A 55,878-nucleotide genomic window follows, 5' to 3' on the forward strand; every position below is an offset into this window, starting at 1 on the left:
TCGTCACGGTGGCGCGGGACCAACGCCCAATCAGCTCCTAAACTGATTCAACGCAATCGTGAGGTTGCCTGATGAGCACCACCGAGCTGCCGGCCAACCACGCTGAACTGATGGACGGCGTCTACCGCTGGCAGCGCCACATCTATGACCTGACCCGCAAATACTACCTGCTCGGCCGCGACCGGCTGATCGCGGGACTGGACCTGCCGCCGGGCGGTACCGTGTTGGAACTTGGCTGTGGCACCGGCCGCAACATCATCCTGGCCGCCCGCGGCTATCCCGATGCGCGCTTCTTCGGGCTCGATATTTCGGCCGAAATGCTGGAGACGGCCGGCAAGGCGATCGACCGCGAAGGCCTGTCGGATCGCGTAATACTGGCAAGGGGCGACGCCACCGATTTCGACCCGGGCGCGCTTTATGGCATCGAACGGTTCGACCGCATCTTCGTATCCTATTCGCTGTCGATGATCCCGGGCTGGGAGAAGACGGTCTCGGCAGCACTTGCCGCGCTCGCCCCCACGGGCTCGCTGCACATAGTCGATTTCGGGCAGCAGGAAGGTCTGCCGGGCTGGTTCCGCACCTTGCTACGCGGATGGCTGAATAAATTCCACGTCACGCCACGTGCATCCCTGCGTGGAGTCCTGGAATCGGAAGCTAAGCGAACCGGCGCAACCTTCCGGTTTCGCACGCTTTATCGGGGCTATGCATGGCTGGCGGTCATCAAGCTCGGCATCTGACATCGGAGACATGATCGGCGACCAACGTTTCAGGTCCCACGGACGATCCCGCGGATGGATCGACTGGTTAGCCAATCACGGTTTGCCGAATGGCCCAAGGGGTGGTACATTACCTCCACGCTGGAGGTCGAAAGTGATCGTCGGGTTTCGGGACGGATGGCTACGGGCCTTCTTCGTCGAAGACATTCACTCCCGCAACATTCCGTCCGGCCTTGAAAGCCGGTTATTTCGCAAGCTCCAGATGATCGATGACGCGATGACCGATCTGGATTTGCGTGTGCCACCCAGCAACCATTTCGAGAAGTTGCGCGGCAATCTCGATGGCTTCCATTCGATCCGCGTCAACAGCCAATGGCGGCTGATCTTCCGGTGGGACGGCGGACGCGGTGAAGCGTCGGGTATTTATCTCGACGACCATAGTTACAGATGAGGTGACACATGTTGATGACCACACGCAAGCCTGCAACAGTTGGCGAAATCCTCACGGAAGAATTCATGCAACCGCTTGGCCTGACACAGGCGGCTTTGGCCGAAGCGATGGGGGTCCAGCGCAAGCATGTGAACGAATTGTGCAACGACCGCCGCAACGTGACGGCTGCGACCGCGCTTATTCTGGCGCGGGTCTTCGGCAACAGCCCGGATTTCTGGCTGAACGTGCAGCGCCGTAGCGATCTCTGGTCGGTCATGAACTCGCCCGACGAGCGCGCGCGCGTCGATCGCGCCAAGCCTTTGGCGACTGCGGCATAGAAGAAACTTGCAGCAATCGACTGCCGCTTAATGCAGCGCCTTCACCAGCGCGCCCACCATTGCTTGCGGACGATAATTGAGCTCGGCCGGCGTTAGCCCCAGCCGCACCACCACCAATTGCTCGGATGGAATGATGGCAACCGTCTGTCCGTCATGGCCTTCCATCCAGTAAGTGTCCTTGGCCAGGCCGGCGGCAACGCCGGCGCCGGGATTTTCCTCGTCGCCCGGCGCCTCGATCCACAGCTGGCCCTTGCCGTAGACTTTCGAGGCGGATGCCGGCTCGCGCATCCAGTCGACGAAGCCGGAAGGCAGGACCTGGTTGCCGTTCCATACCCCGCCCTGCAGCAGGAACTGGCCGAAGCGAGCCCAGTCATGCGCCGTGGCGTAGAGATAGGACGAGCCGACGAACGTGCCCTGCTCGTCGGTCTCCAACACCGCGCTGTGCATGCCGAGCGGTTCGAACAATGCCGTGCGCGGCCATGTCAATGCCTTGGCCTTGTCGCCGATCGCGTCCTGCCAGAGGCGCGACAGCATCACCGCCGTGCCGCTGGAATAGGAAAACACCTTGCCGACCTCGCCGGTGAGCGGTTTGGAGTCGGCAAAGCCCGCCATGTCGGGTTCGAGATAGAGCATGCGCGTGACATCGGCGACGTCGCCATAGTCTTCGTTGAACTCCAGCCCGCTCGACATCGCCATCATGTCGGCAAGGCTGATCGCAGCGCGGCCGTCGACCTTCCAAGGCGCGAACAGGCCCTTGTTGTCGACCGCCAGCTTGCCGTCCTTGACCAGTGTGCCGACGATGGCGGCGTTGACCGTCTTGGTCATCGACCAGCCGAGCAGAGGCGTCTTGGCCGAAAAGCCGTCGCCATAGCGTTCCGCGACGACGCGGCCGTTCTTGACCACGACGATCGCGCGCATGCCGGTGCCGGCCATCGCGTCGTCCGCGACGACCTTCGAGACTTCGGGGTTCTGCGAGGCATCCACCCGTTCGCCCTCGGGCCACAGCGCATCCTGGCTTGTCGCGGCCGGTTCGGCATGGACGGCCGTGCGCCGCGCCTTGCCGACATCGCCGTCGGGAACCGAGGCACAGCCCAGCCCGTCGCGGGCCACCGCCTCGCTCTTGCCGAGGAAGCCGAGCAGGCCGGCGGAAACCGTACCGCGGTTCTTGTCGACCGAGACCCGCATCAGCCGCAGCAGCGGGTGGCCGGGCGCCTGCACATCGACAGCCAGCACCTCGTCGGCGTCGCGCCCGGCGATGAAGACGTTGGAACAGACGATCTTGGCCGAATAGCCCGAGCCGACGCGGATCAGTTCCGGCGGCGCGATATAAAGCCAGGCAAACAGCGCGGCGACCGCCAGCACGATCAGGCCAAGCAGCCATTTGACGATCCTGACGATGATCCGCATCCATTGCCTCCCAGGCACTCGCCCGACCTTTATGTCATCGAATTGCCGCCATTGCTTCCGCAAAATCGAGCTTCTTGTCGAGCGCCATAAACCAGATATCAACCATGATCGGCGATCACAGGGATGCATGTCGCCCAAAAGTGCGCAGCGGTTTTGCGACAACGACATGCACGAAAAACGAATAGACCGGGCGATGCGTGGGGCGATCGCCTGGAGGGGCCAGGTCAACTTCGGCCATCGGTGCACAGACCCATCAGCGACCGGCTGATTCCGGCTTGGAAGTTTCGATGCGCCGTCTTGCGGTCCTTTTCATGCTGACGCTGCTCGGCGCCTGCTCGACCGTGGACGATCTCTCGCCGCTGTCGCCGTCCGCGTCGAGCAGTCCGACGGTGGCCGTGCGCGCGCCGCGCTTTGCCGATTCCAAACCGCATGAGTGGGACAGCGGCGCACCGTGGAACTATGCCGTCCACGGCACCGACGTCTCCAAATACCAGACATCGGTCGACTGGCCGATGGCCAAGGCCAGCGGCATCTCCTTCGCCTTCATCAAGGCGACCGAAGGCGGCGACCGTTTCGATGAATATTTCAGCGAGCACTGGGCGCGCACCAAAGCCAACGGGATTCCACGCGCGGCCTATCACTTCTTCTATTTCTGCACGCCCGCCGCCGTGCAGGCGCGCTGGTTCATCCAGAATGTCCCCGTCGATCGCTCCGCATTGCCGCCGGTTCTCGACATGGAATGGAACCCGAACTCGCCGACCTGCCGCCTGCGCCCCGACGCGGCCACGGTGCGCGCTGAGATGACCGCCTTCCTCGAGATCGTCGAGCGCCATTACGGCAAGAAACCGATCATCTACACCTCGGTCGATTTCTTCGAGGACAACGACCTGTCGAGCTTCCGCGGCTACCCCTACTGGCTGCGCTCCGTCGCCGGCCACCCGCGCGAGAAATATGGCAGCCACCCCTTCACCTTCTGGCAGTACACCGGAACCGGCATCGTTCCCGGCATGACCGGCAAGTCCGACATCAACGTCTTCAACGGCTCGGAAGCCGCCTGGAATAAGTGGCTGCGGCAGAACACACGCTGATGCCGTGGCAACGGCAGCGAAGCCGCCTGGAATAGCGGCTCCGGCAGAAGACCCTTGACACCGTGGGAACGGCAGCGAAGCCGCCTCAAATAGGGCTGAAGCAGAAGACCCGTCGACACCGTGGCAACGGCAGCGAAGCCGGCTCAAATAAGGCTGAAGCAGAAGACCCGTTGACACCGGGCCTGCCGCCTGCTTTTCGACACTGCCAGCGGTAGAGTGCAACCGCTGGTAATTCAGGGCGTTGGGCTTCCAGCCAGGCACGACATTGCCCTCTTCGTTTCGAAAGGAAGCTGATGCGACTGCGTTCCCAAGCCCTCGCGGCGCTATTCTTGTGCGCCACGGCCTTGCCGGCGATGGCGCAGGAATGCGGCGGCGATTTCGAAACCTGGAAACAGGGCGTGGCGGCGGAAGCCAAGGCGGCCGGTGTCGGCGCCGTCGGCCTCGACGCGCTCGAGGACGCCAGGATCGACGATAGGGCTCTGGCGCGCGACCGCGCACAGGGCGTTTTCACACAAACCTTCATCCAATTTTCCAACCGCATGATCTCAGCCTACCGGCTGAAGCAAGGTGCGGCGAACATGAAGAAATACGCCGATATCTTCGCCCGCGCCAACCAGCAGTTCGGCGTCCAGGCGCCTGTCATCACCGCCTTCTGGGCGCTTGAAACGGATTTCGGCGCCGTGCAGGGCGATTTCCATACGCTGAGCGCACTGGTGACGCTGTCGCATGACTGCCGCCGTCCGCAGCTTTTCCGCCAGCAACTGGTGCCGCTGCTGGAACTGATCGATCGCGGCGTGCTGCCGGCAGATGTCACGGGTGCCTGGGCCGGCGAGATCGGCCAGACGCAGATCCTGCCGTCCGACTATCTCGCGCGCGGCGTCGATGGCGATGGCGACGGCAAGATCGATCTTAGAAACAGCGCGCCGGACGTGATCATGACCACGGGCAACAAGGTGCTGTCGCGCGGCTGGAAGCGCGACGAACCCTGGATCCAGGAAGTGCGCGTGCCCGACGAGATGCCGTGGGACCAGACCGGGCGCACCAACAAATTGCCGCTGACACAGTGGGCGCAGTGGGGCGTCACCAACCCCGACGGCTCGCCGCTGATCGATAAGGGCCTGAAGGCCGGCCTGGCGCTGCCCATGGGCCGCAAGGGTCCGGCCTTCCTCACCTACGAGAATTTCGACGTCTATCTCGAATGGAACCAGTCCTTCACCTACGCGCTGACCGCGGCCAATCTCGCCGCGCGGCTGGCGGGCGCGCCGCCGCTCGATCCGCGCGATCCCGAGCCGGGTCTCGACAACGAGCAGATGAAGGCGCTGCAGACCAAGCTCGAGGCCAGGGGCTACGACGTCGGCACGGTCGACGGCATTCTGGGCACCAACACCCGCGAAGCCATCCGCAAGGAACAGATGCGGCTAGGCCTGCCGGTGGATGGCTGGCCGACGCCGGAGTTGCTGACGAAGCTGTGAAGAGAGTGAGTAGCGAGTAGTGGAATAGAGGAAATTCCCTACTGACTACTCACTACTCACTTCTTTTTCCTAATCCGCCATCGTCTCCAGGCTCGCAAACCCCTGCGGCGCGTCGCCCTCGTCGAAGGGCGTCGTCACCTCGACGAAGGTGTCGGGATAAAAGCCGTTGAAGCGGGTCCTGAGTGACAGCGAATAGGCGCCGATATGGCCTATCTCGATCCAGTCGCCGGTATCGACGGTTTCCGGCAGCCAGAACGGCCGCGACAGGATGTCGACGGAATCGCAGGTTGCGCCGCACACCTTGAACGGCACGATCTTGTTCTCGGCGCCATTGCGCGTGCGGATCGCCGGATCGGGAATGAAGCGCGCCGGCAGCGTGATCTTGCCGGTCCATGAATCCGACAGCGACGCCCAGATACCGTCATTGATGTAGAGCCGCTTGCCCTTGCGCAGGAGCACGCGCACGATCAGCGACAGGCAGCGCGCCACGATCACCCTGCCCGGCTCCGCCACCAGCGGTATCTGGTCGAACTGGTATTCCTTCAGGTCGCCGGAAAGCCGCGACATGATCTGGCCGAGCGACGGCATCTGGATCAGCTTGCGGTTGGGATCATGGCCGTATTCGGCCGGAAAGCCGCCGCCGACATCGAGCCCGGCAATGTCGAAGGTCAGCCGGTTGCGCACCCAGTCGGCCGAGGCCAGTGCCCGCTCATAAGTGTCGGGATCCTCGATCTGGCTGCCGACATGGAAACAGAGGCCGACCTTGTAGCCGGTGCGGTTCAGCCGCTCCGCGAGTTCGACCGCATAGGCCGGCCCGGCGCCGAATTTCTTCGACAGTTCGTAGGCGGCATGCCCCTTGGTCTGCACACGCACGAAAACGCTGACCGCGCCCGGGTCGATATCGAGCGCCCGCACCACCCGGGTCAGCTTGGTGATCTCGTCTTCGTGGTCGAGCGAGATGACGCGAATGCCGTATTTTTCCAGCGCCAGCTTGATGTCGGACTGCGCCTTGACCGGGTGCATGTAGAGCATCTCGGCGTCGGGCGAGACGGCGCGCACGGCGGCGAACTCGCCTGGTGAAGCGACGTCGAAGGCGGTGACGCCGGCCTCGACCAGCGTCTTCAGCACGATCTGCTCGCCATTGGTCTTGACCGCATAGGCGGTCTTGCCGCGAAACATGCCCATGAACTGCAAGGCGTCGGCCTTGAGCACCTGTGGGCGGAAGCAGTAGACGGGGTCGTCCGGACGAAGCGCCAGTGCCGCCTCGCTTGCGTTCTCGAATCGCTGCATGGACGAATCCCCGGCTTCAGCTCGCACAATTAATCCAAGCTAGCGGCTAGCGCATGACCCCGAAAGTCAATTTCGACTTTCGGAAAGGATCATGCGCCAGGAACGAATCTTGCAGCGTCCTTTGCGCGTCTCGGTGCGGCATTAGCCTTTACCGGCAGTCCATCGGTCCGGTTTCGGGTGGCTCTTGCCAGCGAACCGGATATGGCTTCCGCCTGATGACTGGCATTCCGGTCGTCTGGGGGAGAATTAGCATGGCAGTGACCGGTTCATCCGCAGCACGTGGACCGATGGCGCTCAGGGACTGGGGGCAGTTGCTTCTGCTCGGCGCCATCTGGGGCGGCTCGTTCTTTTTCGCGCGCATCGCGGTGGCGGAACTTCACCCATTGGTGCTGGTTCTGTTTCGCGTCGCCATCGCCGCGATCGCGCTGCAGCTCTATCTCGGCTTGCGCGGCCCCTCCTTCCGCCTCGCCCTGCCGCATGCCGGCCTGTTCTTCCTGCTGGCCTTCACCAACAACGTCGTCCCCTTCTCGCTGATCTTCGCCGGCCAGACCCAGCTTGGCGCCGGCGTCGCCTCGGTGCTCAACGCGACGACGCCGTTCTGGACGCTGATCCTCGCCAACGCGCTGACATCGGACGAAAAGTTGTCCTGGAACAAGCTCGCCGGCATCGCGCTCGGTGTCGCCGGCACCGCTATCATGATCGGTCCCGGCCTGCTCGCCGGGCTCGGCGGCCCTGTCTGGGCCAAATTCGCGCTGATCGGCGCCTCGCTGTCCTATGGCATTGCGCTGATGGTCGCCCGCCGCTTCAAGGGCGTGCCCTCGCCGGTCGTCGCCACCGGACAATTGACGGCCTCGACCATCATCATGATCCCGATCGTGCTCTTCGCTCATGGCCCGGCCGGCCTGTTCTCGGCCTCGCCGCCGGTATGGGCGGCGGTGCTGGCGCTGGCGCTTCTGTCCACGGCCTTCGCCTACATCCTCTACTTCAACCTCGTCGCCTCGGCCGGCGCCACCAACGCCTCGCTGGTTACGCTGATCGTGCCGGCCAGTGCCATGCTGCTCGGCTTTCTTTTCCTGGGCGAGCGGCTGGAAGCGTTCGAGATCGGCGGCGTGGTGCTGATCGGACTCGGTCTTCTCACAATCGACGGACGAGTGTTCGGTCGCCGTTAGGCACGGCATGTGCAATCGCGAAAGTCGAAGCCGACTTTCGCAGGGGTAGCGCTGCCATGACACAGCATCGACACGCCACCGCCATAATTTATTCACAGGTCTGAAGCGGGTTTTTGCCGAAGAGTTTCAACGGCTAACGGCAAAACCGAGGTCGCGAATTTCACAATCACGTCGCAATGCAGCATATTTTCCGCTTGCCTGTGGCACAAATGAACCTAGACTCCAGGGCATAGCTCTTTAAGAGGAGGCTATGTCATGGGACTTACGAGGCCAATCAACGCATTGATGATTTGTGCTGCGTTTGCTTTCATCGGCGCCCTCATTATCGGCGTCCTTCCCTGAACCCGCCAAGACGGGGAAGACCGGCACCAAATAGTCTAACCAATTCGAAAGGCCGGGTTTTTACCCGGCCTTTTGCTTTTCCAGCCGACCCTTATGCAGCAGCGGAACCAGCCACCTCCGCCTCATGCGAGCGGATGCCGATCATGTGGCAGACGGCGAACACCAGATCGGCCCGGTTCATCGTGTAGAAGTGAAAATCGCCGACGCCGCGCTCGACGAGGTCCAGCACCTGTTCGGCCGCCACGGCTGAAGCCACCAGCGCATGCGTTTGCGGATCGTTCTGGAGTCCCTCGAAGCGCTCGGCCAGCCAAGCCGGCACCAGCGCGCCGCAACGCGCCGAGAAATTGGCGACCTGGGTGAAATTATGCACCGGCAAAATGCCGGGAACGATCGGGATATAGATGCCGGCGCGGCGCGCGCGCTCGACGTAACGTTCGTAGAGATCATTGTCGAAAAAGAACTGGGTGATCGCCCGCGTCGCGCCATTGTCGACCTTGCGCTTCAGCATGTCGATGTCGGTGGCGAAGTCAGGGCTTTCCGGATGCTTTTCCGGATAGGCCGAAACCGAGATGTCGAAATCGCCGGCGTCCTTCAGCGCCCCGACCAGCTCGGCGCCATTGGCATAGCCGTCCGGATGCGGCCGGTAAGCGGCGCCGACGCCTTCCGCCGGATCGCCGCGCAAGGCGACGAAGCGCTTCACGCCCATGTCGGTGAACTCCTGGATCACCGCGTCGACCTGATGGCGAGCGGCATCGACGCAGGTCATGTGGGCGGCTGGCGTCAGGCTGGTTTCCTTCAGAATGCGGCCGATGGTGCGCGCCGTGCGCTCACGCGTCGAACCGCCCGCGCCATAGGTCACCGAGACGAATTTCGGCCGCAGCGGCTCCAGACGCGTGACCGTATCCCACAGCCTTGCCTCCATCTCGTCGTTCTTCGGCGGGAAGAACTCGAACGAAACCCTGACCTTGTCGCCGATATCGGGACGGCGGGAAAAACGAAACTGGTTCATCAGGCGATTTCCCCTATCGAGCTCACTCTGGTCTGCTGGCTGGCATTGGCAGGATCGGCGATCAGCAGGCGCCGGTCGCGGCCAAGCCAAAGTTTTACGGTGAGCCTGGCCTCGTTGCCGCCGCGCGGTTCGAATTCCTGGGCATCCTCCAGATCGAGGCCGGCTTCGGAGAACCACTCCCCGATCTGCCGGTCGGAAAAGCCGAGGCGCATATGCGCATGCTCGTCGCGCAGGAACTCCAGCGCGTGCGGCGCGAAATCGACGATGACCAGACGGCCCGCCGGGCGCAACAGCCGCGCCGCCTCATGGATGGCGCGGGCCGGATCGTCGAGATAGTGCAGCACCTGGTGGATGGTGACGAGATCGAAAGCATCGCGTTCGACAGGCGGCGAAAAGATATCGCCCTGCCGCACCTGCGCATTCGAAACGCCGGCCTTGTCGAGATTGGCGCGCGCCACGGTCAGCATCTCGCGCGACATGTCGATGCCGATGCCGCGCCGGTAGAGTGGCGAGAAGATTTCGAGCAGCCGCCCGGTGCCGGTACCAAGGTCGAGCATGGACTGGAACGGCCGCTTGCCGACCAGCTTCAGCATCGCGGCCTCGACGGCGCGGTCGGGCACATGCAGCGAGCGGATGTGATCCCAACTCGCCGCGTTCTGCGAAAAATACGCGGTGGCGCGGTCCTGGCGCTTGCGCTTGACCGAGGTCAGCCGCTCCAGATCGCGCTCTACCCGCGGGTCGGCTCCGCGAATGCCGGAAACCAGCCCCATCACGAAGTCTCGTGCCGAATCGGCGTCCGACAGTCGGAAGAAGGCCCACGACCCTTCCTGGTAGCGACCGATCAGCCCGGCCTCGAGCAGCAGCTTCAGGTGTCGCGAGACACGCGGCTGCGACTGGCCGAGAATTTCGGTAAGGTCGGAAACGGTGAGGTCGCCGCGCGACAACAATGCCAATATGCGCAGGCGGCTGGATTCGGCCGCCGCCTTCAGCGTATCCACCATGGTGTCGAGCGAGACATGCATCAGCGTATTCTCTTTGAAAAAGATATAAACATATGTTTATGTCGATTTTGGCAGTCCTGCAAGCGCTATGTCGCTTCCGGACCAGAAAATGCCGCATGCGTGATTTCCCGGTCCAGGTCACCCCGAAACGTCTAGCGGTTCGAAGACAATGGCATGAACCAGCAAAGAGACAGGCAATGACCGGGCAACGTGAGATGTTCGAGGCACGCGAAGGCGAGCAGAGACTGGACCAGGACCCGGCAATGATGCCTCCTGACGGCGGCATCGTCTTCATCGGCCGCATCGCCTCGCCATGGACCACCCGGGAAAGCTGCCCGAAGAACATGCGCGCCGCGCGCGAGACGGGACAGCCGGCGGCGCTCACCATCGACGCGCCCTATCGCAGCGGCCTGCAAGGCCTGGAGCGCGCCGGCCACGTCGTCATCCTGTCCTGGCTGCATCACGCGCCACGGAATCTGATTGTGCAGAAACCCCGCCATGCGGCTGAAGCAAAAGGCGTGTTCGGGTTGCGCTCCCCTGCCCGGCCGAATCCAATCGGCCTGCATGTAGCCAAAGTCCTCGGATTGGACATTGCCACCGGGCGCATCGACCTCGACGCCATCGACGTGCTCGACGGCACGCCGGTCATCGACATCAAACCTTATTTCGCCTCGACCGACGCCATTGCCGAGGCGACCGTTGAGGGGCGCGAGGAGCGATGACCGCGCCGACCGGTCGCCGCCGCGCCATCGCCAAGGCGCTGACAACACTCCTGCCGCTGGCACCCTATGCCGACATGGAGAAGATCCGCGCCGACGCCGGCTCGGTGCATATGAAGACCTTGCCGCCGACGATCGCGGTGTGGCTGGCAACGATCGCCCATATCCGTCACATGCACACCGACTACGAAAAGCTGCTGGCCGAGGGCTATGACCGCGACTCGGCGCGCTTCTTCGTCATCGATCGGACCAACATCGTGCTCACGCGCTGGCGCGCCACCCGCCTGCTCGACGCCGATGACGAGGAGGAATGAAGCTATTGCCAGGCCGGATCTTCATCTCGAGGATGACTGAAGTCGGGCTACTGGCTCTATGCGCTCGGCCTGCCGCCGACAGCTTGTGACGCAATGGCAAGGAGCTGCCTATGAGCCAAATCGCACAGGATACACCGCCGCTGCCTGTGGTGAGCGACCGCCATGTCGACCCCAACGCCTATCCCGAAGGCATTGCCTTCCTCGACGGCCAGTACCTGCCGATGTCGCAAGCCAAGGTCTCGGTGCTGGATTGGGGTTTTCTGCATTCCGACGCCACCTACGATACGGTGCATGTCTGGAATGGCCGCTTCTTTCGCCTCGATCTCCATCTCGACCGTTTCTTCGGCGGGCTCGACAAGCTGCGTATGACGATCCCGTTCGATCGCGACGGCGTGGCCGAGATCCTGCACAATTGCGTAGCACTTTCGGGTCATCGCGCCGCCTATGTCGAAATGCTGTGCACGCGCGGCGCTTCACCAAGCTTCAGCCGCGACCCGCGCCAGGCGATCAACCGCTTCATGGCGTTTGCCGTGCCGTTCGGCTCGGTCGCCAATGCCGAGCAGTTGCAGCGCGGCCTGAGTGTCGCGATCAGCGACAAGGTGCGCATTCCGCCGGCCTCGATCGATCCGGCGATCAAGAACTACCACTGGCTCGACTTGGTGCGCGGCCTCTACGATGCCTATGATCGCGGTGCCGAGACGGCCCTCATTCTCGACTTCAACGGCAATGTAGCCGAGGGTCCTGGCTTCAACGTCTTCTGCGTCAAGGACAGCAGACTGTCGACGCCGGCTATCGGCGTGCTGCCAGGCATCACGCGCCGCACCGTCTTCGATCTCTGTGGCGAGGAAGGGCTCACCGCGAAGGCCGCCGATGTCAGCGTAGCGTCGCTCAAGGCAGCCGATGAAGTCTTCATCACCTCGACCGCCGGCGGCATCATGCCGGTGACGGAGATCGACGGTGCCGACGTCGCAGACGGCAAGGTCGGGCCGATCACCAGCCGGCTGATGGCGCTCTACTGGCAAAAGCACGACGACCCGGCCTGGTCGAGTTTGGTGCACTACCCCTGATCCACACGATTTCTTGTTCTACGGGGAAGCCCCAGGTTCAAAAAGATTTCCCGCCGCCTCTGGAAAATCACGGGACAGGCCGTATATGCCCGAAAGCGGAGAAGCCTCCGCTTCCATCCAGAAATTGCGCCCGCAGGGGCAAGGATTCCACATCATGACATCAAAGGTTTGGTTCATCACCGGATCGTCGAAGGGCTTTGGCCGCGTCTGGGCCGAGGCGGCATTGGCGCGCGGCGACCGCGTTGCCGCGACCGCCCGTGACGTCGGCACGCTTGCCGACCTCGTCGCAAAATATGGCGATAACGTCGCTGCGATTCAGCTCGACGTCACCGCCAAGAAAGCCGTCGATGCCGCAATCGCCGAAGCACACAAGCGCTTTGGCCGGCTCGACGTCGTCATCAACAATGCCGGTTACGGCCATTTCGGCGCCATCGAGGAAGTCAGCGAGCAGGAAGCCCGCGATCAGATCGAGACCAATGTCTTCGGCGCTCTCTGGGTCACCCAGGCCGCCCTGCCGATCATGCGCGCGCAGCGGTCGGGCCACATCATCCAGATCTCGTCGATCGGCGGCGTCAACGCCTTTGCCTCGCTCGGCCTCTATCATGCCTCGAAATGGGCGCTGGAAGCCTTCAGCCAGTCACTCAGCATCGAGGTCGCGGAATTCGGCATTCATGTCACGCTGGTCGAGCCGGGCGGCTTCTCCACCGACTGGTCGGGAGCATCGGCCAAGGTCTCCAAGCCGATCGAGGCCTATGCGCCTGTCCGCGCCAGGATGGCCGAGCGCCGCGCCAACTCGGTCGCCGGCGATCCCGAGGCGACCGGTCCGGCCATGCTGGCCATCGTCGATGCGGCCGAGCCGCCGCTGCGGGTATTCTTCGGCGATGGCGGCCTGCCGATGATACGCCAGGAATACGCCAACCGCCTCGCCACTTGGGACAAATGGGACCACGTTTCCGTCATGGCGCAAGGCGCCAACAAGAACCGCAAGGGCTAAAGCCCGGCGACTTCTGCTACGCCGCCTCACAGGCGGCGTAGCTCCCACCTCGGCCACGACGCGAGCGCGCGGCTATGCCTGATAAATCCATTGTTCCGGCACCCGCACCGAAATCTGCTCGCCGGCCCTGACGATGCCGGGCTTTTCAACCCAGGCGACCACGCCGCGCAACCTTTTCGCCGCCTTCGGAAACAACAGCGCGCCGGCTTCAACGTCGGCCATTCCAGCATTTTCGGCGATCGATCGCCCGGCGATGCGGCATGGCCCGTTCTGGGCGTCGACCTTGAGGGTCACGCCACCCTTGAAGAACAGCAAAGTGCCGGCCGGCAGCATCGACAGATGCGGCACGCCTTCGATCACCAGATTGGCACCGATCCACTCAGGCTTGATTTCGGCCAGCCCCATCCGTTCGGCGACGATGGCCAATTCGTCCGCTGCCACGATCGATATCTGTCGTTCGTTGCGCATCTCGGTGCCGCGCGGATACCAGGGTTCACGCCCGCCGGAACGCCGCGTCGGTCCGGCATGGAAGTCGCCTGAAATGCCGTCGAAGTCGAGCCGCAATTCGTCCACCGGACGCGTCTGGAAATCGTCCGCTGGCGCGACATACAGCGCCGCCGCGCGGGCGGTAAGCTTCTTCGACGGAATGATTTCGGTCGGCTTTTCAGCCTCGGGAAAGAGATCCAGCATGGCTTCATTCCTTGGATGACGTGCCCTGGTTTTGCCCTTCGGCCGGCAAGGCCGCAAGAGCGGTTCGGGCCAAAATGCGCAACTCTTCGACCGACGCGCCGTCCCGCGCCTGGATCGACATGCCGTTCATGACGCCTGCAATATATTTAGCGAAGCCTTCGACGGAGAGGTTTTCCGGCAAGTCGCCTTCTGCCTTGCCTCTGGCCAGCCGCGCCGCGATCGCCGCCTCGCTCGCCTTGCGATAGGCTTTGAGCTCATCGGCAATGGCTTGCGCCTGCGGCGAGGCCGCCAGCGCGCCGCTGACGAAAAGACAGCCACCCGGCTTGCCGGGCCTGGAATAGGCCGCCGCCGCGCCCAGCAGCAAGCGCCGGATCGCCTCCCCCGTCGACACCGGCGCGCTCAGCGCTTCCAGCGCGAAGCCTATCTCGGTCTCGTGGTAGCGCGTCAACGCCCCGCGAAACAAAGTCTCTTTGTCGGTGAAGGCGTTGTAGATCTGTGGCGGCGTCAGCCCCATCGCTTCGCGCAGCATGGCCAGCGACGTCGCTTCATAGCCGTGCTCCCAGAAGAGATGCATCGCGGCATCGAGCGCCCGGTCCGGGTCGAATGCGCGCGGCCGGCCGCCGCGTGGTTTGTCCAAGTTTTCCATAGTGATCGATACGAAACCTATTGACTCACCTTTCCCTCATAACATATCAATCGATATGTAACCAGGCAAACCGGAAGATGACCTCCCGGCGAGGGCCGTGCAACCCAAGGAGAAAAGCAATGCCGATCACCGTGACCGCGCCGGAGGGCGTACTGACCCCAGCGGGAGAGCGCGAAATCCTGCCGCGCCTGAGCGCTGCCCTCATCGAAACCTCCGGCGCCACCGGCAATTCGTTCTTCACCGCGATCGTCGGCGGCACCGTCCATATCCTGCCGCCGCGCGACATTTACGCGGGTGGCGCCAACCGGCCGGTCGTTATGGTCGAGTTGAAGCTGCCCAATATCGCCCTTGGCTCGACCGAAGCCCGCAAGGATTTCATCACCGCCGCCGCCGGCATCGTCGCCGATCTCTGTATCCCAGAGCACAAGCCGGAAAACACCTGGATCAACATCGTCAATGCGCCCGACGGCGGCTGGGGCATCGGTGACAGGCAATATACCGGCGACGCGCTCATCGCGGCCGCCACCGCCGCCGCGCAGTGACGAACAGGATGATGCGGCTCTCCCCGTCGCTGTTCTTCACCACCAACTGCGAGGCCGCACTCGCCTTCTACGAACAATGCGGTCTTGGCCGGGCAACGGTCCTGCTGCGCTGGGGCGACAACAATATGCCGGTGCGCACAGAAGCCATGCGCGGAAAAGTCCTGCATGCCCGCTTCGAAGGTCCGGGTGTGCTGTTCCACGCCTCGGACAATGACGACGCGGAGCCGATGAAGGGGTCCGCCATGATGCTGGAATTCGACGGGCCCGCAGCAGCGCCAGAGGTTTTCGCCCGCGAGGAACTTTTCGCATGCATGGCCGCAGGCGGCCGGATCACCGTGCCGTTTGCCCGGCAATATTGGGGGACCAGCTTCGGCATGCTGGTCGACGCCTTCGGCGTGCAGTGGATGTTCAGTTGCTCCAATGAATAGAGGCCAGTCGCTGACCGCTCGATCACAACCTTCTTACCGAAAAACGGCGCCGCGCCGCATTGCCGCCGCGCTGCGTCGGCTTCATGGTGAAGACCAGACCGTCGACGGAGGTTCTCATGCGTCCCGGAGCGGCGATCGCAGCGCTTTGGTTGATCTGGGTGGTCACATGGATGGCGGCGGCCCTATGGGCCGATCCAGTGCAAAAACGCGCCACCATCGGGGCCGAGGCCCGCTATCGCGTCTTCTGGCTGGCCGGCACCGTCCTGCTGTTCGTGCCAGCGCACGGCTATGAAGGCAGGCTGAGATTGTGGACGCCGACCCTTGCGGAAGCTTGGGCCTGCGTTGCCCTGATCGCGCTCGGCATCGGCTTCGCGTGGTGGGCGCGCATCCATCTCGGGCGGTTGTGGTCCGCCACGGTCACCGCCAAGGCGGATCATCGCGTGGTCGACACCGGACCCTATCGCCTGGTCCGGCATCCGATCTACACCGGGCTGCTGCTGTCCGTGCTCGCCACCATGGTGGCGAAGGGCACGGTCTGGGGCATTGTCGGTACGGCCCTGCTCATCATCGGCGTCGTCGTGAAGGCGAGGCTGGAGGAGCGTTTCCTGCGCGGCGAACTCGGCCCCGCCTATGACGACTACGCCAAGCGGGTGCCGATGCTGGTTCCCTTCACGCCTGCCTGAAGCGGCGCGACGCTCGATCAGAGCATTTTCAGCAGCGCGCCGCCGATCGAATACCCCGCACCGAAGGCGCAGATCAGGCCGAAATCGGCTGGCTTCATGTCGGCATGGTTCTCCGACAGAGCGATGATGGCACCGGCGCCCGCCGTATTGCCGAGCCGCTCCAGCACCATGGGCGCGCGGTCGTGGCCGACATCGTGGCCGAATGCCAGCTTCAGGATCATCGCATTCATGCGCGCGTTGGCCTGGTGCAGCCAGAAGCGCCGGACCGCCTGTGGCGTCAGCCCATGCTCGGCCAGGAACTCGACGATGAATTTATGCCCGGCGACGGTGACTTCCTTGAACACCTTGTTGCCGACCTGCTTGATGAGGTTGCCTTCCAGGTTGATCATGTAGGGATCGTCCTGCGCGGTCCGCGTGTGGTAGCCGAGATTGGTGCGGATGTTGTTCGACATCTGCGTCCAGATGCGCGTGTCCAGCACCTCGAAGCGGCCCGGCCGCTTCTCACCCTGGGCGAGCCCCTCCACGACCATCGACACCGAAGCGTCGCCGAAGATGAAATGCGTCTGCCGATCGCGGAAATTGAGATGGCCGGTGATGATTTCGGGCGTGGTCACCAGGATGCGCTTGTGCGCGCCCGAGCGCACCAGATTGACCGCCATGTGCAGCGCAGCCGCCGCGGACGAACAGCCAAGTCCCATATCGAAGCCGGCACCCCTGGTGCCCAGCGCCCCCTGCATTTCGATTGCGATCGCCGGATACGGCCTCTGCTGATGCGAGGACGAGCAGATCACCAGATCGATGTCCGATGCCTCGATACCGGCGTGCTCGATCGCCTTCCTGGCCGAAGCGATACCGAATTCCGCCTGCAGCGAGAGCGCGTCGTCCGGGCGCGCCGGAATGCGCGGCGCCATGCGGGTCGGATCGAGAATGCCTTCCCGCTCGATCACATGGCGAGCGCGCACGCCCGAGGCATGGACGATGAAGTCGGAATCCGATTTCTGCAGCAGCGCCTCGCCGGCAGCTTGGCGCCGCGCGTTCTCCGTGTCGACCCAGGCATTGAAGCTGGCGACCAGTTCCTCATTCGTGATGACAGGCTTGGGAATTTCAGCGCCGATGCCGCTGATGATGACGCGATGCATGTTTCCAGTCCGTCCCGTCCGCGGGCATTGCGGCATCATGTGGGCGCCGAAACGCTTCGGCGCAACACTTTTCTCACTCGGCCGGTTTACACCGGCTTAAACCAAGGTTTACGCCAGCCTACCCCGCCCGCTTGGCGACAATGAAAATGCGGGGGAAACGCAGCAGCACCTTGCCATCAGCGGTCTTCGGATAGGCCTTGGCGATCTTGGCCGTGTAGCTGTCGAGGAACAGCTTGCGCTCGTCGGCTTCCAGCGGATCGAGAAACGGCTTCAGTCCGGTCGACTTCACCCATTCGACGATCGCCTCGGCGTCGGCCAGCGGATGATTGTAGATGGTGTGCCAGATGTCGAGCCGAGCGGAGAGCGGCGACAGAAGGTCGTAGTAGAACGATACCGGCGGCAGCGGCGCACGGGCCGCGCCCTTTATCTTCGCCGCGAAAGGCATTTGCACCGCGGTCTCCCGCATCAGGCGATGCGAATCCTCGCCCATATTGTCGGGCATCTGGATCGCCAGCGCGCCACCAGGCGCCAGAAAACCCATCAGCCGCTGGAACACCGCTGGATGCGTGGGCAGCCACTGGAACACGGCATTGGCGAAGATGACGTTGACGGGCTCGGCCGGCTGCCATGTCGACGCATCGGCGAGGTCGAAGCTGACATCGGGCAGGCGTGCCCTCGCCTTTTCGATCATGTCAGGCGACGTGTCGAAGCCGCTCACTTGCGCATCCGGCCAACGCTCGACCAGAAGTTCGGTCGAATTGCCCGGCCCGCAGCCGATGTCGACGACGCGGCGCGGAAAATCCACCGGCACCTGGGCCGCGAGGTCACGCGCCGGCCGTGTGCGTTCGTCCTCGAATTTCAGATATTGGGCGGCGGACCAATCAGCCATTTGAGCTCTCCTCGTATCCCTGAGAAATTCGCCGCCCAATGAAGGCCTTACCGCGTCAGCCGCTTGTGCGTCATACGGTGCGGAGCCGCCGCTTCCGCGCCCATGCGGCGCAGCTTGTCCTTCTCGTATTCCTCGAAATTGCCTTCGAACCATTCGACATGCGCGTCGCCCTCGAAGGCAAGCATGTGGGTGGCCATGCGGTCGAGGAACATGCGATCGTGGCTGATGATGACCGCGCAGCCGGCATAGGCTTCCAGCGCGTCTTCCAGCGCGCTCAGCGTTTCCGTATCAAGGTCGTTGGTCGGTTCGTCGAGCAGCAGCACATTGCCGCCGGTCTTCAGCATCTTGGCCAGGTGCACGCGATTGCGCTGGCCGCCCGAGAGATTACCGACCTTCTGCTGTTGGTCGCCGCCACGGAAGTTGAAGGAGGAGCAGTAGGCGCGGCTGTTGACCTCGTGCTTGCCGAGCTTGATGATCTCGGCGCCGCCGGAGATCTCTTCCCACACCGTCTTGTTGGCATCGAGTGCGTCGCGGCTCTGGTCGACATAGCCGAGCCTGACCGTCTCGCCGATGCGGACGGTGCCCGCGTCCGGCTTCTCCTGGCCGGTGAACGTCTTGAACAGCGTCGTCTTGCCGGCGCCGTTCGGGCCGATGACGCCGACAATGCCGCCCGGCGGCAACCTGAACGACAGATCCTCGATCAGGAGCTCGTCGCCAAAGCCCTTATTGAGGCCTTCGACCTCGATGACGACATTGCCGAGACGCTCGCTCGACGGAATGACTATCTGCGTGTCGGTCGGCTTGCGGTTCTGTGACTGCTCGACCAGTTCCTCATAGGCCTTGATGCGCGCCTTGGACTTGGTCTGGCGGGCCTTCGGCGAGGACTGGATCCACTCGCGCTCGCGCCAGATCGACTTCTGGCGGGCGTCGTCCTCGCGGCCTTCCTGGATCAGGCGCTTGGCCTTGGCGTCGAGATATCTGGTGTAGTTGCCCTCGTACGGGATGCCGCGGCCACGATCGAGTTCAAGAATCCAGCCGGTGACGTTGTCGAGGAAGTAGCGGTCGTGGGTGATGATCAGCACCGAGCCCGGATAGTCGCGCAGGTGCTTTTCCAGCCACGCCGTGGTCTCGGCGTCGAGATGGTTGGTCGGTTCGTCGAGCAGAAGCAGATCGGGCTGTTGCAGAAGCAGCCGGCACAGCGCCACGCGGCGACGCTCGCCGCCGGACAGGTTGGTCACCTCGGAATCCGGCGGCGGGCACTGCAGCGCGTCCATCGCCATCTCGACCTGCTGCTCGAGATCCCACAAATTGAGCCGGTCCATCTCATCCTGGAGCTTGGCGGACTCGTCAGCCGTCTCGTCGGAATAATTCATCATCAGCTCGTTGTAGCGCTCGATGATGGCGGTCTTCCTGGCAACGCCGTCCATGACGTTTTCCATCACGGTCTTGCTGTTGTCGAGCTGCGGTTCCTGCGCGAGGTAGCCCACGGTCGCGCCCTCAGCCAGCCAGGCCTCGCCCTGGAACTCTTTGTCAAGCCCGGCCATGATGCGCAGGATCGTGGACTTGCCCGAGCCGTTGGGGCCGAGGATACCGATCTTGGCGTCCGGATAGAAGGACAGATGAACGTTATCGAGCACCTTCTTGGTGCCGTAGGCCTTCGACAGGCCGGACATGTGATAGATGAACTGGCGTGCCACGCGCGCTTTCCCTGAAAAACTGACTGGATTTGCCGAATTGAATGGAGGTTGGCCGCTATGTAGGCGATGCGGCGCCGAACGGCAATCGCTTTTGCCACGTCGAGCCAACCACACGGACATGTGTGCACCGACAGCCAAGTTTTCAACCGGTCGATGGCGCACGGAAATCTCCGGTTAACCCTTGCGGGTCAAAAAAGGATCGGGTTTGGAATCGCCGGCTTGCCGCGATTTCGAGAGAGAGATCGGATCGACGGCATTGCTGAACAGTTTCCTGCTCCTTGCCGAAGCGGTCGTCTACTTCAGCGTCATGGTGACGCTTTTCCGGTTCCGTAAGCGCATCGGCCTTGGCGTCTTCGTCTGCGCCCTCGGCGTCATGCATTTCCTGGAAACCTATCTCGCCAGCGTCTTTTACGTCGCCCTGCCGTTCGGCCTGGTCTCGCCAGGCTCAGCGGTCATGTTTTCGGGAAAGCTGGTCATGCTGCTTCTGCTTTACATCAAGGAAGACGCCGCCACCGTGCGCCAACCGATCTACGGCCTGCTGCTCGGCAATGTGCTGATGATCGGGCTAGTGCTGCTGCTTCGCCTGCACGCCGTCGCACCACTTCCCGATGGCCGGCTCCCCGACATCGGCTTCATCGACGAGATGGGCTGGCTGATGGTGTGGGGCACGACGCTGCTGGTCATCGACGCCATCCTGATCATCCTGCTCTACGAAAAACTTGGGCGCACTTTGCGCAAGGCGCAGTTCGCGCGCATTCTGCTTTCGGTCGCCTGCGTGCTTACCTTCGATCAGGCCGGCTTCTTCACCGCGCTGCATTTCGTTGCCGGCGCGCCGATCGCCGTCTTCTTCGGCGGCTGGTTCGCCAAGATGGCGGCGGCGCTGACTTTCAGCGCCATGCTGGTCGCCTATCTCAAATGGTTCGAGGTCCGGGACGTCCAGATGCCGCGCGGGCTGACCGACATTTTCGAGACGCTGACCTATCGCGAACGCTATGAGGCGTTGGTCGAGCATGTCGGCCGCGATGGCCTCACCGGCCTGCTGCATAGGGGACGCTTCGATGCCGACGGTGAAGCCGCCGTCCAGTCCAGCCTGCGCACGGCGAGGCCGCTCAGCCTGCTCATTGTCGATGTCGACCACTTCAAGTCGATCAACGACCGTTTCGGCCATGCTGAGGGCGACAAGGTGCTGAAGGCGGTCGCGACCGTACTTTGCGAGGCGGCAGGCGCCGAGGACCAGGTGTTCCGGATCGGCGGCGAGGAATTCGCCATCCTGAGTTCGCGTCCGCATTCCCTCGCCAGGCTGTTTGGCGAAAGCGTCCGCACCGCGCTCAAGGCATCGGCCGCCACCAGCCGCTTCGAACTGACCGTTAGCGCCGGTGTTTCCACCGTCAGCGAAACGACGCAGTGCCTGGCCGACCTGTTCGCGCTTGCCGACCAGCGCCTCTACAAGGCGAAATCGACCGGTCGCGACCGCGTCGTCGGTGAACCTGGTGGGCATGGGGCCGACGCCGCCATTGCCTGGACCAGGTCCGCTCAGGTCTAGCTCCCTCCGCGACGGCTTCCCGGAATTGGCGATCCCGCACTTACTGGAAGCCGATCGGATCAACCGTGCCGGTCGGGCAACCGGCCTTGTTGGTCGGCACCGAGGCCAGCAGCAGGTCCTTGAGCGAGCTGTTGGGGCCGATCGGACCGGCAAGGCCGAGCGTCAGTTCGCCGATCAGCCGCCGGCCACTCGACGGATCGATAAGGCAGGACACACGCACCCGGTCCCCCGCCCCTGCGCCGAAGGCCTGGTCGAAGGCACCGCGGATCTGGTCCGCCGTCAGCTTGCCACCGATGTTCTTGGCGAAGAGGTCGCGCACGGGCGAGCTGTTGACCTCACGCATCAGATGGAGGGCGTCGGAAAAATACTCCTGCTGGCTTTTGCCGTAGCAGGTGCCGTGCTTGATCCATTCATGTCGTTCCAGCTTCGAGGCGGTGCCCGGCATCACCTTGTCGAGCTCGGTGCGGGTGTCCGCATCGAGGTTGACCGGTGGCAGGTCCTGCCAGTGGGCCGGACTGTCATTGGCCTTGTCGCTGGCCGAAGCCTGGCAATAGAAATTGCCGTTCGGCTGCGGCCACAGGCCGTGCAGTGTGAAATTGGTGGCATCAAACTCGCTGGGATTTTGCGCCTTGCATTCGGTCTTGTTCGACTTGGTCTCGCAGAAGGCCGGCTGCCAGCTCAACGCGAAGACATATTCGGGCTTTCCCGCGGGCGCGGGCTTGCCTTGCCCGCTCGGTGCAGCCGGCACGGTCGCGGCACTGCTGCCCGAAAGATGACCGCAGCTCACCTTCACCCAGCGGCGCTCGGGATCGGCGCCCGGCACCAGAATGAGGTAGTGGGTCGGAGCGTCCTTGTTGCCGGCCAGCAATTGGTAGGTCTTGCCCGCATCGGTCGAGACACTGCCGGGGTTCTTGCCGTTCTTAATCGCCTGCGTCGCCGGACAGGCAGCGTCGGCCACGAAGGTGCCGCTCATCTTGACGTCGGCATGCGCCGCGCCTGCCAGCGATCCCGCCAGCAAGGCCAATCCGAAAACAACAGCAATGCGCATGGAGAATCCCCTGCTGGAAAGTGGGCGACAGACTGAAGCTGTCTCCATGTCAGAATTGCGATATTTTGCAGGCCCCTGGCAAGAAAGATCGTCGCGGAAAAGCCGGCAGGCCGGATTGACGCAAATCTGGCACCGGCGCACAGGTTGGACATCACGAGGGCGGAGCCAGGGGGAGACCAGCGGCATGCCATTCAGCCAGCAGCGCGTGGTCCGCTCGCCGACCGGCGCCGACCTCAATCTGTTCGTCCGGCAGGCCGACGGCTCTCCACGCGCAGTGGTCCAGATCAATCATGGCCTGGCCGAACATGCCGCGCGCTACGATCGCTTCGCCGGTTTCCTGGCCGACCGGGGCTTCCATGTCTATATCCACGACCACCGTGGCCATGGCGCGACCAAGGCGCCCGACGCGCCGCTCGGCAGATTCGCCGACAAGGACGGCCCCGCCAAGGTGGTCGCCGATGTCGACGCCGTCCACGATCTCATCGCCCGGGAGCAGCCTGACCTGCCGGTGATCCTTTTCGGCCACTCGATGGGCGCGTCCGTGGCGCTGAACTACCTGTTACGCCACTCAGGGCGCGTTCATGCGGCGGCGATCTGGAACGGCAATTTCTCGCAAGCCCTGCTCGGCCAGGTGGCGCTCGGTATTCTCGCCTGGGAACGGATGCGGCTGGGCTCCGATGTCCCGTCGCGCCTGCTGCCGAAACTCACCTTCCAGGCCTGGGGCAAGGCGGTGCCCAACCATCGCACGCTGTTCGACTGGCTGTCGCGCGACGAGGCGGAGGTGGCGAAATATATCGCCGATCCGCTCTGCGGCTGGGATGCCTCCATTTCAATGTGGCGCGATGTGATCGCCATGGCGCTGAACGGCGGCAAGGATGCAGGCTTTGCCACTATGCGCCGCGACATCCCTGTCGCCATCGTCGGCGGCGAAAAGGACCCGGCCTCGGACTACGGCAAAGGCATCACCCATCTCGCCAATCGCATGCGCAAGATGGGCTTTTCGAAACTGGTTTCAAAGGTTTACGCCGACACCCGCCACGAAAGCCTGAACGAGGTGAACCGCGACATCATCATGGCGAATTTCGCCACCTGGGCGGACACTGTCTTGAAAGCGTGACGGGTTGGCCCATTGCAAGGACCGTGACAGCCGCTGCCGGGCTTGATAGAGGCTCTGCTTTCGCAGCAATCAGGATGATTGCGGCAAACACGGTGATTTATGGCCGAACCCCCGCTGAAAGGCATCCGCGTCGTCGAACTCGCCCGCATTCTTGCCGGGCCCTGGGCCGGGCAGTTGCTTGCCGATCTCGGCGCCGATGTCATCAAGGTCGAGAGCCCCGATGGCGGCGACGACACCCGCAAATGGGGTCCGCCCTTCGTCATGAGCCATGACGGCGAGAACCTGTCGGCCGCCTATTACCATTCCTGCAATCGCGGCAAGCGCTCCATCGCCATCGATTTCTCGACGCCGGAAGGCGCCGAGACCGTGCGCCGGCTGGTCGCGACGGCGGATGTGCTGATCGAGAACTTCAAGCTCGGCGGCCTGAAGAAATACGGGCTCGACCATGACAGCCTTCGCAAGATCAACCCTCGCCTGGTCTACTGCTCCATCACCGGCTTCGGTCAGGACGGGCCCTATGCGCCACGCGCGGGCTACGACTTCATCATCCAGGCCATGGCCGGCATGATGTCGATCACCGGCGAAGCCGGCCGCGAGCCGCAGAAGGCCGGCGTCGCCATCTCGGATATCTTCACCGGCCTTTATTCGGTCATCGCCATCCAGGCCGCCTTGCGTCATGCCGAACAGACCGGCGAAGGCCAGCGCATCGACATGGCGCTGTTCGACACGCAAATCTCAGCGCTCGGCAACCAGAACCTCAACTATCTCGTTTCCGGCAAGTCGCCGGTGCAGATGGGCAATGCGCATATGAACATTGCCCCCTACGAAGTGCTCCCGGTCAGGGACGGCCACATCATCCTGGCTGTCGGCAACGACGGCCAGTTCGCCAAGTTCTGCGCTGCGGTCGGGCTGGACGATTTGCCGGCCAATCCCGATTTCACCACCAATCCGGCCCGCGTCGCCAACCGCGTGGAACTTCGCGCACGCATTATCGAGGCGCTGAAGATTTTTGATCGCGATCCGCTGCTGGCGAAGCTCGAAGCCGCCAGCGTGCCGGCAAGCCCGATCAACACGATCGGCCAGATGTTCGCCGATCCGCAGACCATTGCCCGCGGCATGCGGCTCGATCTCGACGACGGCCATGGCAATCGCCTGCCGTCGGTGCGCGCGCCGATGGTGATGTCCGAAACGCCGCTCGTCTACGAGCGCCCCTCGCCGCGCCTTGGCGAGCACACTGACGAAATCCTTGCCGAACTGGAGAAGTCTGGGAAATGAAGACCGGTGGACAACTGATCGTCGACGCCCTCGAAGCCAACGGCACCGACCGCATCTTCTGCGTGCCGGGCGAATCCTACCTTGCGGTGCTTGATGCGCTGCATGATTCCTCGATCCGCACCATCGTCTGCCGCCAGGAAGGTGGCGCCGCCATGATGGCTGATTGTCAGGGCCGGCTGACCGGCAGGCCCGGCATCTGTTTCGTCACCCGCGGCCCCGGCGCCACCAACGCTTCGGCAGGCATCCACATCGCCATGCAGGATTCGGTTCCGCTCATCCTGTTCATCGGCCAGGTCGCCAGCCACGCCAAGGAGCGCGAAGCGTTCCAGGAAGTGGACTATGTCAGGTTCTTCGGCGACATCGCCAAATGGGTGGTCGAGATCGACGACGCCTCGCGCATCCCCGAATTCGTTACCCGCGCCTTCGCGACAGCGACGTCGGGCCGCCCCGGCCCGGTCGTCGTCTCGCTGCCGGAGGATATGCTGACCAGTATCGTCGAAGCGCCGCAAGCACTTCAGCACACGCCGGTCGAGACCTATCCCGGCGAGGCCGAACTCGACGCACTGGAGACGCTGCTTGCCGGCGCGAAGCGTCCCATCGTCATCCTTGGCGGCACGCGCTGGAACGCTGACGCCGTGGCGCGGATGCATGAGATTGCCGAGGCCTGGTCGCTTCCTGTCGGCTGTTCCTTCCGGCGCCAGATGCTGTTCGACCACCTTCATCCGAACTATGCCGGCGATGTCGGCATCGGCATCAATCCGAAGCTGGCGACAGCGATCAAGCAGGCGGACCTCGTGCTGCTGATCGGAGGCCGCATGGGCGAGATGCCCTCTTCCGACTACACGCTGCTGAAAAGCCCCTACCCCGACCAGACGCTGGTGCACGTCCATGCGGACGCCAGCGAACTCGGCCGGGTCTACCGCCCGACGCTGGCGATCAATGCCTCGCCAGCGGCTTTCGTCGAGGCCTTCGCCAAGCGCAAGCCGGCCGGAACGCCATCATGGGCGGCCGAGACACCCAGGCATCACGCTGCCTATCTCGAATGGTCGACGCCACCACAGACCGGCCCCGGCGCGGTGCAGATGGGTCCGATCATGGACTATCTGGAAAAAGTGTTGCCCGACGATACCATCCTGACCAATGGCGCCGGCAATTATGCGACTTGGGTTCATCGCTTCCACCGTTCCCGCCGCTTCGGCACGCAGGCCGCGCCGACGTCGGGCTCGATGGGTTACGGCACGCCGGCGGCGGTCGCCGCCAAGGCGCTTTATCCGGAGCGCACCGTGGTTGCGTTTGCCGGCGACGGCTGCTTCCTGATGAACGGCCAGGAATTCGCCACCGCCGTACAGTACAACCTGCCGATCATCGTGATTGTCGTCAACAACGGCATTTACGGCACCATCCGCATGCACCAGGAGCGCGAATATCCCGGGCGTGTCGTCGGCACCGATCTGAAGAACCCCGATTTCGCGGCACTTGCCCGCGCCTATGGCGGCCATGGCGAGACGGTGGAGAAGACAGCTGATTTCGCGCCTGCCTTCGAGCGCGCGCGAACCAGCGGCAAGCCGGCGATCGTCGAGATCAGGCTCGATCCCGAGGCAATCACGCCGACCCGGACGATGACCCAGATACGCGACAAGGTTTAAGGGCCGCCAGGCTGAATTCCCTGGCGCGCCCGTCTGTCCCGCTGGGCTTCGGCTCCTTCGGCTCCTCCTACATCGCCTTTTCGATCTGACCGCGGATCTCGCCGTCCTTGTGGGCCGCCGTATGCACGTTGACGTAATATTTGCCGGCCTCCAGATCAGCGGCCTGCGCATCCGTCAGCGTCGCCGACCCCTTGATCGGGCTCTTGAGCTTGCCTTTGAACGGGATCACGGGGTCCGCGTTTTCACCCATTGCCGCCGGGCCGTGGATATGCGCGGCCACCGCCGGGCCGCTGAGGCCGGAATACTTCACGTTCCAGCTGAGCTTCTTCTTCGTGGTGTCGAAGGTGAGAGTGGCCGTCCCCTTGCCCTTCGTGGTGACGGGCGGGCTCTGCTGGCCGCCATCCAGGGTCGCCTTGTATTTTACCATCTCGGCCATGGCCGGTGATGCGAACAGGAAAGCGGTGGAAATGGCGAGCGCCGATAGCGCCGGCAGGAAGGAGTGTGCGCGCATGAAGAACCTCCGATTGCAACAAGCATCCGTCACGGTCCCCCGACGCGCGCATGCTTCAATGCAACGGCTGGTTGGCATAATGTATCCCCGCACACGGTTTTGTGATCGGAGCGAATGGAAAAGGGGCGGTCGCCCGCCCCTTTTGGTGTCAGCCGTCAAAACGGTCGCAGGCGCTGTTGATTGCGCCTGCCAGGTTTATTTGACCGCCTTGTCGGTGATGGCGGTGGTGTAGGCGCCGGTCGGCTCCTTGGTGATGATCTTCTGGTCGAGCAGCGCCTTGGCGGTGCGCTCGTAGGTCGCCGGATCGAGCTTGCCGTCGGCGTTGTCGATCAGCTTGGCGACCTCGCTCATCATCCGCTTCTGGTGGTTCTCGTCCTGGCCGCCGCCATCCATGACGATGCCAGCAGCCTCGTCGTTGTTGTCGATGGCGTATTTCCAGCCCTTCATCGAAGCGCGCACGAAACGCACCATCTTGTCCTCGAAGGCTGGATCCTTGAGCTTGTCTTCCGACGCGTAGAGCCCGTCCTCGAGCAGGTCGTTGCCCATGGCCGAGTAGTTGAACACGGTGAGCTGTTCGGGCTTGTAGCCGGCGTCGATCAGCTGCCAGTACTCATTGTAGGTCATGACAGAGATGCAGTCGGCCTGCTTCTGGATCAGCGGCTGCACGTCGAAACTCTGCTTGAGAACGGTGACGCCATCGGGGCCGCCATCGGTCTTTAGGCCAAGCTTGTTCATCCAGGCGTAGAACGGATATTCGTTGCCGAAGAACCAGACGCCCAGCGTATGACCCTTGAAGTCGGCTTCGCTCTTGATCGGGCCGTCCTTCGGGCAGACCAGTTCCATGCCGGCCTTCTTGAACGGCTGGGCGATGTTGACCAGTGGCACGCCCTTTTCGCGCGCGGCGAGCGCGCCGCCCATCCAGTCGACGATGACGTCGGCGCCGCCGCCGGCGATCACCTGCTCTGGCGCGATATCGGGGCCACCCGGCTTGATGTCGACGTCGAGGCCTTCGGCGTCATAGAAACCCTTGGCCTTGGCGACATAGTAGCCGGCAAACTGCGCCTGCGTGACCCATTTCAGCTGCAAGGTCACCTTGTCGGCGGCCATTGCCTGGAAAGCGGCCAGCGACATCGCGCCGGCCAGAACTGGAATAATAAGTCTTTTCATTTTTTTACCCTCTGAAGTTAGTGCCTTAAACCCACCGCCCCTATCCACCACGGACAGAGGGATGCCAAAACGTGACGGCCCTTTCGACAAGGGCGACCACGCCATAAAAGACCGAACCCGCAAGTGCTGCAACTGCGATTTCGGCCCAGACCATGTCGATGTTCATCCGCCCGACCTCGGTCGAAATGCGGAATCCCATGCCGACGACTGGCGTGCCGAAGAACTCGGCGACGATGGCGCCGATCAGCGCCAGCGTGGAATTGATCTTCAGCGCGTTGAAGATGAAAGGCGCCGCCGCCGGCAGCCGCAGCTTGACGAGCGTCGGCCAATAGCCGGACGCATAGGTGCGCATCAGGTCGCGCTCCATATGGCCGGACGCGGCGAGCCCGGCGACGGTGTTCACCAGCATAGGAAAGAAGGTCATGATGATGACCACAGCCGCCTTGGACTGCCAGTCGAAACCGAACCACATGACCATGATCGGCGCCACGCCGATGATCGGCAGCGCCGAGACCATGTTGCCGATCGGCAAGAGCCCGCGCCGCAGGAACGCCACGCGGTCGGCGAGAACAGCGGTGACGAAGCCCGCGCCGCTGCCCACGACATAACCGAAGAGCACCGCCTTGAAGATGGTCTGCCGGACATCGGCACCGAGCACCGGCAGCGAACTGGCGATGCGCGCGCCGATGGCGCTCGGCGGCGGCAACAGGATGAAGGGAATGCCGGCGCCCCGCGTGACGGCCTCCCAGATGATCAGGATCCACGCGCCGAAGATTGCAGGGATGATCAGGCGCAGCGCGGTCCGTGCCCAGCTTGCCGTAGGGCGCAGTCCAGACAAGACCGCGACGCAACGCCAGCCAAGCAGCCAGCCGGCCCCGAGCAGCAGGAAATATGGCGCCCGCGCCAGACCTTCGAAGCCGGCAATGCCGCCGATGAGCAACCAGGCCGCCAGATGCGCACCGATGAAAAGCACGACGGCTTCGACCACGGGCGGTACTTTGGCCATCGGGATCAAAGCGGCGAGAAGCAGCGCGCCAAAGATCAGCCAGCTCGTGGCTGCATAGGGATAGATCAACGTCCCCGCGGGCTGCGCCAGCGGATCCACTTTTGGCGCCGCGATCGCTCCGAGCGCAACCGCGATAAGGCACAGCAGGATCGCCAACGCCGCTTGCCAGGAAGGTTTCAGCCGGTTCATGCCGGCCTCCCGCCCATCGCGCTGTCAACAATGCGCCCGGCGATGCCAACCACCATCACCAGCAGCGCCGCCACGATGGAGCCGGCGACCAGCGCCGACCAGATGTCGATGGACTGGCTGTAATAGGCGCCTGCCAACAGCTTGGCGCCGATGCCGGCGACCGCGCCGGTCGGCAGTTCGCCGACGATGGCGCCGACCAGGCTCGCCGCCACCGCCACCTTCATCGAGGTGAACAGGAACGGCACCGAGGCCGGCACGCGCAATTTCCAAAAGGTCTGCGCGCGGCTGGCATTGTAGGTATGCATCAGGTCGAGATGCATAAGTTCGGGCGAGCGCAGCCCCTTCACCATGCCGACGGTGACCGGGAAGAACGACAAATATGTCGAGATCATCGCCTTCGGGATCAGGCCAGTGATGCCGATGGCCGCCAGCACGACGATGATCATCGGCGCCACCGCCAGGATCGGAATGGTCTGCGAGGCGATGATCCACGGCATCAGGCTGCGGTCGAGCGTCGCCACATGGACGATGCCGACGGCGATGACGATGCCGAGCGCGGTGCCGAAGGCAAAGCCGAGCAGCGTCGACGACAGCGTTACCCAGGCGTTGTAGACCAGGCTGCGGTTCGAGGTGATGGGCCGCAGAAAAGTGTTCTCGAAGAAATTCACCGCCACCTGATGCGGTGCCGGCAGCGTCGGCTTCGGCTGCGACAGCGTCTTGCCGATGAATTCGACGGTGCCTGGCGTTTCGTTTGCGCGGGTATCGAGATCGCGCTGGAACGGCGCGTTGAGGATGACGGCGAAAACGTACCAGAGCACAATGACGCCCGCGAGGATCGAGGTGACCGGGATGAGCTTGTCGCGGAAGGTGTCCATCTAGCGATCCTCGCCGGGCTGGCGCCCTCCTCTCCCCAACGGGGAGAGGGTGGCCGGAGCGAAGCGGAGGTCGGGTGAGGGGGTAGAAATCTTTCCGTCAAGGCAAGCCAAGATCGTATCAAGGACCGCTCGGCGCTCGGCCAACACTTCGTGGTTCCAGAATCTCAGAACGGAATACCCTTGGCCGTTCAGCCAAGCGGTTCTCACGGCATCGGCTGGGGAATCCGCGTGCTGGCTGCCGTCAAGTTCGACAATCAGGCCGTTCTCGCGGCAAACGAAATCGGCGATGAAGGGTCCGAGAGGCACTTGCCTCACAAATTTGTAACCGTTGAGATGACGGCCTCTCAGTTCGCCCCAAAGTCTGTATTCAGCCTCGGTCTCGTCAACCCGCAGCCTTCGGGCGCGTTCGGTTGCCCCGACCTTCCTTTTGGTCGGATCTGTCGGCGCTGCCCCCTCACCCGACCTCCGCTTCGCTCCGGCCACCCTCTCCCCGTGGGGGAGAGGAGGAAGCTCATCCTGCCCCCACTCAATCATCATAACTATGCCCTGCCCTCAAGCCATCGCGCACGCGCGCGGCGATCGCCAGGAACTCCGGCGTCTCGCGGATGTCGAGCGGCCGCTCCTTCGGCAGCGTCGATTCGATGACATCGCTGACCCGGCCCGGACGCGGCGACATGACGACGATGCGCGTCGACAGGTAGACGGCTTCGGGAATGGAGTGGGTGACGAAGCAGATGGTCTTGTTGGTCCTGCCCCACAATTCCAGCAATTGCTCGTTGAGATGGTCGCGCACGATCTCGTCCAGCGCGCCGAATGGCTCGTCCATCAGCAGGAGGTCGGCGTCGAAGGCAAGCGCACGCGCGATCGAGGCGCGCTGCTGCATGCCGCCGGAAAGCTGCCAGGGATACTTCTTCTCGAAGCCACTGAGATTGACAAGGTCGAGCGTGCGCTTGATGCGCTCCGCCTGCTCGGCCCTGGACAGGCCCATGATCTCCAGCGGCAGCGCGACATTGCGTTCGATGGTGCGCCAGGGAAACAGGGCGGCGGCCTGGAAGACATAGCCGTAGGCGCGTTTCTCGCGCGCCTGTTCCGGCGTCATGCCGTTGACCGAAATCGCCCCCGAGGTCGGCTTTTCCAGATCGGCGATGACGCGCAGCAAAGTGGTCTTGCCGCAGCCCGACGGCCCGATGAAGGAGACGAACTCACCCTTGCCGATGGTCAGGTCGACATTGGACAGCGCCTGCACCGGCCCGTCATTGGTCTGGAAGGTGAGGCCAAGTTTGTTTGCCGAAACGACGGCTGGCGAAGTTCCCGTCATCGGTTGCGGCCTGCCTGTTCCCGCGGCGCCGTCCCGATTCCGATTGCTTTTATCGCGATGTTGTTTTCCATTCGACCCGTCCCATTGGCCTTCAGTCCTGCTGACTTTGTTCCACTCAACCGACGCCCGGAGTTTCCCGATGTCGCCTAAACCCACTTGTCATCTTATCCGCCCTGAAAGCACTTATGAAGGCAAGCAGGGTCTGACCTATTTCGCCGGCATCGCCACCGAGTCGGTCGGCTCTTCCGGCATCTGCATGCACGTGCTCACCATGCCGCCCGGCGCCCGCGCCAAGGCGCATCTGCACGAGAACCATGAAACGGCGATCTACGTGCTCTCCGGCGAGGTCCATACCTGGTATGGCGACCGGCTGGAGCATCACATCGTCGTCAAGGCCGGTGACCTCTTCTACATTCCCGCAGGGGTGCCGCATTTGCCTGCCAATCTGAGCAACGCCCCCTCCTCCGCCGTCATCGCCCGCACCGACCCCAACGAACAGGAAAGCGTCGTCCTGTTGCCGGAACTGGATGCGCTGGTCGCCTGAGACCGGCATTGGCCGGTGGGCAGTCCGCATGGGGAATGCAGGTAGAACAATTGCCTCAGGCCGGCGCCGCCCCTCGTCGCCCTGCCGGGCACTTCTCCCCGTATAGTGACGGGGAGAAGGGCGATGAGTGCGACCTCGGTGCTCTTTCTGGCAACGCAGGCGATTGGCGAAATCCTTCGCGACGGCGTTGCCGCCATCGCGGGAGCAAGAGTCCGCATCCTCAAACCCCGGTCGCCGGAATGCCGGTCCGCTCGACCTTGCGCGGCGCGGTGATCTCTTTCCAGGTCGACAGCGCCCGGTTGACCGCGGCGTTCGGCTCGCGGCCGACGAACTGGCCATGGCCGGGCTTTGCCTTCACCTCGGCTTCCTCGATCGACAACTCGCCGCGCGAGAAGACGAAGCGCGGCAGACCCGTCACCTCGACGCCTTCGAAGACGTTGTAGTCGATGACAGACTGCTGCTTCTTCGAAGAAATTGTCTTTTTGCGCTGGGGATCCCAGACGATGATGTCGGCATCGGCGCCTTCGACGATGGCTCCCTTTTTCGGATACATGTTGAGGATCTTGGCGATGTTGGTCGAGGTCACCGCGACGAACTCGTTCATCGTCAGCCGCCCGGTGTTGACGCCCTTGGTCCACAGCACCGGCAGCCGGTCCTCGAGACCGCCTGTGCCGTTGGGGATCTTGGTGAAATTGCCGACGCCGAAGCGCTTCTGCTCGGTGGTGAAGGCGCAATGGTCTGTCGCCACCACCTGCAGCGATCCGGCCTGCAAGCCGGCCCACAGAGAATCCTGGTGCAACTTGTTGCGGAAGGGCGGGCTCATCACGCGGCGCGCCGCATGGTCCCAGTCCTTGTCGAAATACTCGCTCTCGTCCAGCGTCAGGTGCTGGATCAGCGGCTCGCCGAACACGCGCATGCCTTTCTGGCGGGCCCGGCGGATCGCCTCGTGGCTCTGCTCGCAGGAGACGTGCACGACATAGAGCGGCACGCCGGCCATGTCGGCGATCATGATGGCGCGATTGGTCGCCTCGCCCTCCACTTCCGGTGGGCGAGAATAGGCATGCCCTTCGGGGCCATTGTTCCCGGCGGCGAGCAGCTTCTGCGACAGAGCGGCGACCACATCGCCATTCTCGGCATGCACCAGCGGCAGTGCGCCGAGGTCGGCGCAGCGCTGGAACGACGCGTACATCTCGTCGTCGTCGACCATCAGCGCGCCCTTGTAAGCCATGAAGTGCTTGAACGAGGTGATGCCCTTGTCGACCACCGTGGCCATCTCGTCGAACACCTGCTTGCCCCACCAGGTGATCGCCATGTGGAAGGAATAATCGCAGGCAGCCTTCGAGGTCTTGTTGTCCCACATCTGCAAGGCCTCGAGCAGCGATTGCTGTGGGGACGGCAGGCAGAAATCGACCACCATGGTGGTGCCGCCGGCAAGGGCCGCACGGGTGCCGGATTCGAAATCGTCGGCGGAATAGGTGCCCATGAAGGGCATTTCAAGATGGGTATGCGGATCGATGCCACCCGGCATCACATAGCAACCGGTGGCATCATACTCATGGTCGCCATGCAGGCCCGAGCCGATGGCGACGATCTTGCCGTGCTGCATCAGCACGTCGGCCTTCCACGTGCGATCGGCGGTGACGATGGTGCCGTTCTTGATGACTTTGGTCATTTTGCTGTTCCCTGTTCTTCTCTTCGCGCTTCTTGGTGAGCGACGTTTGAAGGTAAGTCTCTTGGCTCACTCCGCGATGACGGCCGTCTCCACCACCGCGTGGAACAGAACGTCGGCTCCGGCCGCGGCCCATTCCTTGGTGATCTCTTCCGCCTCGTTGTGGCTCAACCCATCCACGCAAGGGCACATCACCATGGCGGTCGGCGCGACGCGATTGATCCAGCAGGCGTCGTGGCCGGCACCTGAGACGATGTTGCGGTGCGTATAGCCAAGCCGATCGGCGGCATCGCGGATCGCCTTGACGCAGCCCTTGTCGAAAGTGACCGGATCGAAATGACCGACCTGCTCGATTTCGTATCGGATGTCGAGCGCGTCGCAGATCGTGTCGATGCCTTCGCGGATGCGGCCATCCATGGCGTCGAGCACTTCCTTCTCCGGCGAGCGGATGTCGATGGTGAAGACGGTACGTCCGGCGATGATGTTGCGCGAGTTGGGATAGACCTCCATGTGGCCGACCGCGCCGACGGCATCGGGCTGGTAGTCCATGGCGATCTCGTGCACCAGTTCGATTACACGAGCCATGCCGAGCCCGGCATTGCGGCGCTTGGGCATCGGCGTCGAACCGGTATGCGCTTCCTTGCCGGTCAGCGTCACCTGTAGCCATTTCAGGCCCTGGCCGTGGGTGACGACGCCGATGTCGATGTCTTCGTCCTCCAGGATCGGGCCCTGTTCGATATGCAGTTCGAAGAAAGCATGGATCTTGCGATCGCCGACCTTCTCGGTGCCCTTCCAGCCGATGCGCTCCAGTTCCTCGCCGAATTTCTTGCCGTTCTTGTCCGTGTGCTTGTAGACATCGGCCTGGTCGAGCACGCCGGCAAACACGCCGGACGCCATCATGGCGGGAGCGAAGCGCGCGCCCTCCTCGTTGGTCCAGTTGGTGACGACGATCGGATGTTTCGTCTTGATGTCGAGATCGTTGAGCGAGCGCACGATCTCAAGGCCGCCGAGAACGCCGAGAACGCCGTCATACTTGCCGCCGGTCGGCTGCGTATCGAGATGGCTGCCGACATAGACCGGCGGCAGGCTGGGGTCGGTGCCTTCGCGGCGGGCAAACATGGTGCCCATCTCGTCGACGCCCATTTCGAGCCCGGCCGCATCGCACCAGCGCTTGAACAGGTGCCGGCCCTCGCCGTCCTCGTCGGTCACGGTCTGGCGATTGTTGCCGCCGGCAATGCCGGGGCCGATCTTCGCCATCTCCATGATGGAATCCCACAAGCGGTCTGAATTGATTCGCAGATTTTCGCCGGGTGCGGCCATCTCGAGTTCCCATCTACACCAGGAGTCTTGTCGCCCCTTGAGTGATTTGCATCCTGACCGTATGGTCAGCTTTCAGACTACACAACCTGACCAAGCGGTCAACTAGAATCTTGGGGAAGACATGACCGAAGCCACCCGCCCCATGCGGCGCCAGGACATCCGCCGGGAGAACGAAAAAGCCATTCTCGTCGCCGCCGAAAAGGTATTCGCCGAGGCGGGGTTTGGCGGCGCCACGATGCAGTTGATCGCCGATCTGGCGGGTTTGCCAAAGGCAAATCTCCACTACTATTTCGCCACCAAGGAAGAGCTCTACCGATCCGTCGTCCAGAACATTTTTGAAATCTGGCTACAGGCCGCCAATTGCTTCGACGCGGCGCGCGGGCCGATAGACGGCATCAGTGCCTATATCGACGCCAAGATGGAAATATCGCGCCGCCATCCGGACGGCTCCAAGGTCTGGGCTTCTGAAGTGATGCACGGTGCGCCGGTGCTTCAGGACTATATGGAATCGACGCTGCGCGAATGGACCGACGGTCGGGTCGAGATCATCAGGCGCTGGATCGAGGAACGCAAGATGGACCCGGTGGATCCGCGCCACCTGCTCTACATGCTTTGGGCGGCGACCCAGCATTATGCCGATTTCGGCCATCAGATCGAGACGCTCAACGGCGGCAAGCCTCTGTCCGACCGGCAATGGCGGGAAGCCAAGGAAAATATCAAACGGGTGATCCTGACCGGAATCGGCGCCCGGCCCGCCTGACTGCGGCCGCCCTTTGCCACAATAGATTCAGGTCAGCGCGGCGCCGCGCTGACCTGCCGGTTTGCGGCCACTCTCGCCTGCATCGGGAGGTGGCCGCGGTAGTGCCTCAGTCGATCGACCGCAGCACTTCGCGCACATGGTCGATCAGTTCGTTGATCTGGCCCTTGGTGATGATCAGCGGCGGCGACAGCGCGATGATGTCGCCGGTGGTGCGGATCAGCGCGCCGCGCTCGAACGCCTTGACGAAGGCCGAGAAGGCCCGCTTGGTCGGGCTGCCGGCGATCGGCGCCAGCTCGATCGCGCCGATCAGGCCGATGTTCCTGATGTCGATGACATGCGGCTCGCCCTTCAGCGAATGCAGCGCGTCTTCCCAGTAAGGCGCCAGTTCCTCGCCACGCGTCAGCAGGCCCTCTTCCTTGTAGGTGTCGAGCGTTCCGAGTGCTGCCGCACAGGCGATCGGATTGCCCGAATAGGTGTAGCCGTGGAAGAACTCGATCATGTGCTCCGGGCCGGTCATGAAGGCGTCGTGGATTTCCTTCTTCACGAACACCGCGCCCATCGGGATGACGCCATTGGAGACGCCCTTGGCGGTGGTCATGATGTCGGGCGTCACGCCGAAATAGTCGGCGGCGAACGGTGCACCGAGACGGCCGAAACCGGTGATGACCTCGTCGAAGATCAACAGGATGCCGTGCTTGGTGCAGATTTCGCGCAGCTTCTCCAGGTAGCCCTTCGGCGGCAGGATGACGCCGGTGGAGCCGGCGACCGGCTCGACGATGACGGCGGCGATGGTCGAGGCGTCATGCAGGGCGACGATACGCTCCAGCTCGTTGGCGAGTTCCGCGCCATGCTCCGGCACGCCTTTCGAAAACGCATTCTTCTCCGGCAGATGCGTGTGCGGCATATGGTCGACGCCGCCCAGCAGTGTGCCGAACATCTTGCGGTTGGTAACGATGCCGCCGACCGAGATGCCACCGAAATTGACACCGTGATAACCGCGCTCGCGACCAATGAGGCGGGTGCGTGAGCCCTCGCCCTTCACGCGGTGATAGGCGATCGCCATCTTCAGCGCCGTCTCGACCGATTCCGAACCGGAATTGGTGAAGAACACATGGTCCATGCCCTTGGGCGCGACATCGACCAGGCGGTTGGCCAGCTCGAACACGATCGGATGGCCCATCTGGAAGGCAGGCGCATAGTCGAGTTCGGCGGCCTGATGCTGGATCGCCTCCGTGATCTTCGGACGGCAATGGCCGGCATTGACGCACCACAGGCCGGCGGTGCCGTCCAGCACCTTGCGGCCGTCGCTGGTCGTGTAATGCATGTCCTTGGCGGACACGAACATGCGCGGCGCCTGCTTGAACTGCCGGTTTGCCGTGAACGGCATCCAGAATGCGCTGAGATCGTTCGGCGTGACTTTCAGCCGGTTGGACATGACCAAGACTTCCCCTTGTAACCTGTTTCGCTGCGTCCAACGCTTGGTCTTTGCCGCGCATTCATGCTACGCAAATTTTGACCGATTGGACAAACGTTAGCACCGCCCTGTCGGCGGTCAATGGATTACTAGCGGAAATGCGGCTCCTGAAGTGCGTTCCACAGGCTGGAGAAAAACTGGTCCAGAGAATTGGTCCAGATGACCGTCTATGCGAGGGGCCGCAACGGTGACCACGAGCACGCAAGCCCCTCGCCGCACACGCATCCAGCAGGAAAAGCGCGAACTGATCCTGGAGGCCGCGCTCGAAATGTTCTCCACCAACGGCTTCCGCGGCTCGACCATCGACCAGATCGCCGAAGCCGCCGGCATGTCGAAGCCGAACCTGCTCTACTATTTCCGCCGCAAGGAAGACATTCACGAGACATTGATGGAGCGGCTGCTCGAAACCTGGCTGGCGCCGCTCAGGGAACTCGACGACATCGGCGATCCCCTGACCGAATTGCGCAGCTACATCAGGCGCAAGCTGGAAATGGCGCGCGATTTTCCGCGCGAGAGCCGGCTGTTCGCCAACGAGATCCTGCAGGGAGCGCCACGCATCATGCCGCTGCTGGTGGGCGAGTTGAAGACATTGGTCGACGAGAAAGCCGCCGTCATCAAGGGCTGGATGCGCGCCGGCAAGATCGCCCGGACCGATCCCTGGCACCTGATCTTCTCGATCTGGGCGACGACGCAGCATTATGCCGATTTCGACGTCCAGGTCCGCGCCGTGCTGGGACCAAACCGCGGCGGCGACGGCCGCTTCGAGGACGCTGCCCGCTTCCTGGAGCAATTGTTCCTCGATGGGCTGAAGCCTAAGGGCTAGCGGTCGACCCACCGATTGCTTGGTTGCTGCTGACCGTGGAGGTTAGCCGAGGCGCTCATCATTTCGTCATCCACGGGCGAAGCAAGGAGCGTAGCGACGCAGCGCAGACCCGACGATCCATTCCGTGCCTTGGAAGCGCCGCTACGGTCCAGAATCCTGCACCGCTGCATCCCGCGGCAAAGGTAACGGAATGGATCCTCGGGTCTGCGCGTCCGCTTTGCTCCCGCTCCGCCCATGGATGACGAAGCTGAGGGATCTCAGGCGCTGCGCCGTTCGGCCGGCATCGCGTCGAGCAATTGTTGCAGCTTGGCGATCGAGTTCTGCTCGGCGAGCGGCGTGTAGACGATCAGCCGCATGTCCGAGCCGTCGTCGATCGACAGGCTCATATGCTCGAAAGCCATCAAGCCTGCCTTGGGATGCCGGACGTGCTTCACGCCGGTCAGTTTTCGCGCCACATCGCGCCGGGGCCACCAGTCGCGGAACTCGGGACTTGAGTTCATCATCAGCGCGATCAGCCTGTCGAAATCGGGATCGCCGACATATTTGGCGCTTTCGGCACGAAACGAGGCGAGCACCACGCGGGCGAGTTCTTCCCAGTCGACCAGCAGGCGGCGGTGGTGCGGGTTGGTGAACACCATGTGGACGATATTTCTGCTATCGCCCTCCAGCAGGCCATAGTCGCCGAACACCGCCACGGCCGCTTCGTTCCAGGCAAGAACGTCCCAACGCCGGCCGACGACATAGGCGGGCTGCAGCACCAGGCTTTGCAGCATATGCAACAGCGTGGCGTCGACCTTCTCGGGCGCCGCCACACGACGTTCCGGCTGCTGGCGGCCGGCCAGAATGAACAGATGCCGCTTCTCGACGGCGTCGAGGCGCAAAGCCTCGCAGAGCGCCACCAGCACTTCCACCGACGGCCGCACGTCCCTGCCCTGTTCGAGCCAGGTGTACCAGGTGGTGCCGACACCGGCGATCATCGCCACTTCCTCACGCCGCAGACCCGGCGTGCGCCGTCGCGGACCTGTCGCGATGCCGGTGGCCGATGGCGTCAGCCTTTCCCGGCGCGAACGCAGGAAGGCGCCGAGTTCGCGCCGGCGGCTCTCGTCGGTTGATCGGGTGGAGGCAGCGGGAACGTCCATGCCGGCCATTATAGCAGTATTGATACCAGGATAAAGTTTGAACTGTTTGCCACGGGCAAAGCGCCCCATCTTGCGTTCAGAGCGACAACAGGAGGCTCTGAACATGGAATTGAAAGACAAGACCATCCTCATCACCGGCTCGACCGACGGCGTCGGCAGGGTCGTGGCGCAAAGGCTGGGTGCCGCCGGCGCACGCGTGCTGGTGCATGGCCGCGATGCCACACGCGGCAAGACTGTTGTCGCCGAGATCGAAGCCGCCGGCGGCAAGGCCGAGTTTTTCGCGGCCGATCTCGCTTCGCTGGCGGAGGTAAGACGCCTCGCCGAGGCCGTGCGCAACAGCACAACCCGCCTCGACATCCTCATCAACAATGCCGGCGTCGGCACTGCTGGCGACAAGCGACAGACAAGCGCCGACGGCCACGAACTGCGCTTTGCCGTCAACTATCTCGCCGGCTTCCTGCTGACCTCGGAACTGCTGCCGCTGCTCAGGGCAAGCGCCCCGGCGCGCATCGTCAACGTCGCGTCCGCCGGCCAGCAGGCGATCGACTTCGACGACGTCATGCTGACCCACGGCTATAGCGGCGTGCGCGCCTACTGCCAGAGCAAGCTGGCGCAGATCCTGTTCACCATCGATCTGGCAGAGCAGTTGAAAGGCACCGGCGTCACCGTCAACGCGCTGCATCCGGCGAGCTACATGAACACCACCATGGTCCGACAGGCGGGCGTAACGCCGTGGAGCTCGGTCGAAACCGGCGCCGAAGCCATCTTGAACCTCGCCACCTCATCCGCGCTCGAAGGGAGTAGCGGCCTCTATTTCGACGGCCTGCGCGAATCCCGCGCCGACGCCCAGGCCTATGACGCCAGGGCAAGACGTCAATTGCGAAGCGTGAGCCTCGATCTGGTCGGGTTGGCTTCGCCAAAATCGAAGGAAGAACAGTCATGACCAACAGGACCGAACACACAGTCATCATCGGCGGCTCGTCCGGCATCGGCCTGGCGACAGCGCGCAAACTGCTCGGCCCGGGCATGAAGGTCACCATCACCGGACGCAACCAGGACAAGCTCATCAGCGCCTGGAAAAGCCTTGGCGGCGCCGCCGACAAGGCCGCCTTCGACGCTTCGAAGCCGGATGAGGTGCGCCAGTTCTTCGGCCGGCTCGGTCCGTTCGACCACCTCGTCCTGGCAGCAAGCGGTGGCAAGGGCCTTGGTCCGTTCGAGACCCTCGACCTTGCCGACATCGGCGGCGGCGTCGACGAAAAGGTGCGGCCGCAACTGTCCTGCCTGCAGGCGGCCTTGCCGACGCTGAACAAATCGGGATCGGTGACCTTCATTTCGGCGGTGTCGGCTCAGGTCGCGATGCCGGGCGTCGCCGGCATCGGCGCCATCAACGGCATGCTGCTGACCGTCGCGCCGATCCTGGCGGTAGAACTGAAGCCGCTGCGCGTCAATGTCGTGGCGCCCGGCGTCATCGATACGCCCTGGTGGGATTTTCTGCCCGCTGGGCAGCGGCAGGCAGTCTTCAGCGAATATGCCGGCAAGACCCCGGTCGGCCGGATCGGACGCGCCGAGGATGTTGCCTCGGCGATAGCCTTCCTCGTCTCCAACAGCTTCATGACCGGCCAGGTCCTGACCTGCGACGGCGGCCTGCGGTTTGCCGCTTGAACCGCCAACAGTTAATTGGAAATGAGGCCGGGCAAGAAGGCAAGCACCATCAGCCCGGCAACGACCGCATACCAGACAACGAGGTGAACTGCCTTCGTCAACGAGCGGCCCACTTCGCGTGCCCGCTTTGGGTGAAGGGGATCGTACATTACCTCGACCAGCGCGCCGACATTCCTGGTCGTTGTGTTGACTGGCAGATGCGACTCGAAACGCCACGTCTTGCCCAGCCGATCGGTGAATTCGATGACCGGCGTATCCGGCCCATCGCTCGATTTGTCGATCCTGACCACCTTGCCGGTGGCAAAGGCGCCGCGTCGCCTGAGCACGATGTCACCATAGGTCTGTATGGCGACGAGCACCAGGAAGAAGACGCCACACAGGAAGCACCATATCTGAATATCGCTCGGATACCCGCCAACGGCTTCCGCAACAGCTCGGAACGGAAACAGCGCCTGATGGAAGGCTTCCGAAACGCGTGCCCAGAATGCAGTCCCGCTCTGCTCCATGAACGCTCCGACGGGCGAACCTGTATTTGCCAATACAGGACAATCGCGACAGAGCGATTAACGCAGAGCCATCATATGCGCCGAATCCGCCGGAGATCAAAGCGAGGCGGGCCCTCAACAGACCCGCATGATTATGGAACGATCAGGCCGCCTTGGCGGCCGGCATCGGATGGATGGCATGGAACGGGATGCAAAGCCGGTTCCAGGTGTTGATCATGCCGACCGCGACGGACAGCTTGACCAGTTCCTCTTCCGAAAAATGCTCCAGCGTACTGGCATAAAGAGCGTCTGAAACGCCATCGTTGGCAATCAGCGTCACTGCCTCGGTCCAGGCTAAGGCGGCGCGTTCGCGCTCGGAGAAGAGCGGCGATTCCTTCCAGGCCGCGACCAGATAGAGCCGCTGTTCGGTCTCACCGTCGCGCCGCGCCTCGCGGCTGTGCATCTCGACGCAGAAGGAACAGCCATTGATCTGCGAGGCCCTGAGCTTGATCAGGTGCAGCAGGCTCACCTCCAGTCCGCATTCGTCGACCGCCTTGTTGAGCGCCGACACCGCCTTCATGATTTCCGGCGCCTTGGCGAAAAACTGCATTCTCTGTTTCATCGTCTTTCCTTTCGCATCCTTGGGGGGGTTAGGCTTGGTTGGTTGAACTGGATTTCTGCGGCCGCTGATGACGCTCGACAAAGGCGCAGCTCGCGGCAAACGATCTGGGGTCGCCTTCCGCTGCGTAATCCGCCACGATGTCAGACAACTTCACCTCGGCCAGCGCTGCCCGGTAGGCGCGCTCCGCCTTCAACATCGCGGCGTTGATGCCGCAAGGTTTGACATAGGCCGAGGCATCGATCTTGACCGGACCGTTGCGGCGGATCTCGCCGCAGCGAAACGCCGGCTCGCGCCCTTCGATGGCCAGCACGATGTCAAGCAGTGTTATGCGCTCGGCAGGCCGTGCCAGCCGGTAGCCACCGGCCGGACCCGGCACCGATTCCAGAACACCGGACGCCGTCAGCATGTTGAGATGCTTCAGCAAATAGCTCGCCGATAGGCCAAAGGATTCCGCCAGCGCAGCGCCCGGCATGGTGCTGTTGCCGTCGACGCTCGCCAGGGTGGCCGCGCAGTGGATGGCCGCCTCAACGCCCTCGCCCAGCTTCATGATGCCAATCTCCAATTCATGGATATATTTTATCGTGGATAATTTTTATCTGCAATAGAAAAATGGAGATTGCCCGCTAATTCTGATGGTTCCGGCACGCCGCTTAGCAAGACTTGGTTCCTCGCACCCCGCGGAGCGGGGGAGAGGTGGCCCGGCGAAGCCGGGACGGAGAGGGGGACGACCTTTGTGAAGATGCAACCGGTGAGGAGGATGCGCGAGTAAAGGCGATCAGGAGCCTTGGGCAGTTCCCAGTCGTCCCGAAGTCCCCTCTCCGTCCCGGCTTCGCCGGGCCACCTCTCCCCACTTTCGTGGGGCGAGGAACCTAAGTTCTGCCAAACAGCCCTTCTTATGCTGGAGCAAACCCTACTCCGCCGCCACTTTGGCCATCGGGTTGTTCGGGTGCGTGGTCCAGTTGGCATAGACCGGCGACACCGGCCTGCCGGTGCGCTCGTCCATCACGCCCGCCGCCAGCGGCTCCATGGTGATGCAATTGTCGACCGGGCAGACATTGACGCACAAATTGCAGCCGACGCATTCGGCCTCGATCACCTCGAAATGCCTGACGCCGTTGACCATGCTGGTGATCGCCTGGTGCGAAGTGTCCTCGCAGGCGATGTGGCAGCGGCCGCATTTGATGCAGGCGTCCTGGTCGATACGCGCCTTGGCGACATAGTTGAGGTTGAGATATTGCCAGTCCGTGACGTTTGGCGTGGCACGGCCGATGACGTCGTCGAGCGAGCGGTGGCCCTTCTCGTCCATCCAGTTTTCGAGACCGGCGATCATCTCCTGCACGATCTTGAAGCCGTAGGTCATCGCCGCCGTGCAGACCTGCACATTGCCGGCGCCCAGCGCCATGAATTCGGCGGCGTCGCGCCACGTGGTGATGCCGCCGATGCCGGAGATCGGCAGGCCACGGGTTTCGGGGTCGCGGGCGATCTCGGCCACCATGTTCATGGCGATCGGCTTCACCGCCGGCCCGCAATAGCCGCCATGCGAACCCTTGCCGTCGATGGTCGGCATTGGTGCGAAACTGTCGAGGTCGACCCCGGTGATCGAGTTGATGGTGTTGATCAGCGATACCGCGTCGGTGCCACCGGCATGTGCCGACCGCGCCGGCTTGCGGATATCGGTGATGTTGGGCGTCAGCTTGGTGATGACGGGCATGCGCGTATACTGCTTGCACCAGCGCACCACCATTTCGATATATTCCGGCACCTGGCCGACGGCCGCGCCCATGCCGCGCTCCGACATGCCGTGCGGGCAGCCGAAATTGAGCTCGATGCCGTCGGCGCCGGTCTCCTCGACCAGCGGCAGGATGGATTTCCAGCTTTCCTCGACGCAAGGCACCATGATTGATGCGATCAGCGCGCGGTCGGGCCAGTCCATCTTGACCTGCTTCATCTCGCGCAGATTGGTCTGCAAATCGCGGTCGGTGATCAGCTCGATATTGTTGAGGCCGAGCAGGCGCCGGTCGGCGCCCCAGATCGCGCCGTAGCGCGGACCGTTGACGTTGACCACCGGCGGGCCTTCCTCGCCGAGCGTCTTCCAGACGACACCGCCCCACCCTGCCTTGAAGGCACGGATGACATTATAGGCTTTGTCCGTCGGCGGCGCCGAGGCTAGCCAGAACGGATTGGGAGATTTTATGCCGACGAAATTATTGCGGATGTCTGCCATGTTTCTCTCCGCTAACCACAGATGACAACAATAGTGATCTGAACTGCGACAGGCTCGCTCGAAATGTTTCGGACGACGACCTGCCATACATGGTCGCTGAACGGATAACTTGCCGACACAACCAACGCATTAGGGTTGGCTGGCGGGATATCAAGCACGTAACCCCCAGAGATGAGCTCCTCGTTCCCACATCCAAGCATAGGAGAGAAACCCTTCCCTGCCGGAACTTCCGGTTCGTCAAAAAATCTGGTCACCCGATGAGCCGAGGCGTTGGCAGAGAACAGCAATAGGCTCGTGCCTAAAACCCCAACGAACTTGACGACATTAGGCATTCCAGCTTCCTCCAGCTAGAGCCCGATGCATGCTTTCGGCCGCATCGCGTCCTTGCGCAACGGCTGAGACCGTCAGGTCATCACCACCAAAAATACAATCGCCGCCGGCCCAGACCTTGGCCAGCGAGGTGCGCCCTTCCTCGTCAACCTTGATGCGGCCGGCTTCGAGGTCGATCGACGCCCCGCTGCCGTTGAGTGCGACCGGCACAAAACTCTGGCCGATCGCCTTGAACACCTGGTCGGCAACCAGTGTCAGCGTCTCGCCGGTGCCGGCAAGCTTGTCACCGTCGAGGGCGGTATATTCGAGTTCGATGCCCGACACCTTGCCACCTTCAGCAATCACCCGCTTCGGTTGCAGCCAATGACGGATGGTGACGCCGTTGGCGGCGGCCAGGTCCTGCTCGAATTCGGATGCGTTCATATGCTCCTGGCCGCGCCGATAGCAGATCGTCACCTCCTCGGCGCCAAGCAGCTTCGACTGCACGGCGGCATCGATCGCCGTCATGCCGCCGCCGATGACGACGACGCGGCGGCCGACCGGCAAGCCTGAGAGGTCGCTTGCCTGGCGCAGTTCGGCAATGAATTCGACCGCGTTGGTGACGCCGGCCGCGTCCTCGCCATCGGCGCGCAGCGCGTTGACGCCGCCCAGCCCCATGCCGAGGAACACCGCATCGTAATTGCGGATCAGGTCGGAGAGTTGATAGTCGCGGCCGAGCGCCTTGCCGTTCTGGATGTCGATCCCACCGATCGCGGTGACATAGTCGACCTCGGCCTGGGCGAAGTTGTCGACGCTCTTGTAGGCGGCGATGCCGTATTCATTGAGGCCGCCGGCCTTCGGGCGCGCCTCCAGGATGGTCACGTCATGGCCATGGCGGGCGAGCCGGTGCGCCGCTGCAAGGCCGGCCGGGCCGGCGCCGACCACGGCGACCGCCTTCCCTGTTGGTTCGGCACGTGGATAAAACTGCTTGTTCTCGCTCATCGCGACATCGGTGGCGTAGCGCTGCAGGCGGCCGATCTGCACCGGCTTGCCTTCCGCCACCTCGCGCACGCAGACCTCCTCGCACAGTGTCTCGGTCGGGCAGACGCGGGCGCACATGCCGCCCAGGATGTTCTGGTCGAAGATGGTCTTGGCCGACCCGATCGGGTTGCCGGTCGAGATCTGGCGGATGAACAGCGGAATGTCGATCGAGGTCGGGCATGCATTCATGCACGGCGCGTCGTAGCAGAAATAACAGCGGTCGGATTCGACCAGCGCCTCGTGATGATCGAGCGGCGGATGCAGGTCGGAAAAATTGTCCGCGTATTGGTCGGGCAGAAGTCGGCCGCCGACGATACCCTCTTTGAACTGGCCCTCTGGCATTTTCAGTTCCCCATGTTTTCGTTTTGGGGAAGGCTAGCACGTTTTATTTTTTTATCAATTGGTCAATTTTTGACGCAAACTGCTGAAAAGGCTGAACTAAAAGATGACACAAGCATTCAAGTTAAGGTGACGGTGAGGCAAGCATAGAGCCGCCGCCCATGCCAATGCCGTGGATCGACCTGATCTCATCGGCGACCAATTGCTGCAATGTCCAGAGATTGCGGTCGCGGATGCCGAATTCCTCGAGATGGCTGACCGTATTGTAAAGATATTCCGCGCCGGAGCCGACATGGCCGCAGGCGCGCGCCAGCACCCGTGCCACAGTCTCCAGCGGCTGCCCGAGCGAAGTGCCTCTACCCGTCACCCCGACCCAGAAACCCAGCGCCCGCAACGGCCCTTGCGCCGTACGCACCGGAACCCACCTGACCGAAGCGACGCTCTCATGATCGTCGATCTCGCGCCGCAACAGCCTTTCGATCTGAGCAGTCTTCTCCCCTTCCGGTAAACGATAGATCACACCATCGCATCGCCCGCCGCGCTCGAGCGCCATCATCAGTCCAGGCTGCGCGACGCTGCCGCGCCAGCGAACCATGTCGATGCAGAAGGAGCGGTGCCAACCATGGGCGGTGGCGCGCTGGCGTTCGACAGACTCGAAAGCCGGCTTCCAGATCAGCGAGCCATAGGCGAACACCCATAACGGCCCCTCATCGGCTTCATCGGACAGCCGCGCGGAGAGAGCCTGGAAATCCTCGTCGCTCAGTTGTGTCCAGCTGCCGCTGGGCCCGGGATCGGCCTCCTCGCGATGGCACAGTGCGACAAGCTCGGCCGTAAGTGACATCTGCCGCATGGATCGACGCCCCCTTCTAAAGTCCAAGCAAAGGCGAAAATCGCAAGGCATGCAAGATGCCAGGAGGCTGCGCCTTGCCGTTTCCGATTTCTAGCCCAGATGTCGGATTTCTGTCGTCGAGATCGTCCTAGGATGGATCGAACGACGATCGGTGCACAACGGTGAGGAGACCGACCATGCCAAAATCCCCGATGCCCTTCTTCTGGTACGAACTGATGACGTCGGACCCCGACGACGCCGAGGCTTTTTACACAAAAGTGGTCGGCTGGAGGGCCGTGCCCTTCGACAAGACCCCAGGCATGCCGCGCTATATCGTCATGAATGTCGGCGAGCGCGGCGTCGGCGGCCTGATGACGATACCCGAGGATGCGGCCAGGATGGGCATGCCGCCCGCCTGGCTGGGCTATATCCACGCCAGGGATGTCGACGCAGCAACGGCGTCGCTGGAAAAAGCAGGGGGCGCCGTTCACCGCCGGCCCGACGACATTCCAGGGGTCGGCCGCTTCGCTGTCGTCGCCGACCCGCAAGGCGCGACCTTCATGTTCCTGCAGCCGAACGGTCCCGACCAGCCCGTCGTGCCGGCCAGCACGCCGGGCCATATCGGCTGGCACGAACTCTATACGAGCGACTGGAAGGCCGCGTTCGATTTCTATTCCGGCCAGTTCGGCTGGGCCAATGCCGGCGAATTCGACATGGGCCCGATGGGGATCTACCAGACTTTTACCGCCGGCCCTGAATCCGGTGGCGGCATCATGAACAAGCCCGAGCAGATTCCGGTGCCGGTCTGGCAGTTCTATTTCAATGTCGCGGCCATCGACGCGGCCGCCAAACGCGTCACCGACGGTGGCGGCAAGATCCTGATGGGACCCATGGAGGTGCCCGGCGGCAACTGGGTCGTGCAATGCCAGGATCCGCAAGGCGCGCATTTCGCTTTGATGGCGCCGGTGCGGTAGCGCCTACGCCATCCGCTGATATCACGCTCGCTGGCGTCGGCTCATTCCGGCGCCAGCACCGCGACCTTGAGGGTCTCTTTCTTGGCGCCGCTGAACTGGACGGTGGCTTGGCCGGCCGCCAGCTTGGAGCGCACGCTCTTGCGGATGCCGGGGCAGGTCTTGACGCCGCTATAGCCCGCCGATTTCACCGCATGACCGTCCTGGATGACATCGATCCAGGCCTCGCCCGACAGGCTGATCTGGATCGCCCCCTCCGGCGGCACCGCCACGCTGGCGACGGCGCCAAACGTGCCCGCTGCCGGGGCGTGTTCGGGCGGCACCGCGAAACCGGCTTTCTCGGCCGGCACCAACGCCAGATCCGCGGCGGCACCGACTGCCAGCGTTGCTCCGGACGGCGTTGAGTGTGCAGCGGGAAACAGCGCCTGTTCCCGCGTCACCGGCCATTTGAAGGCCTCGCAGCCGGCATCCTCGGCCATGGCGAAGCTGGTGCCTGCAACGAGTGCGAATAGGCTGATGATAACTTTTTTCATGGCAAGGAAATCCACACGTTCAGAGTGCCCATGTCAATACAACCATAGCGACAAAAATGCAACCCAGGCGAGAATAATATTGGGAAGGCATACCGGGGAACGTTTTCAATCACCGATTGTTGATGACATGCCAGGGGAAGTGAATGGTCCATCACTGGGCGATAATCTATCGCCGGGCCGGAGGGTAAAAATGGAGTTCAGATGAAACTTTTTGAAGGCCTTGCCAGGTACCAGCAGCAGGCGCTTGGGGTGTTGCGCATCATGACCGCGCTGCAGTTCATCGAACACGGCAGCCAGAAACTGTTCAACTTCCCGGTAAGCGCCCAACCCCACGCCCTTACCGGGCTAACCACGACCGCCGGCATCCTCGAATTCGCCGGTGGCATCCTGCTGGCGCTCGGCCTTTTCACCCGCCCGGTCGCGTTCCTCCTGGCCGGTGAAATGGCGATCGCCTATTTCTCGGCGCACATGCCGCGCGACTTCTTCCCCGTCAACAACAGCGGCGACGCGGCGATCTCGTTCTGCTTCATCTTCCTCTATCTGGTCTTTGCCGGCGCCGGCGCCTTCGCGCTCGACAACCGCCGCAACGCATGATCCCCCATGCGGGGGTGATCTCTCACCCCCTCATTCGTTCGAAATTCGCATCGAAAAGCGGCGTCGCCTGCATGCGCGCAACATGCCGCTTGCCCAGCAACTCGATCTCGAAGCCGTCGCTCTCGTCGGCGATCTCCTTCGGCACATAGCCCACAGCGACGGACTTCTTCGAATGATGGGCATAACCGCCCGACGTCACCCAGCCACGCACCGCGCCGCCGAACCAGATCGGCTCGTCGCCGATGACATCGGCATCATCGGCATCGACGATGAAGGCGCGCAGCCGCAGCTTGCCACCCTGTTTGCGCTCGGCCAGCGCCGCCGCCTTGCCGATGAAATCCGCCTCCTTGCCATAAGCGACGAAGCGGTCGAGCCCGGCTTCCAGCGGCCCGTAGATCGGCCGGTATTCGCGCCCCCATGAGCCATAGTTCTTCTCCAGACGCAGCGCGTTGAGCGCGCGCGAGCCGAACAGGCCGATGCCGAACTCTTCGCCCGCCGCCATCAAGGCGTTGAACGCCGCACGCTGATATTCCGGCGCCACCCAGATCTCGTAGCCGAGATCACCGGTGTAGCTGACGCGGCCGACCAGGCAAGGCGCCATGCCGATATCCATCTTGCCGATAGCCATGAAGGGAAACGCCGCATTCGATATGTCGCAGCGCGTGGCTTTCGCCAGCACGTCCCTCGCCTTGGGACCGGCGATCGACAGGCCGGTGAGCCTTTGCCCCAGCGCTTCGATGTGGACCGAGCCATCATCGGGCAGATGCTGCTCGAACCAGCGCATGTGATATTGCTCGGCAATGCCGGAGCCGGCCAGGAACCAGCCCCCTTCTTCCCGATCTTGAGGGCCCAGATTGGCCAGCGTGAAATCGCCGATCAGTCTGCCGTCTTCCTTGAGCATCGGTGCCAGGGTCATGCGACCGGGCTTCGGCAGCTTGCAGGCGAGCATCCGGTCGAGCCAGGCCGCCGCCCCCTCGCCCGTCACCTTGTATTTGGCGAAGCTCGATATCTCCGACAGGCCGACGCCTGAGCGCACCGCCGCGACTTCGGCGGCGACATGGGTGAAGTCGCTCGAGCGCCGCCATGAGAACTCGTCCTTGACGCCTTCCGGCGCGTACCAGAGCGGCACCTCCAGCCCGTAGGCGACGCCCCATTGCGCGCCCCTGGCCGACAACAGGTCATAGACGGGCGTCGTCTTCAGCGGCCGCCCGGCCGGCAGTTCCTCGTTGGGAAAGCGGATCGAAAAGCGCCGGGAATAGTTTTCGCGCACCTTGGCATTGGTGTAGGCCATGGTCGCCCAGTCGCCGTAGCGCGCCACGTCCATCGCCCAGATGTCGGCGCCCGGATCGCCCTCGATCATCCAGTTGGACAGCGCCAGACCAACGCCGCCGCCCTGGCTGAAGCCGGCCATGACGCCACAGGCGACCCAGAAGCCCGGCAGGCCGCGCACCGGCCCGACCAGCGGGTTGCCGTCCGGCGCGAAAGTGAAGGGTCCGTTGATGATCTGCTTGATACCGGTGTTCTGGAAAGCCGGGAAATGCCGGAAGCCGACCTCGAGCGACGGCGCGATGCGATCGATGTCCGGCGCCAGCAATTCATGACCGAAATTCCAAGGCGTCTGGTATTCTGACCACGGCTTGTTGGCCTTCTCATAGGTGCCCATCAGCATGCCGCCGCGCTCCTGGCGCAGATAGAGCTCGCCGTCGAAATCGACCGCATGGATGACCTCGGTCCCGGTTTTCTGGTTCCAGGCAGCGACCTCCGGCATGTCCTCGGTGATCAGGTACATGTGCTCCATGGCGAGCACCGGCAGTTCGAGCCCGACCATGCGGCCGACCTCGCGCGCCCACAGGCCGCCGGCATTGACGACATGCTCGGCCACCACCTCGCCCTTGTTGGTGATGACGCGCCACATCCCGTCGGGACGGCGCACGATGTCCTCCACCTTGGTGAACCGTTCGATCTCGGCGCCCAGCTTTCGCGCCGCCTTGGCATAGGCATGCGTGACACCAGAGGGATCGAGGTGGCCGTCCTCCTTGTTGCGGACGGCGCCGACGAACTGGCTGGGGTCGAGCAGCGGCATCAGTTCGGCCGCCTCTTTGGGCGAGATTTCCTCCAGCTCGATGCCGAGATAACGGCCCTTGGCGACCACCCCGCGCAACCAGTCAAGCCGCGCCTCGGTTGCAGCCAAAAGCACGCCACCGGTCAGGTGGACGCCGGTCGCCTGGCCCGACAGCTCCTCGATCTCCTTGTAAAGGTTGATGGTGTATTTCTGCAGCTTGGCGACGTTGGGGTCGCCATTGATCGTGTGCATGCCGCCAGCCGCGTGCCAGGTCGAGCCGGAGGTCAACTCGTCGCGCTCCAGCAGCACGATGTCGGTCCAGCCATGGCGGGCGAGGTGGAACAGCACGGAACATCCGACGACACCGCCGCCAATGACCACGACCTTTGCATGCGATTTCATGAATTTTTCTCTGATATCAACGAGTTGGATGGGTGATGTGAATCGGGATGGGAAGTGCCTCGCGCCGACGCTAAAGTCACGGCTCGCCCTGCCCGATCGCCTCGCGCCGCTTGGCCATGTAAGCCTCGAGCTCCTCGCGCACGGCAATGTCCATTGCCGGCTCGATATAATCCTCCAGCGCCTTCTTCCACAGCCGCGTCGCGCGCGCGGTTGCGTCGAGACCGCCGGCTTCCTGCCAGGCTTCGAAATTCTGCCAGTTGGAGAGCATCGGCTGGTAGAAGGCGGTCGCATAGCGCTCCAGCGTGTGCGGCTCGCCGAAGAAATGGCCGCCGGTCGGCACCGCGCCCAATGCCTCGACGGCAAGCTCGGCCTCGTCGACCACGATCGGGCGCAAAAACTCCATCATGTGCTGGATCATCTCGATGTCGATGATGAATTTCTCGAACGATGCCGTCAGCCCGCCCTCCTGCCAACCGGCGGCGTGGTAGACGAGGTTGCCGTGGCCGAGCACCGCGCCCCACAGTGCCATCAGCGTCTCATAGGCGCCTTGTGCGTCGGCGGCGTTGGAGGCCGAGCCCGGTGTCGTCCGGTATGGTAGGCCGTAGCGCCGCGCCAACTGTCCCGAGGCGATGTTGGCCTTGGTATTTTCGGGCGTGCCGAAGGCCGGCGCGCCCGACTTCATGTCGACATTGGACGTGAAGGCGCCGTACATCACAGGCGCGCCCGGACGCACGAGTTGCGTCAGCACAACGCCGAACAGCGCCTCGGCATTCTGCTGCGCCAGGGCGCCGGCCAGCGTCACCGGGCTCATCGCCCCCATCAGCGTGAACGGTGTCACCGCCACCGACTGGCCGTACTCGGCCATGGTCATCAGCCCCTCTGCCATCATCTCGTCGAATCGGCGCGGCGAGTTGACCGAGATGATGGTGGCGACGCCGGGATCATCGCGCATCTGATCCAGTGTCAGCCCGCGTGAAATCGCCATCATCTCGATGCCGTCCAGAGCCCTGCCCCGACCGATCGCCGAGACATGGAAACTCTTGTCGGTCAGCGTCAGATTGGTGAAGTAGGTGTCGAGGTGGCGTGAGTTGGCGGGCAGCTCGACCGGCGCGCAGACCTGGTTGCCAAGCATGTGGACGCAGTTGAAATGCTGCGCCAGGCGGGTGAGATCGGCATAGTCGCGCAGATTGCCGGCGCGGCGGCCGCGCTCCATGTCGTGCACATTGGGAGGACCGGCCACAAGCGTGAAATTGATGGTGTTGCCGCCGAGATGGATTGACTTGGCCGGGTTGCGTGGGGTCAGCGTATAGTCTGACCGCGTGGTCTTCAGCGCCTCATCGATCATGCCGCGATCGACACGCACATTGGCCGAGGCGTGATCGACCTTGGCGCCGGCCTTCTCGAACAGCGATAGCGCACGCGGGCTCATCACCTCGATACCGAAATTCTCCAATATGTGCATCGACGCCTGATGGATCGTCTCGATCTGGTCTGATGACAACAACGCCATCGGCGGATAGGGATTCGTCACCCGCCTGGGCGGCAGCTGCGCGATAGGCGCTGGGCCTCTGTTGCTGGTGCGCTCGGCGCCGCGCTTGCGTCTTGGTTCGGTCATGCCGGCATCAAAGCTTCGGCAGCGCGGCCGGTCTGTCAGAAATACGCCGCTTGCCGGCGTGATTTTAGCCAAGGCGGCATATCTGCAATGTCTGTTTAGAAAAAGCGACAATCGGCGTCGGAATACCGATACGGCATTTTCCCATCTGCTGGTGCCGGCGAAGCCTTAACGGCGGTAGCAAGATTCCCTTTATGATTTCGGCCTATTGCTCCTCACATGCGTAGGTCGAGTTTTAGTAAAATTGTAGCAGTTTGCGCGCTGTTGGCGCTTTCGGCTTGCGCCACCGCGCCCAGCCACATCAACAATGTCTGCGCCGTCTTCGACCAGAATGACGGCTGGTTTGACAATTGGCAGTCGGCGGCCGAGCGCGCATCCCAGAAATACAGCGTGCCGGTGCCAGTGCTGATGGCCACCGTGCGCAAGGAGTCCGGCTTTAAGAGCAACGCCCGGCCGCCGCGTACAAAGCTGCTCGGCTTCATCCCCTGGAAACACGTCTCGTCGGCCACCGGCTTCTCGCAGGCGCTGGACGGCACCTGGTCGCAATATCAGAGCGAGACCGGCAATTGGGCGGCACGGCGAACGAAATTCGCCGACGCCGTCGACTTCGTAGGCTGGTATCATTCCAAGACATCAGACAGCTACGGCGTCGCGCGCAACGACACCTACAACCTCTATCTCGCCTACTATCTCGGCTGGACCGCCTATGGCCGAGGCAATCGTGGCGATGCCGGGGTCCAGGGCTATGCACGGGCCACCGACAAGATGGCCCGCGATTATGCACAGCAACTGAGCCAGTGCGGCAACTAAAGTGTTGCCGCAACCGTCCTGGCTTTCACCGCGGCTTCTTGCCGAATACTTTGATGTATTCAGCCTCGCCGCCCTTGGCTAGCGCCTTTGCCTGCTTGACCCAGTCCTCGCGCTCGATACGGCCGTGGAATCTCAGATGATCGTCAACCCACTCGCGCTCTGCCTTCTTCCATGCGGCGACCTGAGCGTAGGTGAAGATGCCGAGACCATTGAGGATGCCCTCCGTCTTCGGGCCGACGCCGGAGATCAGCTTGAGGTCATCGGATTTGGCAGGCTTGGCGATGCCGGACGGGCGGTTCTTGTCGACATTTGCGCCGGCCAGACGGGTCTGCCTCGCCGCCGGCTCAGCAATTGGTGCCACGCGTGCGTTCTCCGCCTGGCGGCCGTCTCCAAGCGTCCTTGGCGTGAACGGCGCGGAGGTGGCGTTGGCGGGCTTCGGAGAGGCATCGCCAGTCTCGGAGACGTCGTCCCGAACTTCGTGCCGGCGGGCCCGTGAAACGGCTTCGGCCTCCTCGGCGGCCTCCCCCACGGCGTCGGCTTCCGCACTGGCCGTCTTGCCATGCGGCCGGTCGGGCGGAGTTCCGGCAAAGCCCGGACCGTCGCCATGGGGCGCATCATCCGGCACGCCCTCATTGGCGGCGTGTTCCTTGTCGAATTTGATCACCGGCTCCATGGTCTTGAGCACTTCGTCGGAAAGCCAGCACAGGCTCATATGGCCGTCGCCCAGGTTCTTGACCGGCGGCACCTTGGTCTCGCACAGATTGTCCGGCACCAGCTTCTTGTAGCCGCAGCGTGTCTGGAACGGGCAGCCGGACGGCGGGTTCATCGCCGAGGGGATGTCGCCCTCCAGCACGACATGTTTCTTGATCACGCTGGTGTCGGCAATCGGGATCGCCGACAGCAGCGCCTCGGTATAGGGGTGGTAGGGCGGTGCGAAGATCTGGTCTGTCGTGCCCTGCTCGACGATATAGCCGAGATACATGACGACGACGCGGTCGGCGATGTAGCGCACGACGGAGAGATCGTGGCTGATGAACAGCATCGTCGTCTTGTTCTTGCGCTGGATGTCCATCAGCAATTCGGTCACCGCCGCCTGCACCGAGACGTCGAGCGCCGAAACCGGCTCGTCGGCCACCACCACCTTGGCGTCACCGGCAAAGGCGCGTGCCACACCGATACGCTGCTTCTGGCCACCGGAGAGTTGGCGCGGTTTCCGGGTCTCGAAGGCACGCGGCAGCTTCACTAGGTCGAGCAGTTCCAGCATGCGTTTGCGCCGGTCGGCGACGGTCTTGCCAACATTGAATTTTTCCAGCGTGCGGATGATCTGCGATCCGACCGAATGGCTGGGGTTGAGCGTGTCGAATGGATTCTGGAACACCATCTGGATCGACGACACGGTGTCGACGCTGCGGCTCTCGATGCCGGTCGACTGGATTTCCTTGTTGCCCAGCGTCACACTGCCGGAACTGGCCGTCTCCAGCCCGAGCAGCACCTTGGCCAGGGTCGACTTGCCGCAGCCGGATTCGCCGACGATGGCGACCGTCTCGGATTCGCGCGCCATGAATGAGATCGTCTCGTTGGCCTTGACGACACGGCCCTCGCTCGAGCCGAACACCTCGCTGCCGCCGACCTTGTAGTATTTCCGGAGGTCCTCGATCTTGAGCACCGGCGCGCCGGGCACCACACGTTCATTGACCTTCTTGGCGCCGGGCGGCAGCGCTTCCCAGTCGATCTCGTTGAAGCGCACGCAGCGCGAGAAATGGCCTTCGTGTCCCGCGACCTCGATCATCGGGATCTCGGCGGCGTTGCAGACGCCCTCGACGAAATGGTGGCAGCGCGGGCCGAAATTGCAGCCCTTCGGCCGCTCGTGCGGCAGCGGCAATTGGCCG

At 63.1% G+C, this 55,878-nt stretch carries 55 protein-coding genes and 1 pseudogene (1 of these 56 only partly in view); 25 read left to right on the forward strand and 31 right to left on the reverse strand.

The features are described from left to right. Positions 1–71 precede the first annotated feature (71 nt). The 3 genes from FJW08_RS19715 (at position 72) to FJW08_RS19725 (ending at position 1,484) form a co-directional block, all read left to right on the forward strand. Positions 72–737: a class I SAM-dependent methyltransferase gene (locus FJW08_RS19715; protein ID WP_140811928.1), complete on the forward strand. Its 666-nt coding sequence runs from the start codon at positions 72–74 to the stop codon at positions 735–737. 133 nt (positions 738–870) lie between these two features. Continuing rightward, positions 871–1,167, forward strand: coding sequence for a type II toxin-antitoxin system RelE/ParE family toxin (locus tag FJW08_RS19720; protein WP_140812017.1), 297 nt, complete (start codon positions 871–873; stop codon positions 1,165–1,167). A gap of 8 nt (positions 1,168–1,175) precedes the next feature. Further along, on the forward strand, positions 1,176–1,484 hold the full coding sequence (locus FJW08_RS19725) for a HigA family addiction module antitoxin (protein WP_140758980.1): 309 nt from the start codon (positions 1,176–1,178) through the stop codon (positions 1,482–1,484). Positions 1,485–1,511: 27 nt separating this feature from the next. On the opposite strand, the gene FJW08_RS19730 is transcribed toward FJW08_RS19725, so the two are convergent. Further along, positions 1,512–2,891, reverse strand: coding sequence for a serine hydrolase (locus FJW08_RS19730; protein WP_140811929.1), 1,380 nt, complete (start codon positions 2,889–2,891; stop codon positions 1,512–1,514). Between the two features lie 287 nt (positions 2,892–3,178). Between FJW08_RS19730 and FJW08_RS19735 the strand changes: the two genes are divergently transcribed. Together FJW08_RS19735 and FJW08_RS19740 are read left to right on the forward strand one after the other, a co-directional pair. Then, entirely contained in the window at positions 3,179–3,979 is an 801-nt protein-coding gene (locus tag FJW08_RS19735; protein WP_140811930.1) for a GH25 family lysozyme, read from the forward strand. A gap of 293 nt (positions 3,980–4,272) precedes the next feature. After that, on the forward strand, positions 4,273–5,451 hold the full coding sequence (locus FJW08_RS19740) for a lytic murein transglycosylase (protein WP_140811931.1): 1,179 nt from the start codon (positions 4,273–4,275) through the stop codon (positions 5,449–5,451). A 69-nt stretch (positions 5,452–5,520) separates the two neighbouring features. Here the strand turns inward: FJW08_RS19740 and FJW08_RS19745 are convergent, their stop codons facing one another. Next, on the reverse strand, positions 5,521–6,741 hold the full coding sequence (locus FJW08_RS19745) for an alanine racemase (protein WP_140811932.1): 1,221 nt from the start codon (positions 6,739–6,741) through the stop codon (positions 5,521–5,523). Between the two features lie 251 nt (positions 6,742–6,992). Here FJW08_RS19745 and FJW08_RS19750 point away from each other — a divergent pair, with 251 nt between their 5' ends. Beyond that, positions 6,993–7,910 (forward strand): DMT family transporter, encoded by a 918-nt coding sequence (locus tag FJW08_RS19750; protein WP_140811933.1) that lies wholly within the window; start codon positions 6,993–6,995, stop codon positions 7,908–7,910. Between the two features lie 433 nt (positions 7,911–8,343). On the opposite strand, the gene metF is transcribed toward FJW08_RS19750, so the two are convergent. After that, a complete protein-coding gene (gene metF / locus FJW08_RS19755) occupies positions 8,344–9,261 on the reverse strand; it encodes a methylenetetrahydrofolate reductase [NAD(P)H] (RefSeq protein ID WP_140758986.1) in 918 nt (305 codons plus the stop codon). Further along, positions 9,261–10,283: a metalloregulator ArsR/SmtB family transcription factor gene (locus tag FJW08_RS19760; RefSeq protein WP_140811934.1), complete on the reverse strand. Its 1,023-nt coding sequence runs from the start codon at positions 10,281–10,283 to the stop codon at positions 9,261–9,263. Before FJW08_RS19760 ends, metF begins: the two co-directional genes overlap by 1 nt. A 176-nt stretch (positions 10,284–10,459) precedes the next feature. On the opposite strand from FJW08_RS19760, the gene tsaA reads away from it, so the two are divergent. From tsaA to FJW08_RS19780, 4 genes are all read left to right on the forward strand, one after another. Next, a complete protein-coding gene (gene tsaA, locus FJW08_RS19765; RefSeq protein WP_140811935.1) occupies positions 10,460–10,984 on the forward strand; it encodes a tRNA (N6-threonylcarbamoyladenosine(37)-N6)-methyltransferase TrmO in 525 nt (174 codons plus the stop codon). After that, on the forward strand, positions 10,981–11,295 hold the full coding sequence (locus FJW08_RS19770) for a DUF2293 domain-containing protein (RefSeq protein ID WP_140811936.1): 315 nt from the start codon (positions 10,981–10,983) through the stop codon (positions 11,293–11,295). Before tsaA ends, FJW08_RS19770 begins: the two co-directional genes overlap by 4 nt. Before the next feature lie 110 nt (positions 11,296–11,405). Continuing rightward, positions 11,406–12,362: a D-amino acid aminotransferase gene (locus tag FJW08_RS19775; RefSeq protein ID WP_140811937.1), complete on the forward strand. Its 957-nt coding sequence runs from the start codon at positions 11,406–11,408 to the stop codon at positions 12,360–12,362. Between the two features lie 154 nt (positions 12,363–12,516). Continuing rightward, positions 12,517–13,356, forward strand: coding sequence for an SDR family oxidoreductase (locus tag FJW08_RS19780; protein ID WP_140811938.1), 840 nt, complete (start codon positions 12,517–12,519; stop codon positions 13,354–13,356). Between the two features lie 72 nt (positions 13,357–13,428). On the opposite strand, the gene FJW08_RS19785 is transcribed toward FJW08_RS19780, so the two are convergent. Then, the gene (locus FJW08_RS19785) at positions 13,429–14,046 is read right to left on the reverse strand and encodes an MOSC domain-containing protein (RefSeq protein WP_140758992.1); all 618 of its coding nucleotides are present in this window, start codon (positions 14,044–14,046) and stop codon (positions 13,429–13,431) included. A 4-nt stretch (positions 14,047–14,050) separates the two neighbouring features. Beyond that, positions 14,051–14,692: a TetR/AcrR family transcriptional regulator gene (locus FJW08_RS19790; protein ID WP_140811939.1), complete on the reverse strand. Its 642-nt coding sequence runs from the start codon at positions 14,690–14,692 to the stop codon at positions 14,051–14,053. Positions 14,693–14,811: 119 nt separating this feature from the next. On the opposite strand from FJW08_RS19790, the gene FJW08_RS19795 reads away from it, so the two are divergent. The 3 genes from FJW08_RS19795 to FJW08_RS19805 all read left to right on the forward strand — a co-directional run bounded on the left by FJW08_RS19795 (position 14,812) and on the right by FJW08_RS19805 (position 16,345). After that, on the forward strand, positions 14,812–15,234 hold the full coding sequence (locus FJW08_RS19795; protein ID WP_140811940.1) for a hypothetical protein: 423 nt from the start codon (positions 14,812–14,814) through the stop codon (positions 15,232–15,234). An 11-nt stretch (positions 15,235–15,245) separates the two neighbouring features. Next, positions 15,246–15,662, forward strand: a complete 417-nt coding sequence (locus FJW08_RS19800) for a glyoxalase/bleomycin resistance/extradiol dioxygenase family protein (RefSeq protein ID WP_140812018.1) — start codon at positions 15,246–15,248, stop codon at positions 15,660–15,662. 116 nt (positions 15,663–15,778) lie between these two features. Continuing rightward, positions 15,779–16,345, forward strand: a complete 567-nt coding sequence (locus tag FJW08_RS19805) for an isoprenylcysteine carboxylmethyltransferase family protein (RefSeq protein ID WP_140811941.1) — start codon at positions 15,779–15,781, stop codon at positions 16,343–16,345. A 17-nt stretch (positions 16,346–16,362) separates the two neighbouring features. Here FJW08_RS19805 and FJW08_RS19810 read toward each other — a convergent pair whose 3' ends face one another. From FJW08_RS19810 to ettA, 3 genes are all read right to left on the reverse strand, one after another. Continuing rightward, the gene (locus FJW08_RS19810; RefSeq protein ID WP_140811942.1) at positions 16,363–17,484 is read right to left on the reverse strand and encodes a beta-ketoacyl-ACP synthase III; all 1,122 of its coding nucleotides are present in this window, start codon (positions 17,482–17,484) and stop codon (positions 16,363–16,365) included. 118 nt (positions 17,485–17,602) lie between these two features. Continuing rightward, on the reverse strand, positions 17,603–18,373 hold the full coding sequence (tam, locus tag FJW08_RS19815; RefSeq protein WP_140758997.1) for a trans-aconitate 2-methyltransferase: 771 nt from the start codon (positions 18,371–18,373) through the stop codon (positions 17,603–17,605). 47 nt (positions 18,374–18,420) lie between these two features. Further along, the gene (ettA, locus tag FJW08_RS19820; protein WP_140758998.1) at positions 18,421–20,070 is read right to left on the reverse strand and encodes an energy-dependent translational throttle protein EttA; all 1,650 of its coding nucleotides are present in this window, start codon (positions 20,068–20,070) and stop codon (positions 18,421–18,423) included. Positions 20,071–20,326: 256 nt separating this feature from the next. On the opposite strand from ettA, the gene FJW08_RS19825 reads away from it, so the two are divergent. Then, entirely contained in the window at positions 20,327–21,613 is a 1,287-nt protein-coding gene (locus tag FJW08_RS19825; protein WP_140812019.1) for a GGDEF domain-containing protein, read from the forward strand. A 40-nt stretch (positions 21,614–21,653) separates the two neighbouring features. Here the strand turns inward: FJW08_RS19825 and FJW08_RS19830 are convergent, their stop codons facing one another. Continuing rightward, positions 21,654–22,661, reverse strand: coding sequence for a ribonuclease (locus FJW08_RS19830; protein WP_140811943.1), 1,008 nt, complete (start codon positions 22,659–22,661; stop codon positions 21,654–21,656). 184 nt (positions 22,662–22,845) lie between these two features. Here FJW08_RS19830 and FJW08_RS19835 point away from each other — a divergent pair, with 184 nt between their 5' ends. The 3 genes from FJW08_RS19835 (at position 22,846) to FJW08_RS19845 (ending at position 26,699) form a co-directional block, all read left to right on the forward strand. Next, positions 22,846–23,778, forward strand: a complete 933-nt coding sequence (locus FJW08_RS19835; protein WP_140811944.1) for an alpha/beta hydrolase — start codon at positions 22,846–22,848, stop codon at positions 23,776–23,778. Between the two features lie 99 nt (positions 23,779–23,877). Beyond that, on the forward strand, positions 23,878–25,053 hold the full coding sequence (locus tag FJW08_RS19840; protein ID WP_140811945.1) for a CaiB/BaiF CoA-transferase family protein: 1,176 nt from the start codon (positions 23,878–23,880) through the stop codon (positions 25,051–25,053). Further along, a complete protein-coding gene (locus tag FJW08_RS19845) occupies positions 25,050–26,699 on the forward strand; it encodes a thiamine pyrophosphate-binding protein (RefSeq protein WP_140811946.1) in 1,650 nt (549 codons plus the stop codon). Before FJW08_RS19840 ends, FJW08_RS19845 begins: the two co-directional genes overlap by 4 nt. A 67-nt stretch (positions 26,700–26,766) precedes the next feature. On the opposite strand, the gene FJW08_RS19850 is transcribed toward FJW08_RS19845, so the two are convergent. The 6 genes from FJW08_RS19850 to FJW08_RS19875 form a co-directional block, all read right to left on the reverse strand. After that, a complete protein-coding gene (locus FJW08_RS19850) occupies positions 26,767–27,210 on the reverse strand; it encodes a CHRD domain-containing protein (RefSeq protein WP_140759003.1) in 444 nt (147 codons plus the stop codon). A gap of 195 nt (positions 27,211–27,405) precedes the next feature. Further along, positions 27,406–28,377 carry an ABC transporter substrate-binding protein gene (locus tag FJW08_RS19855; RefSeq protein WP_140811947.1) on the reverse strand — a complete coding sequence of 324 codons (972 nt, stop codon included), beginning with the start codon at positions 28,375–28,377 and terminating at the stop codon, positions 27,406–27,408. 40 nt (positions 28,378–28,417) lie between these two features. Further along, the gene (locus FJW08_RS19860; protein WP_140811948.1) at positions 28,418–29,572 is read right to left on the reverse strand and encodes an ABC transporter permease; all 1,155 of its coding nucleotides are present in this window, start codon (positions 29,570–29,572) and stop codon (positions 28,418–28,420) included. Next, positions 29,569–30,447 carry an ABC transporter permease gene (locus FJW08_RS19865; protein ID WP_140811949.1) on the reverse strand — a complete coding sequence of 293 codons (879 nt, stop codon included), beginning with the start codon at positions 30,445–30,447 and terminating at the stop codon, positions 29,569–29,571. The genes FJW08_RS19860 and FJW08_RS19865 overlap by 4 nt, the downstream gene beginning before the upstream one ends. Next, positions 30,448–30,930 (reverse strand): endonuclease domain-containing protein, encoded by a 483-nt coding sequence (locus tag FJW08_RS19870; protein WP_224592480.1) that lies wholly within the window; start codon positions 30,928–30,930, stop codon positions 30,448–30,450. A gap of 43 nt (positions 30,931–30,973) precedes the next feature. Then, on the reverse strand, positions 30,974–31,765 hold the full coding sequence (locus tag FJW08_RS19875; RefSeq protein ID WP_140759008.1) for an ABC transporter ATP-binding protein: 792 nt from the start codon (positions 31,763–31,765) through the stop codon (positions 30,974–30,976). A 139-nt stretch (positions 31,766–31,904) separates the two neighbouring features. Between FJW08_RS19875 and FJW08_RS19880 the strand changes: the two genes are divergently transcribed. Further along, positions 31,905–32,309: a cupin domain-containing protein gene (locus FJW08_RS19880; RefSeq protein WP_015317160.1), complete on the forward strand. Its 405-nt coding sequence runs from the start codon at positions 31,905–31,907 to the stop codon at positions 32,307–32,309. Positions 32,310–32,529: 220 nt separating this feature from the next. On the opposite strand, the gene hydA is transcribed toward FJW08_RS19880, so the two are convergent. Both hydA and FJW08_RS19890 read right to left on the reverse strand, forming a co-directional pair. Further along, positions 32,530–33,981, reverse strand: coding sequence for a dihydropyrimidinase (hydA, locus tag FJW08_RS19885; RefSeq protein ID WP_140811950.1), 1,452 nt, complete (start codon positions 33,979–33,981; stop codon positions 32,530–32,532). Between the two features lie 66 nt (positions 33,982–34,047). Next, the gene (locus FJW08_RS19890; protein WP_140811951.1) at positions 34,048–35,298 is read right to left on the reverse strand and encodes a Zn-dependent hydrolase; all 1,251 of its coding nucleotides are present in this window, start codon (positions 35,296–35,298) and stop codon (positions 34,048–34,050) included. 121 nt (positions 35,299–35,419) lie between these two features. Between FJW08_RS19890 and FJW08_RS19895 the strand changes: the two genes are divergently transcribed. Continuing rightward, a complete protein-coding gene (locus FJW08_RS19895; protein ID WP_140811952.1) occupies positions 35,420–36,058 on the forward strand; it encodes a TetR/AcrR family transcriptional regulator in 639 nt (212 codons plus the stop codon). A gap of 106 nt (positions 36,059–36,164) precedes the next feature. Here FJW08_RS19895 and FJW08_RS19900 read toward each other — a convergent pair whose 3' ends face one another. After that, entirely contained in the window at positions 36,165–37,493 is a 1,329-nt protein-coding gene (locus FJW08_RS19900; RefSeq protein ID WP_140811953.1) for an aspartate aminotransferase family protein, read from the reverse strand. Between the two features lie 226 nt (positions 37,494–37,719). On the opposite strand from FJW08_RS19900, the gene FJW08_RS19905 reads away from it, so the two are divergent. Next, positions 37,720–38,355, forward strand: a complete 636-nt coding sequence (locus FJW08_RS19905) for a TetR family transcriptional regulator C-terminal domain-containing protein (RefSeq protein ID WP_140811954.1) — start codon at positions 37,720–37,722, stop codon at positions 38,353–38,355. Between the two features lie 257 nt (positions 38,356–38,612). Here FJW08_RS19905 and FJW08_RS19910 read toward each other — a convergent pair whose 3' ends face one another. Beyond that, the gene (locus FJW08_RS19910) at positions 38,613–39,494 is read right to left on the reverse strand and encodes a helix-turn-helix transcriptional regulator (RefSeq protein ID WP_140759014.1); all 882 of its coding nucleotides are present in this window, start codon (positions 39,492–39,494) and stop codon (positions 38,613–38,615) included. Positions 39,495–39,597: 103 nt separating this feature from the next. On the opposite strand from FJW08_RS19910, the gene FJW08_RS19915 reads away from it, so the two are divergent. Both FJW08_RS19915 and FJW08_RS19920 read left to right on the forward strand, forming a co-directional pair. After that, a complete protein-coding gene (locus tag FJW08_RS19915; RefSeq protein WP_140811955.1) occupies positions 39,598–40,437 on the forward strand; it encodes an SDR family NAD(P)-dependent oxidoreductase in 840 nt (279 codons plus the stop codon). Further along, positions 40,434–41,156: an SDR family oxidoreductase gene (locus tag FJW08_RS19920; RefSeq protein ID WP_140811956.1), complete on the forward strand. Its 723-nt coding sequence runs from the start codon at positions 40,434–40,436 to the stop codon at positions 41,154–41,156. The genes FJW08_RS19915 and FJW08_RS19920 overlap by 4 nt, the downstream gene beginning before the upstream one ends. Positions 41,157–41,167: 11 nt before the next feature. Here the strand turns inward: FJW08_RS19920 and FJW08_RS19925 are convergent, their stop codons facing one another. The 7 genes from FJW08_RS19925 to FJW08_RS19955 form a co-directional block, all read right to left on the reverse strand. Next, the gene (locus tag FJW08_RS19925; RefSeq protein ID WP_140811957.1) at positions 41,168–41,662 is read right to left on the reverse strand and encodes a DUF3592 domain-containing protein; all 495 of its coding nucleotides are present in this window, start codon (positions 41,660–41,662) and stop codon (positions 41,168–41,170) included. Positions 41,663–41,804: 142 nt separating this feature from the next. Beyond that, entirely contained in the window at positions 41,805–42,263 is a 459-nt protein-coding gene (locus tag FJW08_RS19930; RefSeq protein WP_140811958.1) for a carboxymuconolactone decarboxylase family protein, read from the reverse strand. Between the two features lie 28 nt (positions 42,264–42,291). Further along, the gene (locus FJW08_RS19935; RefSeq protein WP_140811959.1) at positions 42,292–42,810 is read right to left on the reverse strand and encodes an Rrf2 family transcriptional regulator; all 519 of its coding nucleotides are present in this window, start codon (positions 42,808–42,810) and stop codon (positions 42,292–42,294) included. 363 nt (positions 42,811–43,173) lie between these two features. Next, a complete protein-coding gene (gene preA, locus FJW08_RS19940; protein ID WP_140811960.1) occupies positions 43,174–44,487 on the reverse strand; it encodes an NAD-dependent dihydropyrimidine dehydrogenase subunit PreA in 1,314 nt (437 codons plus the stop codon). Between the two features lie 11 nt (positions 44,488–44,498). After that, positions 44,499–44,819 (reverse strand): hypothetical protein, encoded by a 321-nt coding sequence (locus FJW08_RS19945; RefSeq protein ID WP_140759025.1) that lies wholly within the window; start codon positions 44,817–44,819, stop codon positions 44,499–44,501. Next, a complete protein-coding gene (locus tag FJW08_RS19950; RefSeq protein ID WP_140811961.1) occupies positions 44,812–46,179 on the reverse strand; it encodes an NAD(P)-dependent oxidoreductase in 1,368 nt (455 codons plus the stop codon). The genes FJW08_RS19945 and FJW08_RS19950 overlap by 8 nt, the downstream gene beginning before the upstream one ends. 121 nt (positions 46,180–46,300) lie before the next feature. Next, positions 46,301–47,026, reverse strand: coding sequence for a gamma-glutamylcyclotransferase (locus FJW08_RS19955; protein WP_140811962.1), 726 nt, complete (start codon positions 47,024–47,026; stop codon positions 46,301–46,303). Positions 47,027–47,202: 176 nt separating this feature from the next. Between FJW08_RS19955 and FJW08_RS19960 the strand changes: the two genes are divergently transcribed. After that, a complete protein-coding gene (locus tag FJW08_RS19960) occupies positions 47,203–47,979 on the forward strand; it encodes a VOC family protein (RefSeq protein WP_140811963.1) in 777 nt (258 codons plus the stop codon). A gap of 41 nt (positions 47,980–48,020) precedes the next feature. Here FJW08_RS19960 and FJW08_RS19965 read toward each other — a convergent pair whose 3' ends face one another. Next, on the reverse strand, positions 48,021–48,509 hold the full coding sequence (locus FJW08_RS19965; protein ID WP_140811964.1) for a hypothetical protein: 489 nt from the start codon (positions 48,507–48,509) through the stop codon (positions 48,021–48,023). Positions 48,510–48,710: 201 nt separating this feature from the next. Here FJW08_RS19965 and FJW08_RS19970 point away from each other — a divergent pair, with 201 nt between their 5' ends. Next, entirely contained in the window at positions 48,711–49,103 is a 393-nt protein-coding gene (locus FJW08_RS19970; protein ID WP_140811965.1) for a DoxX family protein, read from the forward strand. Positions 49,104–49,125: 22 nt separating this feature from the next. Here FJW08_RS19970 and FJW08_RS19975 read toward each other — a convergent pair whose 3' ends face one another. Together FJW08_RS19975 and FJW08_RS19980 are read right to left on the reverse strand one after the other, a co-directional pair. Then, positions 49,126–51,567, reverse strand: a complete 2,442-nt coding sequence (locus tag FJW08_RS19975) for an FAD-dependent oxidoreductase (RefSeq protein WP_140811966.1) — start codon at positions 51,565–51,567, stop codon at positions 49,126–49,128. 76 nt (positions 51,568–51,643) lie between these two features. After that, entirely contained in the window at positions 51,644–53,182 is a 1,539-nt protein-coding gene (locus FJW08_RS19980; RefSeq protein WP_140811967.1) for a trimethylamine methyltransferase family protein, read from the reverse strand. 216 nt (positions 53,183–53,398) lie between these two features. Here FJW08_RS19980 and FJW08_RS19985 point away from each other — a divergent pair, with 216 nt between their 5' ends. After that, complete coding sequence (locus FJW08_RS19985; RefSeq protein ID WP_140811968.1) at positions 53,399–53,989, forward strand: transglycosylase SLT domain-containing protein; 591 nt, start codon at positions 53,399–53,401, stop codon at positions 53,987–53,989. A 544-nt stretch (positions 53,990–54,533) separates the two neighbouring features. Here the strand turns inward: FJW08_RS19985 and FJW08_RS19990 are convergent. After that, a pseudogene (locus tag FJW08_RS19990) lies at positions 54,534–55,878 on the reverse strand (ABC transporter ATP-binding protein); its annotated part runs 869 nt beyond the window's last position; the annotation flags it as partial.

Origin of the sequence: Mesorhizobium sp. B3-2-1, assembly GCF_006439515.1 — a bacterium.
Classification (GTDB): Bacteria; Pseudomonadota; Alphaproteobacteria; order Rhizobiales; family Rhizobiaceae; genus Mesorhizobium.

Coding starts and splice junctions, on each gene's coding strand:
- FJW08_RS19715 (WP_140811928.1), top strand. CDS start 72: ATGAGCACCACCGAGCTGCCGGCCAACCACGCTGAACTGATGGACGGC.
- FJW08_RS19725 (WP_140758980.1), top strand. CDS start 1,176: ATGTTGATGACCACACGCAAGCCTGCAACAGTTGGCGAAATCCTCACG.
- FJW08_RS19730 (WP_140811929.1), bottom strand. CDS start 2,891: ATGCGGATCATCGTCAGGATCGTCAAATGGCTGCTTGGCCTGATCGTG.
- FJW08_RS19735 (WP_140811930.1), top strand. CDS start 3,179: ATGCGCCGTCTTGCGGTCCTTTTCATGCTGACGCTGCTCGGCGCCTGC.
- FJW08_RS19740 (WP_140811931.1), top strand. CDS start 4,273: ATGCGACTGCGTTCCCAAGCCCTCGCGGCGCTATTCTTGTGCGCCACG.
- FJW08_RS19745 (WP_140811932.1), bottom strand. CDS start 6,741: ATGCAGCGATTCGAGAACGCAAGCGAGGCGGCACTGGCGCTTCGTCCG.
- FJW08_RS19750 (WP_140811933.1), top strand. CDS start 6,993: ATGGCAGTGACCGGTTCATCCGCAGCACGTGGACCGATGGCGCTCAGG.
- metF (WP_140758986.1), bottom strand. CDS start 9,261: ATGAACCAGTTTCGTTTTTCCCGCCGTCCCGATATCGGCGACAAGGTC.
- FJW08_RS19760 (WP_140811934.1), bottom strand. CDS start 10,283: ATGCATGTCTCGCTCGACACCATGGTGGATACGCTGAAGGCGGCGGCC.
- tsaA (WP_140811935.1), top strand. CDS start 10,460: ATGACCGGGCAACGTGAGATGTTCGAGGCACGCGAAGGCGAGCAGAGA.
- FJW08_RS19770 (WP_140811936.1), top strand. CDS start 10,981: ATGACCGCGCCGACCGGTCGCCGCCGCGCCATCGCCAAGGCGCTGACA.
- FJW08_RS19775 (WP_140811937.1), top strand. CDS start 11,406: ATGAGCCAAATCGCACAGGATACACCGCCGCTGCCTGTGGTGAGCGAC.
- FJW08_RS19780 (WP_140811938.1), top strand. CDS start 12,517: ATGACATCAAAGGTTTGGTTCATCACCGGATCGTCGAAGGGCTTTGGC.
- FJW08_RS19785 (WP_140758992.1), bottom strand. CDS start 14,046: ATGCTGGATCTCTTTCCCGAGGCTGAAAAGCCGACCGAAATCATTCCG.
- FJW08_RS19790 (WP_140811939.1), bottom strand. CDS start 14,692: ATGGAAAACTTGGACAAACCACGCGGCGGCCGGCCGCGCGCATTCGAC.
- FJW08_RS19795 (WP_140811940.1), top strand. CDS start 14,812: ATGCCGATCACCGTGACCGCGCCGGAGGGCGTACTGACCCCAGCGGGA.
- FJW08_RS19800 (WP_140812018.1), top strand. CDS start 15,246: ATGCGGCTCTCCCCGTCGCTGTTCTTCACCACCAACTGCGAGGCCGCA.
- FJW08_RS19805 (WP_140811941.1), top strand. CDS start 15,779: ATGCGTCCCGGAGCGGCGATCGCAGCGCTTTGGTTGATCTGGGTGGTC.
- FJW08_RS19810 (WP_140811942.1), bottom strand. CDS start 17,484: ATGCATCGCGTCATCATCAGCGGCATCGGCGCTGAAATTCCCAAGCCT.
- tam (WP_140758997.1), bottom strand. CDS start 18,373: ATGGCTGATTGGTCCGCCGCCCAATATCTGAAATTCGAGGACGAACGC.
- FJW08_RS19830 (WP_140811943.1), bottom strand. CDS start 22,661: ATGCGCATTGCTGTTGTTTTCGGATTGGCCTTGCTGGCGGGATCGCTG.
- FJW08_RS19835 (WP_140811944.1), top strand. CDS start 22,846: ATGCCATTCAGCCAGCAGCGCGTGGTCCGCTCGCCGACCGGCGCCGAC.
- FJW08_RS19840 (WP_140811945.1), top strand. CDS start 23,878: ATGGCCGAACCCCCGCTGAAAGGCATCCGCGTCGTCGAACTCGCCCGC.
- FJW08_RS19845 (WP_140811946.1), top strand. CDS start 25,050: ATGAAGACCGGTGGACAACTGATCGTCGACGCCCTCGAAGCCAACGGC.
- FJW08_RS19850 (WP_140759003.1), bottom strand. CDS start 27,210: ATGCGCGCACACTCCTTCCTGCCGGCGCTATCGGCGCTCGCCATTTCC.
- FJW08_RS19855 (WP_140811947.1), bottom strand. CDS start 28,377: ATGAAAAGACTTATTATTCCAGTTCTGGCCGGCGCGATGTCGCTGGCC.
- FJW08_RS19860 (WP_140811948.1), bottom strand. CDS start 29,572: ATGAACCGGCTGAAACCTTCCTGGCAAGCGGCGTTGGCGATCCTGCTG.
- FJW08_RS19865 (WP_140811949.1), bottom strand. CDS start 30,447: ATGGACACCTTCCGCGACAAGCTCATCCCGGTCACCTCGATCCTCGCG.
- FJW08_RS19875 (WP_140759008.1), bottom strand. CDS start 31,765: ATGACGGGAACTTCGCCAGCCGTCGTTTCGGCAAACAAACTTGGCCTC.
- FJW08_RS19880 (WP_015317160.1), top strand. CDS start 31,905: ATGTCGCCTAAACCCACTTGTCATCTTATCCGCCCTGAAAGCACTTAT.
- hydA (WP_140811950.1), bottom strand. CDS start 33,981: ATGACCAAAGTCATCAAGAACGGCACCATCGTCACCGCCGATCGCACG.
- FJW08_RS19890 (WP_140811951.1), bottom strand. CDS start 35,298: ATGGCCGCACCCGGCGAAAATCTGCGAATCAATTCAGACCGCTTGTGG.
- FJW08_RS19895 (WP_140811952.1), top strand. CDS start 35,420: ATGACCGAAGCCACCCGCCCCATGCGGCGCCAGGACATCCGCCGGGAG.
- FJW08_RS19900 (WP_140811953.1), bottom strand. CDS start 37,493: ATGTCCAACCGGCTGAAAGTCACGCCGAACGATCTCAGCGCATTCTGG.
- FJW08_RS19910 (WP_140759014.1), bottom strand. CDS start 39,494: ATGGACGTTCCCGCTGCCTCCACCCGATCAACCGACGAGAGCCGCCGG.
- FJW08_RS19915 (WP_140811955.1), top strand. CDS start 39,598: ATGGAATTGAAAGACAAGACCATCCTCATCACCGGCTCGACCGACGGC.
- FJW08_RS19920 (WP_140811956.1), top strand. CDS start 40,434: ATGACCAACAGGACCGAACACACAGTCATCATCGGCGGCTCGTCCGGC.
- FJW08_RS19925 (WP_140811957.1), bottom strand. CDS start 41,662: ATGGAGCAGAGCGGGACTGCATTCTGGGCACGCGTTTCGGAAGCCTTC.
- FJW08_RS19930 (WP_140811958.1), bottom strand. CDS start 42,263: ATGAAACAGAGAATGCAGTTTTTCGCCAAGGCGCCGGAAATCATGAAG.
- FJW08_RS19935 (WP_140811959.1), bottom strand. CDS start 42,810: ATGAAGCTGGGCGAGGGCGTTGAGGCGGCCATCCACTGCGCGGCCACC.
- preA (WP_140811960.1), bottom strand. CDS start 44,487: ATGGCAGACATCCGCAATAATTTCGTCGGCATAAAATCTCCCAATCCG.
- FJW08_RS19945 (WP_140759025.1), bottom strand. CDS start 44,819: ATGCCTAATGTCGTCAAGTTCGTTGGGGTTTTAGGCACGAGCCTATTG.
- FJW08_RS19950 (WP_140811961.1), bottom strand. CDS start 46,179: ATGCCAGAGGGCCAGTTCAAAGAGGGTATCGTCGGCGGCCGACTTCTG.
- FJW08_RS19955 (WP_140811962.1), bottom strand. CDS start 47,026: ATGCGGCAGATGTCACTTACGGCCGAGCTTGTCGCACTGTGCCATCGC.
- FJW08_RS19960 (WP_140811963.1), top strand. CDS start 47,203: ATGCCAAAATCCCCGATGCCCTTCTTCTGGTACGAACTGATGACGTCG.
- FJW08_RS19965 (WP_140811964.1), bottom strand. CDS start 48,509: ATGAAAAAAGTTATCATCAGCCTATTCGCACTCGTTGCAGGCACCAGC.
- FJW08_RS19970 (WP_140811965.1), top strand. CDS start 48,711: ATGAAACTTTTTGAAGGCCTTGCCAGGTACCAGCAGCAGGCGCTTGGG.
- FJW08_RS19975 (WP_140811966.1), bottom strand. CDS start 51,567: ATGAAATCGCATGCAAAGGTCGTGGTCATTGGCGGCGGTGTCGTCGGA.
- FJW08_RS19980 (WP_140811967.1), bottom strand. CDS start 53,182: ATGACCGAACCAAGACGCAAGCGCGGCGCCGAGCGCACCAGCAACAGA.
- FJW08_RS19985 (WP_140811968.1), top strand. CDS start 53,399: ATGCGTAGGTCGAGTTTTAGTAAAATTGTAGCAGTTTGCGCGCTGTTG.